The sequence below is a fragment of the Streptomyces sp. NEAU-W12 genome (assembly GCF_026242095.1).
Taxonomy (GTDB): domain Bacteria; phylum Actinomycetota; class Actinomycetes; order Streptomycetales; family Streptomycetaceae; genus Streptomyces.
Window position 1 is genome coordinate 51,880 of sequence record NZ_JAPJDM010000023.1, and the last position, 57,554, is coordinate 109,433.

44 protein-coding genes and 1 pseudogene are annotated in these 57,554 nt (G+C 73.2%); 19 read left to right on the forward strand and 26 right to left on the reverse strand.

What is annotated here, in order from left to right; all coding sequences use genetic code 11:
* Nucleotides 1-84 precede the first annotated feature (84 nt).
* Nucleotides 85-2,130: an SPFH domain-containing protein gene (locus tag ORI94_RS26460; RefSeq protein ID WP_266080078.1), complete on the reverse strand. Its 2,046-nt coding sequence runs from the start codon at nt 2,128-2,130 to the stop codon at nt 85-87.
* Nucleotides 2,131-2,372: 242 nt separating this feature from the next.
* Entirely contained in the window at nt 2,373-2,753 is a 381-nt protein-coding gene (locus ORI94_RS26465; protein WP_266080080.1) for a hypothetical protein, read from the reverse strand.
* A 292-nt stretch (nt 2,754-3,045) separates the two neighbouring features.
* On the opposite strand from ORI94_RS26465, the gene ORI94_RS26470 reads away from it, so the two are divergent.
* Entirely contained in the window at nt 3,046-4,107 is a 1,062-nt protein-coding gene (locus ORI94_RS26470) for a PucR family transcriptional regulator (RefSeq protein WP_266080082.1), read from the forward strand.
* Between the two features lie 69 nt (nt 4,108-4,176).
* Here ORI94_RS26470 and ORI94_RS26475 read toward each other — a convergent pair whose 3' ends face one another.
* Nucleotides 4,177-4,701, reverse strand: a complete 525-nt coding sequence (locus ORI94_RS26475) for a DUF6299 family protein (protein WP_266080084.1) — start codon at nt 4,699-4,701, stop codon at nt 4,177-4,179.
* A gap of 242 nt (nt 4,702-4,943) precedes the next feature.
* On the opposite strand from ORI94_RS26475, the pseudogene ORI94_RS26480 reads away from it, so the two are divergent.
* The 3 genes and pseudogenes from ORI94_RS26480 to ORI94_RS26490 form a co-directional block, all read left to right on the forward strand.
* Nucleotides 4,944-5,153 (forward strand): annotated as a pseudogene (locus tag ORI94_RS26480) (DUF5999 family protein); the annotation flags it as partial.
* 153 nt (nt 5,154-5,306) lie between these two features.
* Complete coding sequence (locus tag ORI94_RS26485; protein ID WP_266080086.1) at nt 5,307-6,119, forward strand: PaaX family transcriptional regulator C-terminal domain-containing protein; 813 nt, start codon at nt 5,307-5,309, stop codon at nt 6,117-6,119.
* A gap of 272 nt (nt 6,120-6,391) precedes the next feature.
* The gene (locus ORI94_RS26490) at nt 6,392-6,841 is read left to right on the forward strand and encodes an ATP-binding protein (RefSeq protein ID WP_266080088.1); all 450 of its coding nucleotides are present in this window, start codon (nt 6,392-6,394) and stop codon (nt 6,839-6,841) included.
* A gap of 65 nt (nt 6,842-6,906) precedes the next feature.
* Here ORI94_RS26490 and argF read toward each other — a convergent pair whose 3' ends face one another.
* The 4 genes from argF to ORI94_RS26510 form a co-directional block, all read right to left on the reverse strand.
* The gene (argF, locus tag ORI94_RS26495) at nt 6,907-7,917 is read right to left on the reverse strand and encodes an ornithine carbamoyltransferase (protein ID WP_266080090.1); all 1,011 of its coding nucleotides are present in this window, start codon (nt 7,915-7,917) and stop codon (nt 6,907-6,909) included.
* A gap of 78 nt (nt 7,918-7,995) precedes the next feature.
* Nucleotides 7,996-9,249: an arginine deiminase gene (locus tag ORI94_RS26500; protein ID WP_266080093.1), complete on the reverse strand. Its 1,254-nt coding sequence runs from the start codon at nt 9,247-9,249 to the stop codon at nt 7,996-7,998.
* Nucleotides 9,250-9,409: 160 nt separating this feature from the next.
* Nucleotides 9,410-12,028, reverse strand: a complete 2,619-nt coding sequence (locus ORI94_RS26505) for a polynucleotide kinase-phosphatase (RefSeq protein ID WP_266080095.1) — start codon at nt 12,026-12,028, stop codon at nt 9,410-9,412.
* Complete coding sequence (locus ORI94_RS26510) at nt 12,025-13,497, reverse strand: 3' terminal RNA ribose 2'-O-methyltransferase Hen1 (protein WP_266080097.1); 1,473 nt, start codon at nt 13,495-13,497, stop codon at nt 12,025-12,027. Before ORI94_RS26510 ends, ORI94_RS26505 begins: the two co-directional genes overlap by 4 nt.
* A gap of 412 nt (nt 13,498-13,909) precedes the next feature.
* On the opposite strand from ORI94_RS26510, the gene ORI94_RS26515 reads away from it, so the two are divergent.
* Complete coding sequence (locus ORI94_RS26515) at nt 13,910-15,583, forward strand: PP2C family protein-serine/threonine phosphatase (RefSeq protein ID WP_266080099.1); 1,674 nt, start codon at nt 13,910-13,912, stop codon at nt 15,581-15,583.
* Complete coding sequence (locus ORI94_RS26520; protein WP_266080101.1) at nt 15,580-16,041, forward strand: response regulator; 462 nt, start codon at nt 15,580-15,582, stop codon at nt 16,039-16,041. The genes ORI94_RS26515 and ORI94_RS26520 overlap by 4 nt, the downstream gene beginning before the upstream one ends.
* Here the strand turns inward: ORI94_RS26520 and ORI94_RS26525 are convergent.
* The 7 genes from ORI94_RS26525 to ORI94_RS26555 all read right to left on the reverse strand — a co-directional run bounded on the left by ORI94_RS26525 (nt 16,023) and on the right by ORI94_RS26555 (nt 25,124).
* The gene (locus tag ORI94_RS26525; protein WP_266080103.1) at nt 16,023-18,311 is read right to left on the reverse strand and encodes an ATP-binding protein; all 2,289 of its coding nucleotides are present in this window, start codon (nt 18,309-18,311) and stop codon (nt 16,023-16,025) included. The genes ORI94_RS26520 and ORI94_RS26525 overlap by 19 nt on opposite strands.
* 485 nt (nt 18,312-18,796) lie before the next feature.
* Nucleotides 18,797-20,440, reverse strand: coding sequence for a multicopper oxidase family protein (locus ORI94_RS26530; protein ID WP_266080105.1), 1,644 nt, complete (start codon nt 20,438-20,440; stop codon nt 18,797-18,799).
* 555 nt (nt 20,441-20,995) lie between these two features.
* Nucleotides 20,996-21,919, reverse strand: coding sequence for an LLM class F420-dependent oxidoreductase (locus ORI94_RS26535; protein WP_062194335.1), 924 nt, complete (start codon nt 21,917-21,919; stop codon nt 20,996-20,998).
* Nucleotides 21,920-22,314: 395 nt separating this feature from the next.
* Nucleotides 22,315-22,800, reverse strand: coding sequence for a DUF6099 family protein (locus ORI94_RS26540; RefSeq protein WP_266080108.1), 486 nt, complete (start codon nt 22,798-22,800; stop codon nt 22,315-22,317).
* 219 nt (nt 22,801-23,019) lie between these two features.
* Nucleotides 23,020-23,325, reverse strand: coding sequence for a nucleotide pyrophosphohydrolase (locus tag ORI94_RS26545; RefSeq protein WP_266080217.1), 306 nt, complete (start codon nt 23,323-23,325; stop codon nt 23,020-23,022).
* Between the two features lie 64 nt (nt 23,326-23,389).
* Nucleotides 23,390-24,625 (reverse strand): ATP-binding protein, encoded by a 1,236-nt coding sequence (locus ORI94_RS26550; protein WP_266080110.1) that lies wholly within the window; start codon nt 24,623-24,625, stop codon nt 23,390-23,392.
* A 100-nt stretch (nt 24,626-24,725) separates the two neighbouring features.
* Nucleotides 24,726-25,124, reverse strand: coding sequence for a cell division protein SepF (locus ORI94_RS26555; protein ID WP_062192162.1), 399 nt, complete (start codon nt 25,122-25,124; stop codon nt 24,726-24,728).
* 206 nt (nt 25,125-25,330) lie between these two features.
* Between ORI94_RS26555 and ORI94_RS26560 the strand changes: the two genes are divergently transcribed.
* The 4 genes from ORI94_RS26560 (at nt 25,331) to ORI94_RS26575 (ending at nt 28,947) form a co-directional block, all read left to right on the forward strand.
* Nucleotides 25,331-25,786 (forward strand): tellurite resistance TerB family protein, encoded by a 456-nt coding sequence (locus ORI94_RS26560; protein ID WP_266080115.1) that lies wholly within the window; start codon nt 25,331-25,333, stop codon nt 25,784-25,786.
* 225 nt (nt 25,787-26,011) lie between these two features.
* Nucleotides 26,012-27,370, forward strand: coding sequence for a hemolysin family protein (locus ORI94_RS26565; RefSeq protein WP_266080117.1), 1,359 nt, complete (start codon nt 26,012-26,014; stop codon nt 27,368-27,370).
* The gene (locus ORI94_RS26570) at nt 27,367-28,386 is read left to right on the forward strand and encodes a hemolysin family protein (RefSeq protein ID WP_266080119.1); all 1,020 of its coding nucleotides are present in this window, start codon (nt 27,367-27,369) and stop codon (nt 28,384-28,386) included. The genes ORI94_RS26565 and ORI94_RS26570 overlap by 4 nt, the downstream gene beginning before the upstream one ends.
* A gap of 186 nt (nt 28,387-28,572) precedes the next feature.
* Complete coding sequence (locus tag ORI94_RS26575) at nt 28,573-28,947, forward strand: hypothetical protein (RefSeq protein ID WP_266080121.1); 375 nt, start codon at nt 28,573-28,575, stop codon at nt 28,945-28,947.
* Nucleotides 28,948-29,018: 71 nt separating this feature from the next.
* Here the strand turns inward: ORI94_RS26575 and ORI94_RS26580 are convergent, their stop codons facing one another.
* From ORI94_RS26580 to ORI94_RS26595, 4 genes are all read right to left on the reverse strand, one after another.
* Nucleotides 29,019-30,509, reverse strand: a complete 1,491-nt coding sequence (locus ORI94_RS26580; protein WP_266080123.1) for a glycoside hydrolase family 3 protein — start codon at nt 30,507-30,509, stop codon at nt 29,019-29,021.
* Nucleotides 30,510-30,518: 9 nt separating this feature from the next.
* On the reverse strand, nt 30,519-31,349 hold the full coding sequence (locus ORI94_RS26585; protein WP_266080125.1) for a carbohydrate ABC transporter permease: 831 nt from the start codon (nt 31,347-31,349) through the stop codon (nt 30,519-30,521).
* Nucleotides 31,346-32,332, reverse strand: a complete 987-nt coding sequence (locus tag ORI94_RS26590) for a carbohydrate ABC transporter permease (protein ID WP_266080127.1) — start codon at nt 32,330-32,332, stop codon at nt 31,346-31,348. The genes ORI94_RS26585 and ORI94_RS26590 overlap by 4 nt, the downstream gene beginning before the upstream one ends.
* Nucleotides 32,333-32,421: 89 nt before the next feature.
* Nucleotides 32,422-33,696, reverse strand: a complete 1,275-nt coding sequence (locus ORI94_RS26595; RefSeq protein WP_266080129.1) for an extracellular solute-binding protein — start codon at nt 33,694-33,696, stop codon at nt 32,422-32,424.
* A gap of 369 nt (nt 33,697-34,065) precedes the next feature.
* On the opposite strand from ORI94_RS26595, the gene ORI94_RS26600 reads away from it, so the two are divergent.
* Nucleotides 34,066-34,878, forward strand: a complete 813-nt coding sequence (locus tag ORI94_RS26600; RefSeq protein ID WP_266080131.1) for a GntR family transcriptional regulator — start codon at nt 34,066-34,068, stop codon at nt 34,876-34,878.
* Nucleotides 34,879-34,902: 24 nt separating this feature from the next.
* On the opposite strand, the gene ORI94_RS26605 is transcribed toward ORI94_RS26600, so the two are convergent.
* Complete coding sequence (locus ORI94_RS26605) at nt 34,903-35,469, reverse strand: TetR/AcrR family transcriptional regulator (protein WP_266080133.1); 567 nt, start codon at nt 35,467-35,469, stop codon at nt 34,903-34,905.
* 7 nt (nt 35,470-35,476) lie between these two features.
* Nucleotides 35,477-36,058 (reverse strand): sugar O-acetyltransferase, encoded by a 582-nt coding sequence (locus tag ORI94_RS26610; RefSeq protein WP_266080135.1) that lies wholly within the window; start codon nt 36,056-36,058, stop codon nt 35,477-35,479.
* A gap of 109 nt (nt 36,059-36,167) precedes the next feature.
* On the opposite strand from ORI94_RS26610, the gene ORI94_RS26615 reads away from it, so the two are divergent.
* Nucleotides 36,168-37,109, forward strand: coding sequence for an alpha/beta fold hydrolase (locus tag ORI94_RS26615; RefSeq protein WP_266080137.1), 942 nt, complete (start codon nt 36,168-36,170; stop codon nt 37,107-37,109).
* Nucleotides 37,110-37,349: 240 nt separating this feature from the next.
* Here the strand turns inward: ORI94_RS26615 and ORI94_RS26620 are convergent, their stop codons facing one another.
* On the reverse strand, nt 37,350-38,585 hold the full coding sequence (locus tag ORI94_RS26620; protein ID WP_266080139.1) for an MFS transporter: 1,236 nt from the start codon (nt 38,583-38,585) through the stop codon (nt 37,350-37,352).
* Nucleotides 38,586-38,707: 122 nt separating this feature from the next.
* On the reverse strand, nt 38,708-40,255 hold the full coding sequence (locus ORI94_RS26625) for a pectate lyase family protein (RefSeq protein WP_266080141.1): 1,548 nt from the start codon (nt 40,253-40,255) through the stop codon (nt 38,708-38,710).
* Between the two features lie 937 nt (nt 40,256-41,192).
* On the opposite strand from ORI94_RS26625, the gene modA reads away from it, so the two are divergent.
* The 5 genes from modA (at nt 41,193) to ORI94_RS26650 (ending at nt 47,563) form a co-directional block, all read left to right on the forward strand.
* Nucleotides 41,193-41,993 carry a molybdate ABC transporter substrate-binding protein gene (modA, locus tag ORI94_RS26630; RefSeq protein ID WP_266080219.1) on the forward strand — a complete coding sequence of 267 codons (801 nt, stop codon included), beginning with the start codon at nt 41,193-41,195 and terminating at the stop codon, nt 41,991-41,993.
* Nucleotides 41,990-42,877, forward strand: a complete 888-nt coding sequence (gene modB, locus ORI94_RS26635; RefSeq protein WP_416237902.1) for a molybdate ABC transporter permease subunit — start codon at nt 41,990-41,992, stop codon at nt 42,875-42,877. The genes modA and modB overlap by 4 nt, the downstream gene beginning before the upstream one ends.
* Nucleotides 42,874-43,980, forward strand: coding sequence for an ABC transporter ATP-binding protein (locus ORI94_RS26640; RefSeq protein ID WP_266080143.1), 1,107 nt, complete (start codon nt 42,874-42,876; stop codon nt 43,978-43,980). The genes modB and ORI94_RS26640 overlap by 4 nt, the downstream gene beginning before the upstream one ends.
* A 671-nt stretch (nt 43,981-44,651) precedes the next feature.
* Entirely contained in the window at nt 44,652-45,518 is an 867-nt protein-coding gene (locus tag ORI94_RS26645) for an SDR family oxidoreductase (RefSeq protein WP_266080145.1), read from the forward strand.
* A 398-nt stretch (nt 45,519-45,916) separates the two neighbouring features.
* Nucleotides 45,917-47,563, forward strand: coding sequence for a phytoene desaturase family protein (locus ORI94_RS26650; protein ID WP_266080147.1), 1,647 nt, complete (start codon nt 45,917-45,919; stop codon nt 47,561-47,563).
* A 154-nt stretch (nt 47,564-47,717) separates the two neighbouring features.
* Here ORI94_RS26650 and ORI94_RS26655 read toward each other — a convergent pair whose 3' ends face one another.
* From ORI94_RS26655 to ORI94_RS26665, 3 genes are all read right to left on the reverse strand, one after another.
* Nucleotides 47,718-48,566, reverse strand: a complete 849-nt coding sequence (locus ORI94_RS26655) for a hypothetical protein (protein ID WP_266080149.1) — start codon at nt 48,564-48,566, stop codon at nt 47,718-47,720.
* Between the two features lie 28 nt (nt 48,567-48,594).
* Nucleotides 48,595-51,987: an AAA family ATPase gene (locus ORI94_RS26660; RefSeq protein WP_266080151.1), complete on the reverse strand. Its 3,393-nt coding sequence runs from the start codon at nt 51,985-51,987 to the stop codon at nt 48,595-48,597.
* A 431-nt stretch (nt 51,988-52,418) separates the two neighbouring features.
* Nucleotides 52,419-53,060, reverse strand: coding sequence for a TetR/AcrR family transcriptional regulator (locus ORI94_RS26665; protein WP_266080153.1), 642 nt, complete (start codon nt 53,058-53,060; stop codon nt 52,419-52,421).
* A 110-nt stretch (nt 53,061-53,170) separates the two neighbouring features.
* Between ORI94_RS26665 and ORI94_RS26670 the strand changes: the two genes are divergently transcribed.
* Both ORI94_RS26670 and ORI94_RS26675 read left to right on the forward strand, forming a co-directional pair.
* Nucleotides 53,171-54,217 (forward strand): medium chain dehydrogenase/reductase family protein, encoded by a 1,047-nt coding sequence (locus tag ORI94_RS26670; protein ID WP_266080155.1) that lies wholly within the window; start codon nt 53,171-53,173, stop codon nt 54,215-54,217.
* Nucleotides 54,218-54,457: 240 nt separating this feature from the next.
* A complete protein-coding gene (locus ORI94_RS26675) occupies nt 54,458-55,990 on the forward strand; it encodes an FAD-dependent oxidoreductase (protein ID WP_266080157.1) in 1,533 nt (510 codons plus the stop codon).
* A 465-nt stretch (nt 55,991-56,455) separates the two neighbouring features.
* Here ORI94_RS26675 and ORI94_RS26680 read toward each other — a convergent pair whose 3' ends face one another.
* Nucleotides 56,456-57,490: a TerC family protein gene (locus ORI94_RS26680; protein WP_266080159.1), complete on the reverse strand. Its 1,035-nt coding sequence runs from the start codon at nt 57,488-57,490 to the stop codon at nt 56,456-56,458.
* Between the last annotated feature and the right edge of the window lie 64 nt (nt 57,491-57,554).

The following is a 57,554-nucleotide window of genomic DNA, read 5'->3' on the forward strand; positions in this document are numbered from 1 at the left end:
GGCGGGGGGGCGGGGGGGTGGTGGGGGGGGGGGGGGGGGGGCCCCCCCCGGGGGGGGGCCCCCCCCCCCCCGACCCGGGGGTGGTCAGGCCCTGGCGTGGCCGTTCAGTGCGGCCAGCGGGGTGTCCGCGAGGCCCAGCTCCCCGGCTTTCTCGATCAGTTGCTTGATCTGTCCGGTGTGGTCGCCACCCGTCTGCATCAGCTTCACGAGCAGCGCGGACACCGTCAGGTTCTGTACGTCGGCGCTCGACACGGAGCCCAGGATCCGGCTCACGTCGTCGGTGAAGCTCGCCGAGCCGTCCAGCCACGGGCCGGCGAGGGCCTGGGCGGTCTCGGAGTGCTGGACGAACCCGTCGATGCCCTTGCCGAGCGCGATGGACGACACCAGCCGGTCGAGGAAGACGGACTCCCCGCCGACGATGTTGATGTCGGCGTTCTCCAGACCGGTCGCGAGCACCGTGGCCTGGGCCTCGGCGACCTGCCGCTGCACCTCGAGCCCGGCGAGCCGTACGTCCTTCTCCGCCTCGAGGCGCAGCCGGTACTCCTCGTGGCCGCGGGACGCCTCGTCCAGCGCGGCCATCGCCGCCGCCTTCTCGGTGAGGCCGGCGGCCTCCGCCTTGAGCCTGCCGCTGATGCCCTCCGCGTCGGCGAGCGCCCTGGCCCGCGCGCCCTCGGCCTCGGCACGCATCCGGGCCTCGGCCGCCTCGGCCTCGGCACGGCCGGCCTTCTCGATGACGTCGGCCTCCTTGTCGCGGACCTGTACGAGGGCGAGTCCCTCGGCCGCGGCCTCGGCCTGGATGCCCTCGGCCAGCCGCACCTTGGCCTGGGCGTCGAGGTCGGCGCTCTTCAGCCGGGCCTCGGCCAGGGTCAGTTCCTCGGCGGCGCGGTGCGTGGCGGACACCTCGGCGGCCTCCGCGGCCTTGATGTCCTTGACCAGCTTCTGCTGCGCCTCGGCCTCGGCGGCGATGACGACGGCCTGGCGCCGGCGCTCCGCCTCCTCCACGGCCCGCAGCTTCTTGATCGACTCCTCCTGCTCGGCGACCGTACGGTCCACCGCGACGCGCTCCCGGACGACCTCGGCGATGTCGCGCTTCTGGCCCTCGACCTCCTTGTCGGCGGCGATCCGGGTCAGCTCGGTCTCCCGCTCGCGGGCGATGACCTCGAGCATCCGGTCCTTCTCGATGCGCTCGCTCTCCACGGCGATGACCCGCTCGCGGTTCTTGGCGGCGACGGCGACCTCACGGGCCTGGTTCTCGCGCTGCACGCCGAGCTGCTCCTCGGTGCGCAGGAAGGCGCTCTGCGCGCGCAGCCGCTCCTCCTCCACCACCCGTGCCGTCTCGGCCTCCTCGCGGGCCCGTACGGTCTCTATCTCCCGGCGCTGCTTGATCTCGGCGTCGGTCTGCCGGCGCTCCAGCTCGAGGATCGCCTCGCGCGCGTCGACGTTCTGCCGGGTGATCTCCTTCTCCTCGCCGCGCTGGGCCTCGTTGGTGCGGACGTGTTCCACGGCCGTCAGCTCGGTGATCTTGCGGATGCCCTGCGCGTCGAGCACGTTGCCCGGGTCCAGCTGGGCCAGCGGCGTCTGCTCGAGGAAGTCGATCGCCGCGTCCTCGAGGTGGTAGCCGTTGAGGTCGACGCCGATGACCTCGATGATCCGGTACCGCAGTTCCTCGCGCTTGGTGTAGAGGTCGGTGAAGTCCATCTGCTTGCCGACGGTCTTCAGCGCCTCGGAGAACTTCGCGTGGAACAGTTCCTGCAGCGTGTTCCGGTCGCTGGCCCGCGTGGTGCCGACGGCCTGCGCGACCTTGATGACGTCGTCGACGGTCTTGTTGACCTTGACGAAGAAGGTGATGCGGATGTCCGCGCGGATGTTGTCCTGGCAGATCAGGCCTTCCTTGCCGGCCCGGGTGATCTCGATGGTCTTCACCGAGATGTCCATGACCTCGGCCTTGTGCAGCACGGGCAGCACGATCTGCCCGGTGAAGGTCACGTCGACCTTGCGGACCTTGGAGACGATGAGCGCCTTGCCCTGCTCCACCTTGCGGAACAGCCTGGACATGAGGAACAGCACGACGAGTGCGGCGAGCAGGCAGACGCCGACGAGCACGGCGATGCCGACGGTGGCAGCATCCATGGGATACGTCCTTCGGAGCTGGGTGACGGACAGGAGTGACAGGTCGGCGCCGGGCGCCGAGGAGGGTGGCGGCGGGGCCGCCCCGGTGCCTCTCGGCCCGGACTGTGCGCGGTGGTGACGTGGCGGCCGTGCGGCGGTGGCGTGACGGCGTGCGGCACGGGTGGCTCGCACGGGAGCCGCACGCCGGCTCCGCCCCGGGACACGCCGGGCCCGCCGCCCCGGTTCCCGCCGGGTCCGCGGAACTACCGGGACGGCCCGGGTTCGTCGGGCACCGGACGGTGCAGCGGGCGTACGAAGAAGCGGGTCAGCCGCCAGGCCGCGAGGACGGCTCCGGCCAGGGCCGGAAGGCGCAGCAGTCCCGCGCCGGGCCCGTCGGGTACGTGCGCGTCGAGCAGCACGGTCACGCCGGTGGCGAGCAGCCAGGCGAACAGGGTCAGCAGGGACAGCGCGAGGGCGACCGGCACGCCGCCCATCCCCCAGGCGTCGAGGTCCGCGTCCGCGTCGAAGGCGTGCGGAGTGGTGACGCCGACGGCCACCAGCAGCCAGAAGCAGGCCGCCACGACGAGGGCCGCGGTGAGCAGAAGCGTGGGCAGGCCCGTGGCGGCCTCCGCGATCATGTGCATCCCCGGCCACCTCCCTTTCCTGGTTCCCGCGTCCCGCGTTCCGCGTGCCGCGCCCTGTGACGGCTCGCGCCGACGGCAGCACCGGCCCCCGGTGGTTCCGGTGCCGGACACCTGCCGGTGTCCGGCACCGGAACCGTCCGCGGTGCTCCCCGCGGACCATGATGGCCGGTCAGGCCCCGCTCACGCATTGCCGGTTTCCGGCAATGTTCACTAGGGTCTGCATGCCGGGTGCGCGATCGGGGGCCCGCCGGAGCGGCGTCAAGGACGCGTCAGGATGTGTGGGGGGAGAGCTGTGGCGGAGCGGGAGATTCCCGGGGAGTATCTGCAAGGTTATGCCCGGATCCTGGAGGAGGTCGCGGCCACCGGCCGGCGCCTCTCCCGGGACGAGCTGAGCTCCCGCCGGGCCCTGGGGGAACGGGCCGCGGAGGCGGGCTTCGGTCTGCGCGCCCTGGTGCGCACGCACCTGACCGCCACGCGTGAGGTGTGGCCGCGCGGCCAGGACGACTCGGCCGAGGAGGCGCTCGCCGCCGTGCAGCAGGCGGTGGACGCGTTCGCCGAGGGCTACGAGCGGGCGCAGCGCCTCGCCGTCCGCCAGGAGGAGGCGGCACGGCGGGAGTTCATCGACGACCTCCTCTACGGCCGCAGTGACCTGGGCCGGCTCGCCGAACGGGCCGAACGATTCGGCCTGCGGCTCTCCCACGAGCACGCGGTCGCCGTCGCCCGGGGCCCCGTCGCCTACGACGAGGGCGACGCCGTCCCGCGGCGGGTGGAGCAGGCCCTCAACTCCCGGTTCGGCAACCGCAGCATCCTGCTCACCACCAAGGACGGCCGGCTGCTGTGCATCGCCCCGGGGCACCAGGGCGAGGTGCTCACGCACTTCGCCAAGCAGGCGCACGCCGCCACCGACGGCGGCCAGGTCGCCGTCGGCCGCCCGCAGCCCGGGGCCGGCGGGGTCGTCCAGTCGTACGAAGAGGCCCTGAGCACGCTGGAGATCGCCGAACGGCTGGGACTGGACGATCCGGTGCTGCACGCCGCCGAACTGCTGGTCTACCCCGTCCTCGCCCGCGACCGCCAGGCCATGTCCGACCTGGTGCACAGCACCCTCGGCCCGCTCACCTCGGCCCGGGGCGGCGCCGAGCCGCTCCTCGGGACGCTCACCGTGTACTTCGACTCGGGCTGCGTGGCGGCGGAGGCGGCCCGGCGGCTCGCACTGAGCGTGCGGGCGCTGACCTACCGGCTGGAGCGTATCCACAAACTCACCGGCGCCAACCCGGCCGACCCCGCCCACCGTTACATGCTGCAGACCGCGGTCATCGGCGCCCGCCTGCTGGACTGGCCGGCCGAGCAGCTCTGATCCGGGCGGCTGCGCCCCGGGGAGCTCCGGTGCGGGGAGCTCCGGTGCGGCGGGGCGGGCGCCGGTGGCTCAGCCGCGGTCCAGGGTGATGTCCTGCCGCAGGGACGCGTGGAACAGGGGCAGCGGGAGGCCTCCGACGGGGCTCAGCTCGACGAGGGTGACCTCGACGTCGGCGGCACCGGCCTCCAGGGCGTCGGAGGGGACGCTTCCGGTGTTCTCCCAGCGGTGGGTCCGGCCGTCGCACTGCGCCTGGGTGCCGCCGATGCCGTAGCGCGTGACGGCCGGCTCCTGGCGGACGGAGGAGCCGACCAGGACCGGCCCGGAAGCATCCGTACAGCGGTACGTGCCGGAGAGCGTGACGCGGCGGCCGTCGGGGGCGATCAGGCCCACGGGGTCCACCGTCACGGAGGCGGGGGACGCGGCGGGAGCGGCAGGGGGCTCGGGTGCGGCGGACGCGACCGAGGGCGCGGCCACGACGGCCCCGAGCAGCAGCGCCCCGCAGGCCGCCGCACCGGCGAGGACGGAACGCACGGGACGCACGGGCCCGGATGCGGTGGCGGTGGCGGTGGCGGACGTGGATGTGGGTACGGACATGGGGAACCTCCCGGAACGCGGGGAACGAGGGCTTGAGTCCCTCAGCAGTACCGGAGGAGCGGCCCGGGACGGGTGACCCTCACCCTTCCGGTGGCGAGTTGGCACCGGCCGTGGGGGGGACCGTCCCGGAACCCTCCGGGAGCCGTCACGCTTCCCGGCAGGACGTTCCGACGGGCTCCCGGCGGGGGCACGGCCGGGGTGGACGGCCCCTTCGGATCGATCCACCCACGCGGAGGTACGCCCTGTGTGCCCGCCGGACGTCACGCCCCCGGCCCCGGCACCGGCACCGGACCCGGGTACAGGCCCCCCATCCGGTCGCCGCCCACCCGGAGCAGGGCGGGAGCCCGAGGTGCGACGGCACGGTCCTCTTCGACGGCACGGGCGAGCTGCTGCCCGACGGCCGCGCGATCGCCCCGCACCGGGTCCCTGCGGACCACCTCACCGTCGCCGCCCGACCGGACGCGGCACGGCGCACACCCGGCACGGTGCGACGCGTCGCCCGGCGCGGGAAACACCCCCTTACCGGAACCTCCTTGTCCGGTAAGGGAGATGACCAGGCGTGATGCCGACGCCCCGGGGACGGGCACCGATCGGCACGACCTAAGATGATCAACGTGTCCGACCAGCCTGCCCCACGGTCTCTCATCGTCACGCTCTACGGTGCGTACGGCCGCTTCGCGCCGGGCCCCGTGCCCGTCGCCGAGCTGATCCGGCTGCTGGCCGCGGTCGGCGTCGACGCTCCCGCCGTGCGTTCCTCGGTGTCCCGGCTCAAGCGGCGCGGGCTGCTCCTGCCGGCCCGCACCGCACAGGGGGCGGCGGGATACGGGCTGTCGCCGGAAGCGCGCCGGTTGCTGGACGACAGCGACCGCCGTGTGCACGCCGCCGCGAGTCCCGCGGACGAGGGCTGGGTGCTCGCCGTGTTCTCCGTGCCGGAGTCCGAGCGGCAGAAGCGTCACATCCTGCGCTCCCGGTTGTCCGGCCTCGGTTTCGGCACCACCGCTCCGGGCGTGTGGATAGCGCCGGCCCGGCTGCACGAGGAGACCAGGCACACCCTGGAGCGGCTGCGGCTGGACGGTTACGTCGACCTCTTCCGCGGTGAGCACCTCGGGTTCACGCCCACCGCCGAGGCGGTCGCCCGCTGGTGGGACCTGGCCGGGATGGCCAAGGAGCACGAGGCGTTCCTGGACCGGCACGCGCGCGTACTGGACGCCTGGCGGCAACGCGAGGACACCCCGCCCGAGGAGGCGTACCACGACTACCTCCTCGCCCTCGACTCCTGGCGCCATCTCCCCTACACGGACCCCGGGCTCCCTCTCGGGCTGCTCCCCGAGGACTGGCCGGGTACGCGCTCGGCGCACGTCTTCCACGGCCTGCACACCCGCCTGCGGGACGCCGGGGCGGTCTTCGCGGGCTTGTGACACGTGCCACACGGCACCCGACGTGCGACCCACGGCCCACGGGGCTTCCCTTTGGCCCCTCGTGTCACCGATCCGTGACCGCCGTCATGATTGCGCGACAGGCGGGCCGGGCATGATCGACGCGACGGGCCCGAGGGCCCGTCCGGCGGGGGCGGGGAGCCGTGCCGTCCGCGCACTCCGGAGGCATGACGGCCGTCACGGGCCGACGACACCGCCTGAGGGCCACGCCGTACCATTGAGTGATTGAAAGCAGGACCACCTGCCTGCTCTCCATGATCGGATCCAGCGTGTACGAACCCTCGACCTCCGCATCCTGGCGCGTCGCGCTGCCGCACACCACCGCGGCCGTGCCCGTCGCCCGTGCGCTGGTCCGTACCGCGCTGGCCGAGCGGGAGCACGCCGCGGACCGGGACACGGCGGAGCTGCTCACCGCCGAGCTGGTGGCCAACGCCGTGGAGCACACCGCCGGGGGCGCGCCGATCGAGCTGGTGGTGGAGCTGCTGCCCACCGGCTGCCGGGTCGAGGTGCACGACACCGATCCGCGGGCGCCCGCCGACCTGGCCCGCCCGCCGCTCCGCGAGCCGGACCCCTGGCAGGAGCACGGGCGCGGGTTGCTGCTGATCCGCACCCTGAGCTCGTCGTGCGGCCACCGCCCGACCGCCTCGGGCAAGGCCGTGTGGTTCCGGCTGCAGGCGGTGCCGCGCCAGCGCCGGCCCGACTGAACCGGCCCGATTGAACCGGACCGGCCGAACCGGGCCGCCCGAAGCGGTCCGGCCGCCGCCCCGGCTCAGGCCAGGGTCGCCACCAGGACCGCCTTGATCGTGTGCATCCGGTTCTCCGCCTCGTCGAAGACGACCGAGTGGGCCGACTCGAACACCTCGTCGGTCACCTCCAGCGACTCCAGGCCGTGCTTCTCGTACACCTCACGGCCGACCCGCGTCCCCAGGTCGTGGAAGGCCGGCAGGCAGTGCAGGAAACGGACGTCCGGGTTGCCGGTGGCCCGCAGCACGTCCATGGTCACCGCGTACGGCGCGAGGGCGGCGATCCGCTCGTCCCAGACCTCCGGGGGCTCCCCCATCGAGACCCAGACGTCGGTGACGACGAAGTCCGCGCCCGCGACGCCCTCGGCGATCTCCTCGGTGAGCGTGATGCGGGCCCCGCTGGACTCGGCGAGCGCGCGCGCCCGGTCGACGACGTCCTGGGCGGGCCAGTAGGCCTTCGGGGCGACGATGCGGACGTCCATGCCCAGCAGGGCCGCGGTGACGAGGTAGGAGTTGCCCATGTTGAAGCGGGCGTCGCCGAGGTAGGCGAAGGAGATCTCCGTGACCGCCCTCCCGCCGCCGTGCTCGGTCATGGTGAGCACGTCGGCGAGCATCTGGGTGGGGTGCCAGTCGTCGGTCAGACCGTTGTAGACGGGCACACCCGCGTAGTCGGCGAGGGTCTCGACGGTGGACTGGGAGTCGCCCCGGAACTCGATCGCGTCGAACATCCGGCCGAGCACCCGCGCGGTGTCCTTCGCGGACTCCTTCTTCCCGATGTGCGAGCCGCTCGGGTCGATGTACGTCGTGGAGGCGCCCTGGTCGGCGGCGGCCACCTCGAAGGAGCAGCGGGTGCGCGTCGAGGGCTTCTCGAAGATCAGCGCGATGTTCCTGCCCTGGAGGTACCGGGTCTCGGCGCCGGCCTTCCTGGCGGCCTTCAGCTCCGCGGCCAGGTCGAGCAGGCCGAGGAACTCCTGCGCGGTGAAGTCCACCTCCTTGAGGAAGTGGCGCCCTGCGAGGGCGGTCGGGACTGTCACCATGGGACGCTCCAGAGGTACGGGGGCAGGATCGGGCCAGGTCGGACACAGACGCATGGAAGTCTATACGAACATCAGCATTTATATGCGCGACCTGCTCCCGGAGCTTCCCTGGACTGCCTCCCGCTCGACCGGGCAGCTCATGCAGCGCGGTCCGCCCCTGCCCCGGCCCAGTTCGCTGCCGGGGATCTCGATCACCTCGATGCCCTGCTTGCGCAGATGCGTATTGGTGGTGGCGTTCCGCTCGTAGGCGACGACGACGCCCGGCTCGACGGCCAGGACGTTGCAGCCGTCGTCCCACTGCTCGCGCTCGGCGGCGTGGACGTCCTGGGTGGCGGTCAGCACCCGGATCTCGCTGAGCCCGAGCGCGGCGGCGATCGCGCGGTGCATGTGCTCCGGCGGGTGGTCGGTGACCTTCAGTTCCCTGTCCCCCGAGCCGGGTTCGATGGTGTACGAACGGAGCATGCCGAGGCCCGCGTACTGGGTGAAGGTGTCGCCGTCGACCATCGTCATCACCGTGTCCAGGTGCATCACGGCGCGTCTCTTCGGCATGTCCAGGGCGACGATGGTCTCGGCGGAACCCGCGGCGAACAGTTTGTGCGCCAGCATCTCGACGGCCTGCGGGGTGGTCCGCTCGCTCATGCCGATCAGCACCGCGCCGTTGCCGATGACCAGGACGTCCCCGCCCTCGATGGTGGACGGGTAGTCGGCCTGCCCCTCGGACCAGAGGCGGAAACTCTCGTCGCGGAACAGCGGGTGGTGCCGGTAGATGGCCTCGAAGTGCACGGTCTCGCGCTGCCGGGCGGGCCACCGCATGGCGTTGATGGAGACCCCGTCGTAGATCCAGGCGGAGGTGTCGCGGGTGAAGAGGTGGTTGGGCAGCGGGCGGAGGAGGAAGTCGTCGAGTTCCATGGCGTGGAAGCGCACCGACGTCGGTTCCGCGTGGGCGTCCAGGAACTCCCGCTTGGTCATCCCGCCGACCAGCGCCTCGGTCAGCTCGGCCGAGGGCAGGGCCTCGAACGCCGCGCGGAGGTGGTCGGTGGCCAGCGGGCCGTACTCCTTCTCGTCGAAGACACGGTCCAGGACGAGCGAGCGGGCCGCCGGGACGTCCAGCGTGGAGGTGAGCAGGTCACCGAAGAGGTGGACGGTGACCCCCCGGTCACGCAGGACGTCGGCGAACCCGTCGTGCTCGGCGCGCGCCCGGCGCACCCAGAGCACGTCGTCGAACAGCAGGGCGTCCTTGTTGCTGGGAGTGAGCCTCTTGAGCTCGAGATCGGGCCGGTGCAGGATGACGCGGCGCAGCCGTCCGGCCTCGGAGTCGACGTGGTAGGTCATGTCTCCATCCTGACCACCAAAGGGGCCGTTCACCCCTCTGCGGACGGGAGGGAGGGACGACAGCCGTCGACCCGGCCGTCCCCGGCGCGGCCCGGCGGCCGGGGCGGCCCCGGGGGCGCCCCGGGGCCCCGCTCCGCGTCGCGTCCGCGTCCGCCAGGACCTACAGCCGCGGGTCGACCGGCTCCGACTCCAGGGCCAGGACGCCGAAGACGGCCTCGTGGACCCGCCACAGGGGTTCGCCGTCGGCGAGGCGGTCCAGGGCCTCCAGGCCGAGGGCGTACTCGCGGACCGCCAGGGACCGCTTGTGGCCGAGGGAACGGCCGCGCAGCCTGGCCAGGTTGTCGGGGCGGGTGTACTCGGGGCCGTAGACGATCCGCAGGTACTCGCGGCCCCGGCACTTGATGCCGGGCTGCACCAGGCGGCCCTTCGGGTCGCGGGCCAGGGCCCCGACCGGCTTGACGACCATGCCCTCGCCGCCGCGTCCGGTCATCTCCAGCCACCAGTCGACGCCCGCCCGCACCGACTCGGGGTCGGCGGGGTCGACGTACAGGCGCCGGGTGGTCTGCAGCAGGCCCGTGGGATCGTGCTCGACCATGCGGTCCAGCAGGGCGAGCTGCTCGTCGTGCGGCAGCCCGGCGAGGCTGCGCCCCTGGGCGGCGAGGATCTGGAACGGGGCGAGGCGTACGCCGTCCAGCTGGTCGGTGGTCCAGCAGTAGCGGCGGTACGCCTGCGTGAACGCGCCGACCGCGCCGGCCCGTTCCCGCTGGCGTTCCAGCAGTTCCCGCACCTCGACGCCGCGGGCGGCGGCGCTCTCCAGGGCCGCCAGGGCGCCCGGGAACACCGCGCCGCCGGCGGCGCCCACGGCGGCGTACTGCGAGCGCAGCAGCCCGGACGCCTTCAGCGACCACGGCATCGACTCGGCGTCCAGCAAAAGCCATTCGGTTTCGAGGGTCTCCCACAGCCCGGCGTCGGTGATCGCCGTGCGCAACCGGCCGAGGATCTCCTCGGTGACCGCCGCCTCGCCGAAGAACGGGCGGCCGGTGCGGGTGTAGAGCGATCCGGCAGGGCCGTTCCCGACCCCGAAGTGCCGGGCGGCGGCGTCCGCGTCCCGGCAGACCAGGGCGACCGCGCGTGACCCCATGTGCTTCTCCTCGCACACGACGCGCCCGACCCCGTCCTCCTCGTACTGGGCGAAGGCCTCGGCCGGGTGCTCCAGGTAACCGTCCAGGTGCGAGGTGGCGGTGGGGGCCATGGTCGGCGGAAGGTACGGCAGCAGGCGCGGGTCGATCGCGAAGCGGCTCATGACCTCCAGGGCCGCGGCCGCGTTCTCCTCGCGCACGGCCACCCGGCCGGCGTACCGGGTCTCGACGGCCCGGCGGCCGTGGACGTCGGCGAGGTCCAGCGGGCGGCCGTCCTGTCCGCCGGGGGCCTCGGTGCGCAGCGGGCGGGCCGGCTCGTACCAGACCCGCTCGGCCGGTACGTCGACCAGTTCCCGCTCCGGCCAGCGCAGCGCGGTGAGCTTGCCGCCGAAGACGGCGCCGGTGTCCAGGCAGATGGTGTTGTTGAGCCAGGTCGCCTCCGGGACCGGGGTGTGGCCGTAGACGACGGCGGCGCGGCCCCGGTAGTCCTCGGCCCACGGGTAGCGCACCGGCAGGCCGAACTCGTCCGTCTCGCCGGTGGTGTCGCCGTACAGCGCGTGCGAGCGGACCCGGCCGGAGGTGCGGCCGTGGTACTTCTCCGGCAGGCCGGCGTGGCAGACGACGAGCCGGCCGCCGTCGAGGACGTAGTGGCTGACCAGGCCGTCGACGAACTGCCTCACCTCGGCGCGGAACTCCTCGCTCTCCTGGTCCATCTGCTCGATGGTCTCGGCCAGGCCGTGGGTGTGCTGGACCTTGCGGCCCCTGAGGTACCGGCCGAACTTGTTCTCGTGGTTGCCGGGGACGCACAGCGCGCTGCCCGACTTCACCATGGACATGACCCGGCGCAGCACGCCCGGGCTGTCCGGGCCGCGGTCGACGAGGTCGCCGACGAAGACCGCGGTGCGGCCCTCGGGGTGGACGCCTTCGGTGTAGCCCAACGCGCCGAGCAGCGACTCCAGTTCGGCGGCGCAGCCGTGGACGTCGCCGATGATGTCGAAGGGCCCGGTGAGGTGGGTGAGGTCGTTGTACCGCTTCTCGGTGACGACGGTGGTGTTCTCGACCTCGTCGACACCGCGCAGGACGTGCACCTTGCGGAAGCCCTCGCGCTCCAGGCTCCTCAGGGAGCGCCGGAGTTCGCGGGTGTGGCGCTGGACGACCCGGCGGGGCATGCCGGCGCGGTCGGCGCGGGCCGCGTTGCGCTCGGCGCACACCTCCTCGGGCACGTCGAGCACGACGGCTATCGGCAGGACGTCGTACTGCCGTGCCAGGTCGATCAGTTGACGCCGGGCGTCCTGCTGGACGCTGGTGGCGTCGACGACGGTGCGGCGGCCGGCGGCCAGCCGCTTGCCCGCGATGTAGTGCAGGACGTCGAAGGCGTCCTTGGAGGCGCTCTGGTCGTTCTCGTCGTCGGCGACCAGGCCGCGGCAGAAGTCGGAGGAGATGACCTCGGTGGGCTCGAAGTGGCGCCGGGCGAAGGTGGACTTGCCCGAGCCGGAGGCGCCGACGAGTACGACGAGGGAGAGGTCGGTGACGGGCAGGACCCGGCCGCGGTTCCCGGCGGGCCGGGCTCCGGGCGGGGCATCGCTGGAGGCCTCGGGCCGGACTCCGGTCCGGGCTCCGGTGGTGGTCTCGCGGGTCATGCCGCCTTCGCCTCCTTCCTGTCCTTCGTCTCCCCGGTCACGAACACGGCCATCTGGGTGGGCGGGCCGACCTCCGGGTCGTCCGGGCCCACGGGCACGAACCCGACGTCGTATCCGTGCCGTTCGGCGACCTTCGCGGCCCAGGCGCGGAACTCCTCGCGGGTCCACTCGAAGCGGTGGTCGCCGTGCCGGGCGTGACCGGCCGGAAGGCTCTCCCAGCGGACGTTGTACTCGACGTTCGGAGTGGTCACGACGACGGTCCGGGGGCGGGCCGCGCCGAACACGGCGTACTCCAGGGCGGGCAGCCTCGGCAGGTCGAGGTGTTCGATCACCTCGCTGAGCACGGCGGCGTCGTACCCCCTGAGCCGCTTGTCGGTGTACGACAGCGAGCCCTGGAGAAGCCTCACCCGGGACGCCTGGCGCTCCCCCATGCGGTCCAGCCCGAGCCGCCGGGAGGCGATGGCCAGCGCGCGCATGGACACGTCGACGCCGACGATCTCGGAGTAGACCGGGTTGCGCAGCAGCTCCTGCACCAGCTGCCCCTGCCCGCAGCCGAGGTCGAGCACACGGGTGGCGCCGGAGGCAGCGAGGGCGGCGACGATGGCCTCCCGGCGCCGCACGGCGAGCGGGGTCGGCTTCTCCTCTTCCCCCGTGTCCGCCGCGACGGCGTTGTCCATCTCCTCGACGACGCTGTCGTCCGTCTCGGCCAGCCGGACCAGCTCGAGCCGCTCCAGCGCCTGGCGGGTCAGTGACCAGCGGCGGGTGAGGTAGCGGCTGGTGATCAGCTGCTGCTCCGGGTGGCCGGGCAGCCAGCCCTCGCCGGCGCGCAGCAGCTTGTCGACCTCGTCGGCGGAGACCCAGTAGTGCTTGGCGTCGTCGAGGACGGGGAGCAGGACGTAGAGGTGGCGCAGGGCCTGGGCGAGGGTGAGGGTGTCCGACTCCAGGACGAGGCGTACGTACCGCGAGTCGCCCCAGTCCGGGAACTCGGTGTCCAGGGCCACCGGGTCTGCCGTGACCGTCCAGCCGAGCGGCTCGAAGAGCCGGCCGACCAGGGCGGGGCCGCCGCGCGCGGGCAGCGCGGGCACCTCGACGCGCAGCGGCAGCGGCTGTCCGGGCAGCTCCGGGCGGGCCTTGCACACGCCGCGCATCGCGCTGGAGAAGACGCTGCTCAGCGCGACGGCGAGCAGCGAGGACGCCGCGTACGGGCGGTCGTTGACGTACTGCGCGAGAGCGGCGTCGGGGGCGCCGCCGCGCCCCTTGCCCTTGCCCCGCCGGACCAGTGCCACCGCGTCCACCTCCAGCAGCAGTGCCGCCGTGCACCGCTCGGCGTCCGCCTCGGGGTAGAGGACGTGCGCGGTGCCGTAGGACAGAGGGGCCGAGAACGGGCTGTCGGGGTGCTTGTGGAGGAGGAAGCCCATGTCGGTGGCAGGGTTGGCCTTGTCGCCGGTGGTGGAGATCGTCAGGAACACGTGACCGAGTATGGGTCCCGTCGGCCCCGTACCGGTACCCGATTTCCTCGCGACGGCAGCGGGCCCACCGGATCGACCGGCGTCCTGCCGCAGGGGAGCTCCGGCCCTCGCCCCACCGGGAACGGAAATCGCCGGGGGATGTGCCGTGCCTCCCTGCCGTGCCGTCCGCGCACCACGTCGGCCGACCGCCCCGGCGGGACCGGCGACCGGCGCTCCGCGGGGCCCCTGTCTGGAGGCGGTCGGCGTCCGCCTGGCATAGCGTTTCCCGTGAGGGGGCCGAGTCGACGGCGGCGACAGGAACGGCGGACCAGCGGTGGTGCAGCACGAGGGCAGAGCTTCCCCCCAGGCGGATGACGGATGGTGGTCCGGCCGGCTGCATGAGCTCTGGCGTGCCGCCGACACGGCGCAGGACGTGAGAGGGCTGGAGGTCTTCCTCTACGACATGCTGCTCCGCACGCCCGGTGTACTGGCCGTCGTGGGCACCCGCTGGAGCGGGGGGCTGCTGCACTACCTGCGCAGTGCCACCCTGGCGGAGCCGACGCCGTCGTTCATTGAATTCGAACGGAATTTCGGTGACGCTGCCGCGGCCGGGGCTCCGGTCGGCAATCCGACCGTCACGGTCCACGAGGTGTCGGGGCTCGACGGCGCCATGCCCCACGTCCAGGTCCTGGCGGCGGCGGGCGCCCGGAGCGTGGCCGAGTGTGCCGTACCGCTGGGGCAGGGCGGCTGGGCGTCGTTCATGGTCGGCACCGCGGCCGGGGACGCGGCCGACGTGACGCTGCGGGCCCGGTTGAAGCAGGTGGCCGAGGTCACCATGGTCTCCGACAAGCGCATCATGGCGCGGCGCGAGGACGAGCTGCGTGGGGTGAGTGACGCCTTCCTGGCGGAGGCGTCGTTGCAGATGGGCTCGAGCCTCGATGTGGAGAGGACCGTGCAACGGGTGGCTCGGACGGCTGTTCCCGCTGTGGCCGAGGGGTGCGTCCTGCACCTGCGCCTTTCCGGCGGACTGGCTGCCGTGGCCTACTCGCACATGGACGCGGGCGAGCAGCAGTGGCTCGGTGCGGTCGCGGCCGAGGACCGCTGGCTCACCGACGTACTGCAGCAGGTCGTCGACCGCGGGCAGGGGCTGGTGCTGCAAGGTGACGAGCTGGAAGGCGGGCCCTTCGGTCCCGCCTCGTCCGGGGCGGGGCGGGCCGTGCGGGCGCTCAGTGTGAATCCGCTCAAGGCCCGGGGGAGGGCTCTGGGCACTCTGACCTTCCTGTACCACCGCGCGAACATCGCCGAGGTGCCCTCGCGGTTCCTCGCCGATCTCGCCGACCGGGCCGCGTTGGCCATCGACACCAGCACCCTGTACGAACAGCGGCGCCGGCACGTGGTCTCCCTCCAGCGGCATCTGCTGCCGAGAGAACTGCCCCGGATCCCGGGGCTCGTCCTGAGCTCGGCATACGAAGTGGGCGACGTCTCGCTCGATGTGGGTGGTGACTTCTATGACGCCGTCCCGGGGCCGCGGGGCGGTGTGACGCTCCTCATCGGTGACGTCTGCGGTCGCGGGGCGGAGGCCGCGGGACTCACCGGTCTGGCCCGCCACACCCTGCGCACCCTGCTCGAGGACGGCAGCACGCCCGAGCACGCGCTGGGACGGCTGAACCAGGCCCTGGTCAGGGAGGGCACGTCCCGCTTCGTGACAGCGCTCGTGGCGGTGCTGGTGCCGGACGGAAAGGGATTCCACCTGCGGTATTGGAACGCCGGACATCCGGCGCCCCTGGTGCGGCGCGAGGACGGCGCCGTGCAGGAGCTCTCCGCCCACGGCGATCTGCTGGGTGTGCTGGAGGAAACCGAGTACGGATCCGGGTCGGCGCACGTGGCGCCGGGTGGCGCGCTGGTGCTGTTCACCGACGGGGTGACCGAGGCGAGAGCGGCTGACGGAACGTTCTTCGAATCCTGCCTGCGGGACGCGGTGGCCCGGCAGGGAGCCGGTGAGGCTCAGGGGTTCGCCGAACGGCTGGCGGCGGCCGTCGTGGAGTTCCGGGCCACGGGTGCGGACGACATCGCCGTGCTCGTCGCACAGGTGGAGACGGCCGCGTGAGCGGGCCGGCCGGGGATCCGAGGATCGATCACGACCTCGTCTGGGTGGTCGAGGATTCGGCGGAGGACGCCGAGGCGATCCGGCGGGCGCTCGGTCGCACCCATCCGGATCTGACGCTGCTGTTCACGGACAGGGGGACCGGAGTCGCCGAGCGGTTGCTGGAAGCCACCCGGCGACCGGGGCTCGTCCTCCTGGATCTGAACATGCCCGGCCTCAGTGGAGCCACGGTGCTCCGGTCGATCCGCTCCATGCCCGAACTGGACAACGTGACCGTGGTGGTCTTCACCTCGTCCACCACGCCGGACGAGGTCGACGCGACCTACGCGGCAGGGGCCGACAGCTACATCTACAAGCCGATCAACTTCGAGCTCTTCCGCACCGTCCTGAAGGGGGCCGTGGACTACTGGCAGAGAAGGGCGGAGGGCGAGGGTCCTTCCGCTCAGTCGCCGCCTTCCTGACCCAGGGTGAAGCAGAAGCTGGCCCCGCGGCCGGGTTCGCTCTCGAGCCACAGCTCGCCGCCGTGCCGTTCGACGATCCGTTTGACGATGGCGAGCCCCACGCCGGCGCCTCCGCCGCGCTCCTCCGGCCCGTGCAGTCTGCGGAACAGCTCGAACACCTCACCCTGCTGGTCGGCCGGAATGCCGATGCCGTTGTCGCGGACCACGACGGTCTGCCGGGGGGCCCCGCCCGCCGGCGGGCGGAGTGCGTCGACCAGGACCTCGACCGTGCGGTCTCCTTGATCGGCGACGTACTTGGCGGCGTTCACCAGGAGGTTGACCAGGACCTCGTGGAGCCGGTGCTCATCGGCGTACACCTCGGGCAGGTCTCTTCTGACGACCCGCACGTGGGCCTCGGCCAGACGTTCCCCGGCCACGTCGAGTGCGGAGTCCAGCACCCGGTCCAGTGGGACACGGGTCAGGTGCAGCCCGCCTCGGCCCAGCCGGGCGAAGTGCATCAACGAGTCGAGCAGGTCGTCCATCCGGCCGGCCAGCCGCCGCATGGTGAGAAGCCGCCGGACGGTCGTCGCGTCGAGGTCCGCCGCGGCGTCCTCGAGGACGAAGGTCACGGCGTTGGAGATGCCTCGCAGGGGTTCCTTGAGGTCGTGGGCCGCCACATGGGCGAACGAGTCGAGGTCGGCGTTGGTGATGCGCAGCTGTTCGTTGAGCGAGGCCAGTTCGGCCTCGTGCCGCAGCACGAGACCGGTCAGCGTGCGCCAGAGCTCCAGCGCGGTGGCGCGGTCGGCCGGCGTCCAGGGCAGGCTCTGTCCCTGTACCGCCGCGCGGAAGACCGCACCTGACCCGCGCGGGGTGAGCCGTTCGCCCCGCGGGCCGACCAGGACGGGGCGGGAAGGGTCCGTGGCCCATTGGCGGGCGGCGGGGCGGGCCTTGCGGAACCAGGCGAGGAAGTCACCCGCGCGGCTCAGCGTCACCATCAGGATCCCCGCCGGTCCGCCTTCCGTCATGTCGCCGCCGGGCTGGCCGGGTTCCTCGGACAGGCGGTCCGTGCTCCAGACGGTGCCCGGTGACGACCCCGCCGCGCGTGTCCGGAGGGCCTCCAGCAGAGCGGGCGCCACACTCGTCCCGCTGGTGGTGCTGCGGCCGCCGCGGCAGAGCGCCGCGCCATCGGCGTCCAGCAGCGTTCTGAGCGCTTCGTCGCCTGCCAGGAGCGAGTGCTCCGGATCGGACGTGAGCCGGGAGGTGATCCGGTCGAGGCGCTCACGGGACGTGCGGAGCGCCTCGGCCTGCTCCCGTTCCTCGACGACCGCGAGTTGCAGGGAGAAGGCGACGCCGAAGAACTCGCACGCCGCCCGCAGTTCCGGGGGAATCGTGGCGGCGGCGTCGCCGTGACAGGCGATCAGCCCCCAGAGCCTGCCCTCGCGAAGGACGCTCACCGACATCGACGACTTCACACCGAGGTTCCGCAGGTACTCCAGATGAAAGCCGGACACGGTGCGCAGTACGGAGTTCGACAGGTCCAGCGGCAGGTCGGAGCCGGACCGCCGCGGGGGGTGCAGGCCCACACTGCTGTCGTCCACGTCGGCGATCACCCGGATCCAGTTGTCGCGGTAGAGCCGCCTCGCCTGGGGCGGGATGTCACTGGCGGGGAACCAGAGCCCCAGCCAGGGCTCGTGGCCGTCGGTGAGCGCCTCCGCGACCACCTCTCCAGGCCCGTCCTCGTCCTCGAAGCGGTAGGCGACCACCCGGTCGAAGCCGGTCAGCGCCCGGACCTCGTGGGTGGCCGCCTGGCAGCACTCGGTTACCGTCGTCGCCGATCGAAGCCGTGTCAGGGCACGCCGGACGCCCTGGTAGTAGGACGCGAAATGCGGCAGCGCGACGGTTCGGGGCTCGCACTCCAGGATGACGAGGGGCCCCTGCCGGTGGGCGGTCACGTCGAACGTCCTGGGGGCGCCTGCCACGTCGACGGAGACGGGGAGAACCAGGCTCGCCGCCTCGTGCTGAGCGCCGACCTCCAGGGCCTGGGCCCAGTCCCGGGGGGACAGCACCCGCGTGACGGGTCCCCCGACCAGCTCCTCGGCCGCGATTCCCAGCAGGCCGCCGGTGTTCAGGGCCGCGGTGTCCACGGTGCCGGTGTCGGCCTCCACCGCCAGCAGGGTGCCGTGGGACTGGATCCGGCCGAGCAGGTGAACGGGCTCCTGGAGGCATGCGTCGAGGTCGAAGCCGATGGCCGCCGCGGCTTCGGCCTCCCGCCCGGGGTCCGGAAGGGGCATCTCTTCTCCCACGTGGCGTGTTCTCGATCCGGTCTGGTCGGCTGCCCGGTCCGCCGGGATCCCCTTGTGGCGCACCGGGGCCGGGGGCCGCTGCGGGCGTGTGTCGTCGCTTTCGGCCGCGGCCGGTCCCGGGGTCCGGCCGCACAAGCCGGGCCCGGGGCCGGGGGTGGAGCTCCCCTGCCGACCGGCGCCGGCCACCCCCCGCGGTCGGGCTCCCCGGCCGCAGCCCCGGCCGTGGGGCTCGCCCACGCCTGGCAGGGGCGAGCCATGGGCCCGGCCGTACGCGTCAGGGGAGGGACGTCTCTCCCGGTCCACGACTGGTCCGTGGACCGGAGGGGCAACCGTGCGGGACGGGCGTTCGGTCGATGGTGCGGATCACCGACACCACCGCTCGCATGTGCAGGGCCCGTACCGCGGACGTTCCGCCACAGGTGCGTCTGCGCGGTCCCGGGGGCCCGCAGCCGGCGGGGCGGTCGATGGCGTCGTCACTTCCGGTAGCCGAGGATGGTCATCATGCCGGATTCGGAGTGGTACTGGTTGTGGCAGTGCAGCATCCACAGGCCCGGGTTGTCGGCGTTGAAGTCGACGACGAGTTTGCGGTGCGGCAGTACCAGGGCGGTGTCCTTGCGGGCTCCGGCCGCGTGGGCGCCGGTGAGGGCGAAGGTGTGGCCGTGCAGATGCATGGGGTGCCACATGTCGGTGGCGTTGGTGAAGGTCAGGCGGACCCGTTCGCCCTCCCGGACGGGGTGGCGTTGCTCGACGGAGTAGGTCCGACCGTCGAGTCTCCAGTTGAACTGCCTCATGCTGCCGGTCAGTCTGAAGCTCAGCTCGCGGTCCGGGGTGCGGTCGCAGAGGGCCACGGACTCGTCCGGCACGAGCCGGCAGGCCGGCACGAGCCGGCCGTCGAGCTCCTTCGGGTGCGCGGAGCATCCGGGGAAGCTTCCACTGCCGGTGCGCAGGACTGCCAGGGCCCTCGCGTTCTTGCCTTCGGCGAGCGCGACCAGCGGGAACACCCCGTCCTTGGCGGTGACGAGCACGTCGTAGCGTTCGGCCATGCCCAGCAGCAGGGCGTCCGTGCGCGTGTGCTCGACCGGGTAGCCGTCCGTGTGCGTCACGGTCATCTCGTGGCCGCCGAGTGCCACCCGGAAAGCCGTGTCGCCCCCGGCGTTGATGATCCGCAACCGGATCCGGTCCCCGGGGCAGGCCCGGAAGACCGAAGCGGCTTTCGGGAGGCGGCCGTTGATCAGATAGTGCGGGTAGTCGACGTGACCGCCCGCGCTGTCCAGCACGCGGCTGTGCCCCTTGTGCAGGACGCGGGAGGGGCCGGCGGGCTTGGCGGGGGCGAGCATCGAGTCGTGTGCGGCGCTCTCGCCCATGTCCATCGGGATGCTCCTGCCCTGGTGCAACTGCGCGAGCACGCCGTCCGGGGTGGAGCCGTCCACGCCGTCCACCCAGTCGTCCAGGACGACGACCCACTCCTTGTCGTAGCACAAGGGCTCCTTGGGGTCCTCGACGATCAGCGGGGCGTACAGGCCGCGGTCGAGCTGCATTCCCGAGTGTGAGTGCACCCAGTACGTACCCGGATGCGGCACGGCGAAGCGGTGGGTGAAGTCCGCGCCCGGCTCGACGGAGGACTGGGTCAGGCCCGGTACTCCGTCCATGTCGCAGCGCAGACGGATACCGTGCGGGTGCAGCGTCGTCGTCACGGGCAGGTGGTTGACGAGCCTGAGGTTGAGGATGTCACCCGCGGTGACCCGGACCTCCCTGCCGGGCAGCATGTCACCGTACGCCCACGATTCAACGGTCTGCCCGCCCAGGTCGAGGGACGTCTCGGTGGCGGTCAGCGCGACCGTGCGCAGGGGACCGGACCCGCGTTCCCTCTCGGCAGCGACGACCTCGGGATCGGACGGGTTCACGTACCCCGTGGGCCCCTTGGGAACGAAACCCCCGCGGCGGCGGCCGGGGGCCCCGGCCGCCGCCGCGGGGGCGCCGGTGGCGGAGGGCGGACCGGACGCGGAGTGAGGGCCGGGCCCGGAGTGCGAGCCTGACCCGGAACAGGCGGCCAGGGCTCCGGAGCCGACGGCCGCGATCGAGGCACCGAGCAGGGTGCGCCGCGTATGTGAGTGCATGACTGAATAACACATGTCTTATAGTCATATATGCGGTAATTAGATCGGCGCGTCCCGTGATTCACCCACGCCGCTCGAGGAGTCCCCGCCAGAACCCCGCGGGAGGGGTCGTGTGCTCCGTCTCGGCCGTCCGCCCGGTTCCCGGAGCGGCCCGGGACGTCGGTTCACCCACCCGCACCGGGCCCCGCCCGTCAGCACCGGGGCGCTGCGGCAGTGAGGCCGCAGGGCCGGGCCGGTGGCCGGCTCCGTCGGCCCCGGGGCGCCTACGAGGTGCCGACGGAATGCCGACGGTGCAGTCGGCCGCCGCCGAGAAGAGCCTCTGCCGAACGTGCCGGGCGGCCCCGGGCCTCTGCTCCTTTGGGCCCCGGGCCTGCCGGGAGTGCGGAGGTGCGTGCAGGCCTGCGGGATCGGCCTGACCGTGCGGGGCCGTGGGGGGGGGCCCCCCCCCCCCCCCGGGGGGGGGGCCCCCCGGGGGGGGGGCGGGGGGGGCCGGCGGGGGGCGGCGGCCGCCCGGGGGGGGGCGGGGGGGGGGCCCCCCCCCCACGGCCGGAGAGGCTAGCCCAGCTGGGACTGGACCTGGGAGGAGATGAGTTCCAGGTGGTCGAGGTCGGACAGGTCGAGGATCTGGAGGTAGATGCGCCGGGCGCCGGCCTCGGCGTAACGGCCGATCTTGTCGACGACCTCGGCGGGGGTGCCCGCGAGCCCGTTGGCGCGCAGTTCGTCGGGCTCGCGGCCGATCGCGGCGGCGCGGCGGGCGATCTCCTGCTCGTCCTTGCCGACGCAGGCGACCAGCGCGTTGGAGTACACGAGGGCGCCGGGGTCGCGGCCTGCCTCCTGGGCGGCGGCGCGCACCCGGCCGAACTGCCGCTCGCTGTCCTCGACGGAGGCGAACGGCATGTTGAACTCGTCGGCGTACCGCGCGGCCAGCCGGGGCGTGCGGACGGCGCCGTGGCCGCCGATGAGCACCGGGACCTTGGGCTGGGCCGGCTTGGGGAGCGCCGGTGACCGCGTGAGGTCGTAGTACGTGCCGTGGAAGTCGTAGGTCTGGCCGGTCCCGGTCGCCCACAGGCCGGTGACGATCTCCAGCTGTTCCTCCAGGCGGGCCATCTTCTCCTTCGGGAAGGGGATGCCGTACGCCTTGTGCTCTTCCTCGAACCAGCCGGACCCCAGGCCGAGTTCGACGCGGCCGCCGGACATCTGGTCCACCTGGGCGACCTGGATGGCGAGGACGCCGGGGAGCCGGAAGGTGCCGGCGGTCATCAGGGTGCCGAGCCGGATGCGCTTGGTCTCGCGGGCGAGGCCGGCGAGGGTGATCCAGGCGTCGGTGGGGCCGGGCAGGCCGTCCCCGGAACCCATCTTGAGGTAGTGGTCGGAGCGGAAGAAGGCGTCGAAGCCGAGTTCCTCGGTGGCCTTGGCGACGGTGAGCAAGGTGTCGTAGGTGGCCCCCTGCTGGGGCTCGGTGAAGATACGGAGATCCATACCTCCATCCTGCCTGCTCGGACCCGCTGCGGTCCGGCCGGCCCTTCGCCTCCCCGTGTCGCACCCAGCGCTCCGGCCGGGAAGGTTCGCCGGGCCGGCGGCCGGAACGGCGGGACGGGCGGTGACGTCCGTTGCGACGCGTGCGCGTGGCCGCGGGGGGCCGTAGCGGCCGCCTCGGTGCCGTCCGCGTCCACCACGGCCGCACCGCCGACGGGGCCGCTCCCGGGGAGCAGCAGCCGTGCAGGCGGGTGACGCCGTGGGGGCGGCAGCAGGCCGACGGCAGGCGGTCGGGTTCGCACTGCTTCGCCCGGGCCCGGCCGCCGCGCCTCCAGCGGTCGAACGGACGCCACCGCACCTCCGGCCGTCGCGACCGCCCACCCGGCGAACCCGCGCGGTCACGGCAACCGGCCCCGACCGGCCTCGTGTTCGGCGAGGGCCTGGTCGCGGTCCGCCAGTCTGCGGAGCATCTCCAGCACGCGGTCACGGGACTCGTCCGCCGCGTCGATGGCCTCCACGCACTGCCAGTACGAGGACTCGTCGACCGCCGAGGAGGCCATGCCGACCAGCGCGATGCCGACCTCGCCGAGAAGTCCGCCCAGGTGCAGCAGGGCCTGCCGGGCGTCGCCCAGCTCGGTGAGCAGGTCGGCGCGTGACCCGCCCGGACCGAGCCGCGGGGTGTCCAGCACACCGCAGCCGCGTCCCGCCAGCTCGGTCAGGCCCAGTGCCTCACCGCGCAGTTCGTGCGGGCCGGCGACCGCGAGGCGGCTGCCTATCGCCTGCGCGAGTGCCTGCGCCTGCCACACCTCCGCCGAGAGCTCCGGCATGCCGCCGGCAGTGGTGAGGGCCCGTCTGCTCGTCCCTATGAGCCGCACAGCGTCCATGCGCCGCCCCTGTCTGTCCGACGCGCTGCCCGCGCGTCCGCCCAACTCTCCTGTTCACTACCCAGAGTGAGGCAGTTTGAGACAGAACTTCGAACAGAAGGCGGAGATCTGGGGACAACAATTCGAAAACGGTCGGCATGTTGAATGCGGAGAGTGATAACGGAGAATTCCGCTCCGGGGAGGGGTACTCCGCGGAGGGCGGTCCGCGGAGTGCCCCGTTCAGACCGGGAAGCGGCGCTCGTTGCGGTCGATCTTGGCGCTCAGGGCGGCCAGCGGGTCGACGCCGAGCACCCCGCACAACTGGAGGAGGTACGCGAGCACATCGGCCACCTCGTCGCCGACGCGGTGCGCGGTGTCCGGGTCGTCCATGACGCGGGCCGACTCCTCCGGTGTCAGCCACTGGAAGATCTCCACCAGTTCGGAGGCCTCCACACTGAGCGCGGTGACGAGGTTCTTCGGGGTGTGGTAGGGCTGCCAGTTCCGTGCCGCGGCGAACTCGGCGATCCTGCGCTGGAGTCCGGCCACGTCGAGCGGGGCGAGCGGGTCGGCGGGGGCGGCCGGGGCGGTGGGGCGCGTCGGGTCGGGCGTGTCAGTCACGGTTCAGGTGTACCACCGTCACGCCGTCCACCCCCGCGGCCCAGGACGCGTCGCTCACCGCCCCGACCAGCCGGATGTGCCCCCGCTCGCACATCCGCGCCGCCAGCCGCAGCAGTTCCGCGCGCTGGAGCGGGTCCATGCCCCGGTCGAGCCCGTCGGCGAGCACGGTGAGGGTCTGCAGCGCGGCCGGGACCTCGCCGGACGCGTCGACCTCCAGCACGCCGGGCCCGGTGAGCAGCACCAGCGCGAGCGCGACGTACCGCAGCTCGCCGTCGCCCAGGCGCCCGAGCGCGGTACGGGTTCCGTCGCCCCGGTCGAGCAGGGCGCGGACCAGGCCACCGCCGCACGGCTCGGCGAGCAGGCCGGTGACCGGCCCGGCGCATCCGGCGCGTACGGCGGACACCAGGAGCCCGTACCGGATCGCGCACTCGGTGCGGGTGCGCCACAGCACGTCGGCGAGGTTGCCACAACCGCCGAGCAGCCGCCCGGTGCCGGTCGGCACGGCGTCGCGCATGCCGTCGGGCCGGGGATCGCAGGCGAAGACCGAGCGCAGGGCGACCACCATCTGCTCGGCGGCGGCCAGCACCCTGCGCTCGCCGGGCGTCCGGCCTGCGACGCGCAGCGGCAGCAGCGCGGTGCCCAGCCGGTCGTCGGGCAGCGGACCGCGGGTGACCGGGGCGGTCCCGGCGGTGTGCCACGCGGCGTGCACGGTGCGACCCCGGGGGTCGCGCAGCGCGGACTCCAGCAGGACCACCCCGTCCGCCGTCAGCCGCTCCCCCGCGATCCGCAGCGTGGGTTCGGCCTGCACGGCGACCTCGAGCCGGACCGGGCCCTCGGGGCCGTCGGCGGTGCAGCCGACGCGGAAACCCCGGCGGCCCTGCGCGTCGGCGCGGGCCCGTTCCGGTACGCACGCGTCCGGTGCGGGGAACGCCTCGCCGAGCCCAACCCCGCCACCGAGCCGGGCGAGCGCCTGGTAGGCCCGCAGGGCGCTGGTCTTGCCGCTGCCGCTGGCCCCGGCCAGCAGGGTGAGGGGACCGAGCGGAAGCCCGGTGTTGCGGTGCCCGGCGAAGGCGGACAGCAGCAGCTCGGTGATGTGCGGCCGGTCGGGGCACCGGCGCCCCCGGGCGCCGCCCTCCCCGGAGGAGGCTCCGGGGGACGGGACACGGGGCAGGGGGGAGGAGGGAGACGGGGAGGGCAGGGCCGGCGGCGACCGGTGAGGCAGGGTCATGTGCGGGACGCTAGGACTCCGGAGCGGGGCGAACCGTTCCGCTTGTGCGCGCTTCCCACGATCGGGCGAAGCGCCCGTCCACTCCCCCGCGCCGGCCCGGCTAGCCGTTCCCGGGGATCCCCATCCCCTGCATCAGGCCGGTCACTTCGGTGTCGGCCGGGGTCAGCAGGAAGACGTTGCGGTCGACGCGGTGCATGCCACTGCCCAGGCCGAAGACGACACCGGTGCTGAAGTCCAGTATCCGCTTGGCGACGTCGCCCTCCGCACTGGTGAGGTCGAGGAGGACCGGTATCCCGGACATCAGCGTCTCCGCGACGTCGCGGGCGTCCGCGAACACGTTCACCCTCAGGACCACGAGGCGGCGTCGCGCCTCGGTCTCGGCCTCGGGGACGGAACGGTGGCCCACCGAGGACGGCCAGGCGTCGTGGCCCCGCAGCGGGACGACCTGGGCGAGCCCTTCCCACTGTTCGTCGGTGACATCGTGGCTGTTCACCGGCATGCTCCGTCCTGGGTGGCACTGACTGTCTGCATCGGGCAATTCTTACGCATGGTCACCCGTTCGGCCCAACAGTGACACCCCCGCCAACTCGGAACGCCCGAGTCCGGCACGTCCGCCCCGGGGCCGGGGCCGGGTCCACCGACTTCTACACTGCTGTAGATATTGGTTGCGCGCACGCGCACCTGATCCGAACACCTGGAGTACGCATGGCCCTGTGGGACCGCATCAAGGAGTCCGCGTCGCAGATGCAGACCCAGCTCGAAACGAAGAAGAACGATCTCAGGAGCGGCGCCTTCCGCGACGCGAGCATGGCCATGTGCGCCCTGGTCGCCGCCGCCGACGGGTCCGTCGACCCCTCGGAGCGGCAGCGGGTGGCCCAGCTCATCTCCACCAACGACGTCCTGCGGAACTTTCCCGCGGACGATCTGCGCCGCCGCTTCGAGGAGAACCTCGACAGGCTGGTCGCGGACTTCGCCTTCGGCAAGGTGAGCGTGCTGCAGGAGATCGCCAGGGCGAAGAAGAAGCCAGCCGAGGCACGTGCCGTGATCCAGATCGGCATCGTGATCGGCGGCGCGGACGGCGACTTCGACCAGAACGAGCAGGCGGTCGTCCGGGAGGCGTGTTTCGCCCTGGGGCTGCCGCCGCACGAGTTCGACCTCTGAGACGCACACCGGCGCACCGCACCGCCGAGCCGCGGGCCGGACCGGGAACATGTCCCCTGTCCGAATCGTTGGATCGCAGACAGATCCAGTCCGGCCGGCCGGCCGGCCGGTACATCCACGAGGAGTCATGCACGTGTCCGCCAGATCGACGGACCCCCCGGGGCACAGTCCCCGACCATCCCGTCACGCAACTGTTGAGACCGGCACCCGGCGGGGTGGTGTTCGATGAGTGCCGTAGAGGCCTTCCTGGGCCTGCTCGCCGTGTTCGTGCTCACCGCCGGCACCGGTTACTTCGTGGCCCAGGAGTTCGCCTACGTCTCCGTGGACCGGCTCGCGCTCGCGCGTGAGGCCGAGGCCGGGGACCGCAGGGCCGCCCGCGCGCTGAAGGTGCTGGAGCGGCTGTCCTTCATGCTGTCGGGCGCCCAGCTCGGCATCACCGTGACCGGTCTGGTCGTCGGTTTCATCGCCGAGCCGTCGGTGTCCGCGCTGCTCGGACCGGCGCTGTCCGGTCTCGGGCTGCCGGACGCGGCCGTGAGCGGCGTCTCGGTGGTGCTCGCGTTCGTGCTGGCCACGATCGTCCAGATGGTGCTCGGTGAGCTGGCCCCGAAGAACCTCGCCATCGCGGTGCCCGAACGGCTGGCGAAGGCGCTGGCCGGCTCGACCCTGGCGTACCTGAAGGTCGTCGGACCGCTGGTGCGGATCTTCGACAACGCCGCGTCCCACCTGCTGCGCCGCATCGGCATCGAACCGGTCGAGGAGCTGCACCACGGTGCCACGCTGGAGGAGCTCGGTCATCTGATCGGCGAGTCCCACGAGAACGGGACGCTGCCCGGGGACAGAGCCACCCTGCTGGACCACGCGCTGGAGTTCTCCGAGCGGACCCTGCACGCGGTGATGGTGCCGCGCGCGGACGCCGTCTTCGTCCGCGGGGGGGCGAGCGCCGGCGAGGCGGTCGGTCTGATCGCGGCACACGGCCACTCCAACTACCCCGTGCTCGGCGATCACCCCGACGACGTCGCGGGGGTGCTGGGCGTGCGCGAGCTGATGGCGGTGCCCGCCGACCGGATGGCCGGTCTCACCGCCGGCCGGATGGCCAGGCAACCCCTGCTGCTGCCGGACACGCTTCCGCTGCCGGACGCGGTCGCACGGATGCGCGAGCAGGAGGACGAGTTCGCGGTCGTCCTCGACGAGCACGGCGGCGTGGCCGGCATCGTCACCTACGAGGACATCGCCGAGGAGCTGGTCGGTGACATCGCCGACGAGTCCGACAAGGTCTCCGAACTGGCGGTCGCCGACGGCGACGGCTGGCTCGTGGACGCGGGCCGTCGGCTGGACGAGGTGGCCGGGGCCACCGGCGTCCAGCTGCCCGAGGGGGACGACTACGAGACGGTGGCCGGCCTGGTGGTGGACCGGCTGGGCCGTTTCCCCACCGTGGGTGACCGGGTCACCGTCGAGCTGCCCGGGGACGGCCGCGCGGTGATCGACGTACGCACCCTGGACCGGCATGTCGCCGAGCGGGTGCGGGTCACCCGGATCGAGCCGCCGGTGGAGGACGACGTGGAGAAGACGGAGGAGCCCGCATGAGTTTCCCGACGGCTCTCTTCGTGACCGTGCTGCTGCTGATCGGCAGCGGGTTCTTCGTGGCGGCCGAGTTCGCGCTGGTCGCCGCCAAACGGCACCGCATGGAGAGGGCGGCGTCCGAGGGGCGGCGCGGCGCCGGTGCCGCGCTGGCCGGCATGCGCGAGCTGTCGCTCATGCTCGCCGGTGCCCAGCTGGGCATCACGGTGTGCACGCTGGGTCTGGGCTCGGTGTCCAAGCCCGCGATCTCGCACGAGCTGGACCCGCTGCTGCAGGCCCTGGGTCTGCCCAGCGCGGTCAGCTACGGGGTGGCGTTCGCCGTCGCGATGATGCTGGTGGTGTTCCTGCACATGGTGGTGGGCGAGATGGCGCCCAAGTCGTGGGCGATCGCCCACCCGGAGCGTTCCGCGATGCTGCTCGCTCCGTCGTTCCGGGCGGTGGTGAAGGTCGTCCGGCCGCTGATCCACGTGCTGAACGTGGTGAGCAACGCGCTGGTACGGATGTGCCGGGTGAGCCCGCGCGACGAGCTGGCGTCGGTCCACGACCGTGAGCAGCTCACCCACCTGGTGGTGGAGTCGGAGCGGCTCGGCCTGATCAGCAAGACGGACTCGCAGCTGCTGACCCGTTCGCTGACCGAGCCCGACACTCCGGTCAGTGCCCTGCGGATCCCGGCCGAGGAGATCGACTCGGTGCGGGGCGACGCGGGCGTCGACGAGGTGCTGCGGGTGGCCACCGCGTACGACCGGACCCGGCTGCTCGTCCGTGACGGCGGCACCGTCCTCGGCGCCGTCCACGCGCGGGACGTGCTGGTCGCCCGCGCCCGGGGCCGTGCCACGAGCGCCCGCGAGCTGGCCCGCCCGGTGCCCGAGCTGACGGACACCACGACGGTCGCCGACGCGATCGACGTGCTGCGCCGCCGCCGGGGCACACTGGCGGTCGTCCGGGACGACTCGGGCCGGCTGACCGGCATGGTCACGCTGGACGACCTGCTGGCCCGGCTGATGCTGCCGGCCGGGGGCTGAGCCGCCGGCACCACGGGGACGACGAAGGCCGGCCGGTCCGCGCGCTGCGGGCCGGCCGGCCTTCGTCCGGGGCCGTCGTCAGTCCGTGAACCGGACGGCCGGCCGTTCCCGGAGTCCCGCGGCGACGATGCCGGAGGCCTCGGGCCGTGCCCCGTGGCCCCGCTCCGGTGCGAGAAGGCCGAGCGCGTGATCGGGTCCTGGGCCTTCTGCGACGGCACCGGGCCGACCTCACCGGCAGCGGCGATCGAGGCGCTGCGGGAACGGATCAGCGCCGGGCGACCCGAGGCATCGCCGACCAGTTCGTCCGGCCGGTCACTGGCCTTCATCAGCAACACCGAGCGGGCCATGGCCGTGCCGCTGGACGGCGAGGACGGCCCCGGCGAACACGCGGTGGATCCGGGTGCGAGCGGCTCCGGCAAGGGCTTCGTCCTGGCGAACGGGCAACACGGCGAGTATCCCGGCGAGGACACGCTGCCCCCGGCGGAGGCACTCCGGGTCGTCCAGCACATCCTGACCACGGGTGCCCCGCCCCCTCGTGCTGCGTGCTCCGTCGACCGCTGAGCCGCGGCAGCACCTGGGGAGCCACGTGAACACCCGGGTGAGGGACTACGTGAGTGAGGTTTCCCCGCGGGTCAGCCCGCGACGACCGCCTCGGCGGCCGCGACCCCGCACACGCGCGCCGCCCCGTGCGTGGCGACGTACAGCGCGCCGCGCGGCGCGGACTGCGGCACGCCCATCTCCACGACCACGGTCTCCGGCCCGGCCGCGAGCAGGGTGTCCAGGGCCGTACGCATCCACGCGTGCCGGTGTTCGTCGCGGACCACGGCGACCACGCGCCGGCCGGCCGCCGCCTCGAGCGCCCGCGCTCCGGCGTCGGGGCCGGTGAAGGAGCCGGTGGCGGTGCCCGGGAGCAGGCGCTCCAGTTCCGGGCCGACGCCCCAGGGGGTCTCGTCGCCGACGGCGATGTTGGCGGCGGGGTGGAAGGTCGCCACGTACACCGGTCCGGTGACCGGTGCGGCGGGCCCGGTGCGGGTGACGGTCACCGCGCGGCGGGCCGCCGTGAGCCCGATCTCCGGCTCGCGGTCGCCCCCGGGGCCCGGGGAGCGCCGCGTCCCGGCGGCCCAGTCGGCCAGGGCGCGGACCCGGGCGGCGGCGTCGACGAGCCGCTCCTCGGGGAGTTCGCCCGAGCGGACGGCGGTGACGAGTGCGTCCGTCAGGCCCTGCACCGTTCCCTCGTCGCACAGCCCGCCGCCCACACAGATCGCGTCGGCGCCGGCCGCGATGGCCAGGACGACCCCGTGTTCGAGGCCGTAGGTGCCGGAGACGGCGCGCATCTCCATGCCGTCGGTGACGATCAGGCCCTGGTAGCCGAGCTCGCCGCGCAGCAGGTCGGTGAGGATGCGGCGGGAGAGGGTGGCGGGGCGGTCCGGGTCGAGGACGGGGACGCGGATGTGGGCGCTCATGACGGCGCGGGTGCCGGCCGCGATCGCGGCGCGGAACGGCTGGAGTTCGCGTTCGTGGAGCGTGGTGGCGTCGAGGTCGATGTGCGGGACGGCGTGGTGGGAGTCGACGCTGGTGTCGCCGTGGCCGGGGAAGTGCTTGGTGCAGGCGGCGACGCCGGTGGACTGCAGGCCCTCGACCCAGGCGGCGGTGTGCCGGGCGACCAGGTCGGTGTCGCTGCCGAAGGAGCGGACGCCGATGACCGGGTTGTCGGGGTCGGCGTTGACGTCGGCGGAGGGCGCCCAGTTGAAGTTGACGCCGCACTCGGCGAGCCGGCGGCCCAGTTCGCGGGCGACGCCGCGGGTGAGGGCGGTGTCGTCGACGGCGCCGAGGGCGTGGTTGCCGGGGAAGGAGGAGCCGGTGCGGACCTCGAGCCGGGTGACGTCGCCGCTCTCCTCGTCGATGGCGACGAGGAGGTCGTCCCGTTCGGCCCGCAGCTGGGCGGTGAGGGCGGCGACCTGCTCGGCGGTGGCGACGTTGCGTCCGAAGAGGGCGACGGAGGCGAGCCCTTCGGACAGCCGGCGGCGCACCCAGTCGGGCGCGGTGGTGCCGGCGAAGCCCGGTTGGAGCACGGCGAGGGCGTCGCGGGTGAGGGTGTCGGTGCCGGTGGTGGATGTCGTCATCGGGTGGCGTTATCCCTTCACTGCGCCCGCGGTCAGGCCGCTGACGGCCCTGCGTTGCAGGAAGACGAAGAGGATCAGGATGGGGACGGCGAAGAGCGACGAGGCGGCCATGGTCGCGCCCCAGTCGTTGCCGAACTGGGTCTGGAAGCTGGAGAGCCACAGGGGCAGGGTCTGTGCTTCGGCGTCCTTGTTGAGCACCAGGACCAGCGCGAACTCGTTCCACGCGGTGATGAAGCCGAACAGCGATGTGGACATCAGGCCCGGCGCGAGGAGCGGCAGGATGACCCGGCGGAACGCCTGGGCGCGGGTGCAGCCGTCGACCATCGCGGACTCCTCCAGCTCCTTCGGCACGGCGGCGACGAAGCCGCGCAGCGTCAGGAGGGTGAAGGGGAGGATCATCATCATGTAGAAGAGCGTCAGCGGAACGAGGCTGTTCAGCATCGACGCGTCCCGCACGATCATGTACATCGCGATGATCATGACTTCCCACGGCGCCATCTGGGCCAGCATGAAACCGATGACGAAGCCGCGCCGCCCCTTGAACCGCATCCGCGCCAGGGCGAAGGAGCCTGCCAGCGCGATGATCAGCGAGAAGAGGACGGCCAGGACGGTGACGGTCAGCGAGTTGCGGACGTAGGTCCAGAAGTGGTCGACGCCGGTCGCGGTCCTGAAGTGCTGGAAGGTGACGTCGGTCGGGAACCAGACCGGGTTCTCCGAGATGATGTCGCCGGTGGGCTTGAAGGCCGTGGCGAACATCCAGTACACGGGGAAGACGAAGCCGATGAACAGGACGACGGCCGTGACGTTGGGCCACAGACGGGCCAGGAGCGAGCGTCTCACAGCTCGTCCTCCTCTTGCTTGAGCACGATCCTGAGGTAGTAGGCGGTCAGGCCGAGCAGGATCAGGATGGTCAGGACGGCGATCGCCGCGCCCATGCCGTAGTGCTGGTTGCCCATGCCCTCGACGTAGGCGTAGACGGGCAGGATCTCGGTGAGCCGGTCGGGGCCTCCGCCGTTGAAGAGGAAGACCTGGACGAACGCCTTGAACACCCAGATGATCTCCAGGAAGGTCGTCGCGTAGAGGAACGGCCGCAGGAACGGCACGGTGACCGTGGTGAAGCTCCGCCATGCGCCGGCGCCGTCGAGGGAAGCGGCCTCGTAGAGCTCGCCCGGGATGGTCGTGGTCGCCGCGTAGAGGTTGATCGCGACGAACGGGATGGACATCCACACGATCAGCACGGTGACGACGAAGAACGTCGACATCTGGCTGCTGGTCCAGCTGTAGTCGGCCATGGAGTGCCAGCCGAGTTTGTCCAGGACCCAGTTGACGACGCCGAAGCGCTGGGCGAACAGCCACTGGTAGACGGTGGTGGCGGCCACGATCGGCATGGCCCAGGCCAGCACCAGGCCGATCAGCAGGGTGAACCGCATCCTCCTGCCGAGGCGGGCGAGCAGCAGGCCGACCAGAGTGCCCAGGACCATGACGAGGACGACGTTGACCGCCGTGAAGAGGACCGAGCGGAGGGTGACCCGCCAGAAGTCCTCGCTGGTGAGGGTCTCCTTGTAGTTGTCGAACCCGTTCCACTCGGTGACGTGCTGGATCAGCTGCCCCATGTTGAGGTTCTGGAAGGACAGCAGGACGTCCTTCAGCAGCGGCCAGCCGAGCAGCAGCACGGTGGCCGCGCAGGCGGGCAGCAGCAGCAGGTACGGGGCGAGCGCGCCGGCGCGCGACGCGGCTCTCGGTGAGGGCCTGCCGGTCCCCCCGCCGTCCGCCTTGCGGGCGTCCGCCGGGCCGGAGGGCGGCCGTTCGGTCTGCACGGTCATGCTCGCGATCTCTCTTCTCGGCCTGTTCAACGCCGGAGCGGGGGCCGTCCGTACGGCCGGTCCCCGCTCCGGTGGGAGTGCCCGCGCTTCTACTGCTGCTGCGCCAGGCGCTTGTTGAACTCGTCCTCGACCTGCTTCGCGGCCTCGGCCGGGGACTTGCCGTTCAGGACGGCCGTCATGTACGTCTTGATCGGGTTGGGCGCGTTCTCGACCGCGGCCCACTCCGGGATCAGCGGGGTGGTGCCGCCGACGGCGGCGGCCGGCGCGGCGGCCTCGGCGGGTGCGTTGCCCTTCAGGTTGCTCTGCAGCGACTCCTTGTTGGGGATGACGCCGTTGAGCTTGGCCAGTTGTCCCTCGTACTTGTCGGAGAGGGCCAGCTTCAGGAACTCCCGGGCGAGTTCCTGCTTCTCGCTGCCCGCGGCGACGGCGAGGTTGGAGCCGCCGAGGAAGACGCCCTCGGGCTGCCCGGCCGCGGTGCCCGGGATGGTGAAGTAGCCGATGTCCTTCTCGATCTTGGGGTTGGCCTTGATGGCGATGCCGGCTTCCCAGCCCATGCCGATGAACGCGCCGACGTCGCCCTTGGCGAAGACCTCACCCTGCTGCGGAGTGGCCTCGTCCTTGTCCTTGGGCGCCTTGGACAGCGCCTGGAACTTCTTGTACGTCTCCATGGCGGCGGCGACCTTCGGGTCGTCGAGGTTGGAGACGTGCTTGTCGCCGTCCTTCCTGACGAGTTCGCCGCCCTCGCCGATCACCAGGCCGACGAAGTGGTACCAGTTCTGGCCGGGCAGGTAGATCGGCTCCGCGTCGGTCTTGTCACCGATCGTCTTGAGCGCGTCGTAGAACTCGTCGCGGGTCTCGGGTGTTTCCTCGATGCCCGCGTCGGCCCAGACCTTCTTGTTGTAGAGGACCACGCGGTTGGCGAAGTACCAGGGCGCCGCGTACTGCTTGCCGTCGAAGACGGACGACTCGTTGAGGGACTCGGTCCAGTCCGCGCCGATCTCCGACTTCAGCCCGGTGAGGTCGGCGAGGCCACCGGTCTTGGCGTAGGCCGGGGTCTGCGTGTTGCCGATCTCGAAGACGTCGGGCGGGTTCTCCTCGGACAGGGCGGTGGTCAGCTTCTGCTGGATGCCGTTCCACTGCTGCACCTCGAAGGTGACCTTCGCCTTGGTCCTGGTCTCGAACTCCTTGGCGAGGTCCTTCTGCCACTCGTCGGGCGAGGAGCCGTCCATCACCCACACGGTGAGCGTCTGCCCCTCGAAGCCGTCCGCCCCGGTGTTCTTCCCGTCGCCGTCGCCTCCCCCGCACGCAGCGACGGAGAACACCATGCCCGCGACCCCGATCGCGGCTATCAGCTTGCGCTTCACGCGCCACCCCTCCTCAGGAATGCCTTCCACACCCACGCCCTCGGCGGTGACCCTCGCAGCGGCGCAGCACTCGGCGGGCTGGGACCCGGCTTCCGTAAATGGTTTAGACCAGCAAGGGGAGCTTGGCCTAGACCTATGGCCCTGTCAAGGGTCGTGCCACCGATCCCCCAAGCCGTGACCGGCACCTCTCGCGGGGCCCGGAACTCCCCGCGAACAGGGACGTGTCGACCGTTGGACTAGACCAAAAGAAGGCGTGCGGTTATAACGGGACCGCCGAGCGTGCGGCGCCGAACCCGGCCGTTCGCCGACGTGCACCGCGGCCGGCGCCTGCCGTCCGCGCCGCCGGACCCCGCACCCGGAAGGCAGGTCATGAGCACGGACCTCAGCAGCGCCCAGGCCGAGACACAGGCGCCGGGCCCCACCGGCCGCGTCCCGAAGTACTACCGCATCAAGCAGCGCTTACTGGGGATGACCGAGGCGCGTCCACCGGGCTCGCCGATGCCGGCCGAACGCTTCCTCGCCCTCGAGTTCCGCACTTCGCGCACCACCGTGCGCAAGGCCCTCCAGGAGCTGGTGAGCGAGGGCCGGCTGGTCCGCATCCAGGGCAAGGGCACCTTCGTCGCCCACCCCAAGATCTACCGCACCCTCCAGCTGACCTCGTACACCGAGGACATGCGCAACCAGGGGCTCACCCCCGCCTCCCGGGTCCTGGACATCGACTGCATGGCGGCCGGCGAGGACCTGGCGGCGCTGCTCGAGGTGGAGCGCGGTGAGAAGGTGCTGCGCGTCGAGCGGCTGCGGCTGGCCGGGGGCGAGCCGATGGCGATCGAGGCGACCCACCTGTCGGCGCGCCGCTTCCCCGGCCTGCGCCGGCACCTGGCCCGCCGCACCTCGCTCTACACCACGCTCGCCGAGGTCTACGGCGTACGCCTGGCGGAGGCCGACGAGACCATCGAGACCTCCCCCGCCACCCCGCGGGAGGCCGGGCTGCTCCACACCGACGTGGGCCTGCCGATGCTGCGGCTGTCCCGCCACTCACGGGACGAGCGGGGGAAGCCGGTCGAGTGGGTCCGCGCGGTGTACCGGGGTTCGCGCTACCGCTTCACGGCGACACTCACACCCCCGGCCGCCCGAGGGTCCCGGTCCGGTCCCTCGGCGTCCTCACGCCCGGACTCCCCTTGACACACCCCACCGGCGGTGGCCCGGTCAGGGCTCCCGGGGCGGTGCGCCGCCGGGCGCCGTGATGCGGGCGATCGCCTCGAGGGTCAGGGTGCGGTCGTGGGGTTCCCTGGAGAGGGCGAGGTGGAGGGTCAGTCCCTCGATGAGGGCGTCGAGCTGGCGGGCGGTGTCCGGGTCGAAGTACTTCTCGAGGTGGACCCGGCTGCGGCGCATCCACTCGTGGGTGAGTTCCCGGTAGGCGGGCCGGCGGGCGGCGAGGGCGTACAGCTCCTGGGTGAGCACGAGGTCGCGCGTGCTGTCCTCGGACAGGGCGTGGATGAGGTCGGCCACGGCCTCCCGGGCCTCCTCGGGGCCGGACGGTGTCGCGAGATGGGTGTCGAAGATCGCGACCACATGGCCGGTGAACTCGCCGAACGCCTCCCTGAGCAGCTCGTCCATCCCGCCGAAGTGGTACGTCATCGACCCCAGCGGCACCCCGGCGCGCCGGGCGATCTTGCGGTGCGAGACCGCCGCGAGCCCTTCCTCGGCGATGAGGTCGAGGGTGGCGGCGACGATGCGTTCGCGGCGCCGCGGGTCGGTGTGTCCGGTGGCCACGGGAGTCTCAGACGCCGCGGACCGGGCGGGCGGGGCTGCCGACGGCGACCACGTTCGCCGGCACGTCCTTGGTGACGACCGCGCCGGCGCCGATCACGGAGTTGTCCCCGACTCTCACCCCGGCCAGGACGACGGCGCCGCCGCCGATCCAGACGTTGTCGCCGATGGTGATCGGCTGCGCGGCCTCCAGCTTGTCGCGCCGGGGCCCGGGTTCCACGGGGTGTGTCGGGGTGAGGAGCTGGACGCCCGGGCCGATCTGGCAGTCCTCGCCGATGACGATGGCCGCGACGTCGAGCGCGGTCAGGTTGTAGTTGACGAAGGTGCGGGCCCCGATGGTGATGTTGCTGCCGTAGTCGACGTACAGGGGCGGACGCACATGCGCCCCCTCACCGACGGAGCCGAGCAGTTCGGCGAGGACCGACTGCGCCGCGACGGCGTCCTCGACGAAGGCGGCCTGGAAGCGGGCGGCCAGGCGTACGGCCTCCTGCTGCCGACGGGCGATCTCGGGGTCGTCGGCGATGTAGGGGTCGCCCGCCCGCATCCGTTCCAGGTTCGTACGGGGGTCCTGTGCGAAGTGGTCCGTCGCCATGGGGGGACGGTACACCTTGGAGCGTACGAACGTACACTCCGTGGTCACCGCGTGCCCGGTCCGTGCGGCCCGTCTCGTCACGGGCGGGACGAGGGGCCATACTCGGCGCGTGACGTCGATCTACCGCAGTACGGCCGGCAGGGAGCTCATCCGGCGCTGGTGCCTCGCCCGTCTCGACGCGTGGCCGGTGCCGCACGAGCGAAGGACCGTGACCGCCGAGGGCACGCGGACCCACCTGGTCCTCGCCGGATCCGGTGCGACGACGGTCGTGTTCGTCCCGGGCACCAACTTCAACGCCGCCACGTCCCTGCCGCAGGCCACGGCCCTGGTGGAGGCCGGCCACCGGGTCCTGCTGACGGACGTTCCCGGCCAGCCCGGCCTCAGCTCCGGCGCGCGCGGTCCGTCCGGCGGCCGGCTCGCGTGGTACGGGGCGTGGCTGGGCGAGGTGATCGAGCAGGTCGCGTCCGGGCCGGTGGCGGTGATGGGCCACTCCTTCGGCGCCGCCGTCGCCCTGTCCTGCGACTCTCCCCGCGTCGACCGGCTCGTCCTGGTCTCCCCCGGCGGACTGACCCGGCTGAGGGTGACCCCCGGGGTGCTGGCCGCCTCGGTCCCCTGGTTCCTGCGGCCCGCGCCGGCGCGCAGCGCCCGGCTCCTGCGCACCATGCTCGCGCCGGGCCGCGGGCCCCGCGAGGAACTGGTCGACTGGATGACCCTGGTCGCCCTCCACTCCCGCTCCAGCGGAGCACCCGGCGCGGCCGTCCTGCCCGCGCGTCCGGTCCCCCGCCTGGTCGTCAGCGGGGAGCACGACGTCTTCCTCCCTCCGCGGCGGCTCGGCCCGGCGGTGCGCACCGCCCTCGGCACCGACCTCCACGTGGTCCCCGGAGCCGGACACCTCGTGGTCGAGGAGTGCCCCGCGCACCTGTCCACCCTGCTGGACCTGCCGGACCGGCCCGCCCCCGACGCCCCTGCGGGGCAGGCAGGCCGGCTCCACCCCGGCCGCAGGCCGCCCCGGGCAGCCGCGCAGGAGCCCCGGGCAGGTGAAGAGCGGTGACACCACAGCCGCGACAACGCCCAGCGCGATGAGCGCGCGTGCCGCCGGTGGGCCGGTGAACCGGCCGATGAGCAGGCCCGGCCCGATGCCCGCTCCGGCCGGCGGAAGGCCGGTGAACCGGGCCGGGGCGCGGGGAGAGGCCCTCGCACCCCGGCGGACCCGCCCCCTCCGCCACTGCCGGGGGCCGGGCACCGCAAAAGCGCTCCCCCGCTCCCGCACCGTCACGTCGCCATCTGCCCCCTACCGCTTTGCACGTGATGCGCCACCGCTCTGCAGCACCCTCGCGAGGACGACCACGAGCACGCCCGCGAGGGGCACCGCCAGCAGGCCGAGGCGCAGGCCGGCCTCGTCGGCGACGAGCCCGACGACCGGCGGGGAGAGCAGGAAGCCGAGCCGCATCAGCCAGGAGACGATCGTCAGGCCCGATCCGGCCTTGAGGCCGGGCAGTTCGTCGGCCTCGTGCATCGCGGCGGGTACGAGGGTCGCCACGCCGAACCCGGCCGCGGCGAAGCCGAGGACGGTGCCGGGCACCGTGGGCACGGCCAGCGCCAGGCCCATGCCGGCCGCGGCGACGAAGCCTCCGGCGCGGGCGACGGCGCGCCGGCCGAACCGGTCGACGAGCCGGTCGCCGAGGATCCGGCCGATGAACTGGGCCCCGACCAGGGCGATGAAACCGGACGCCGCCAGCGCCGCCGACGCGTCCAGCGAGTCGGAGAGGTAGAGCGCGGCCCAGGAGTTGCCCGCGTCCTCGACGAGGGTGCCGGCGGTGGCGATGAGGACGAGCGCGGCCAGTACGTACCGCGTGCGCGAGGTCAGGGCCGGACGGCCTCCCCCGGCGCCCCCCTTCTCCCGGGGCCCGCCCTTCGCCTCCACCTCCTCGGCCGGCCCGGTGTCGGGTCCCGGCAGGCAGAACCGCAGGGCGACACAGGCGGCGGCGCCGAAGACCAGACCCGAGATCAGCAGGTGCGTCCCGAGCGGGAGACCGAGCGCGATGGCACCGGCGGCCATGGCTCCGCCGGTGACGGCGCCGATCGACCAGACGGCGTGGAAGGAGTTGATGAGGGAGCGCCCGTAGCGGCGCTGCACCCGCAGGCCGTGGACGTTCTGCGCGACGTCGGTGAACGCGTCCGCCGCACCGGCCAGGAACAGCGCGACCGCGAACAGCACCACCGACTGCGCCAGTCCGGCGACGAGGATCCCGGCCGCGGTCAGCAGGGTGCTCGCCACCGCGGCCCGCGCCGAGCCCAGCCGGCGGACGACGACCCCCGCCCCCAGCCCGGCCACGACGGCCCCCGCCGGGAACGCGGCGACGGCCAGCCCGTAGGCGGCGTTGCCGATCCCGAGATCCGCCTTGATCTGCGGATAGCGCGGCAGGAGGTTCGCGAACAGGGCGCCGTTGGTGAAGAAGAGCACGGCAACGGCCGGCCGGGCCCGCCGCTCGGCCGCGCCCGGCCGGCGCAGTACGTCAGTGGTCATACGCCGGACCCTATCCGCAGAGCGTACGAACGTACACTCCCTTTTCCGGCGGTACGGCCGACGCCCGGCCCCGGGTCCCGGACGGGACCGGAGGCCGGGCGTGTGAGCCCTTCGGCGCGTTCCTAGCCGTTGTAGGTCTCGAACTCGGCGACCCTCGGGGTGCCGTTGGAGCTGGTGATCTCGAAGGTGACCTTGCGCAGCGAGGTCTGCGGGAAGGAGATGACACCCGCTCCGCTGCCGGAGGCCAGGACGGCTCCGGTGTCGTGGTTGAGGACCCTCCAGTTCCGGATGGCCCCCTGGGAGCCCGCCGCCTCCCGGATGTCGATCTTCGACACCGAGGTGGCGGACGGCCACTTGACCGAGACGGAACCGGTCGAACCGCTCGGCGACCAGTAGCTGCCCGTGTTGCCGTCGATCACGTGGCCGTAGCTCGTACCACTGGCCTTGCTGGAGCCGTCGGCGCCGGCGCCGAGGCTGAGGTTGGTCCCGGTGGGGGGATCGGTCGGGTCGGTGGGCGGGTCGGTGGGGTCGGTGGGCGGGTCGGTCGGGCCCGGGTTCTGCGGGGTGCAGTTGCCGTCCGAGACCTGGTTGCCCTTGTTGGCGCCGGCCGTCCGGTTCACCACGTCCGGTACGCAGTTCGCGTTGTCGAGGCGGTGGGAGTAGGGGATGGCGACCGAGGTGTTGGACGTCGGGTTCGGACCGGCGGGCTGGTTGTCGCCGCTGCGGCTGGACCAGGTCACGTTGTCGAAGATGTTGCCGCCGACCTGCCAGTAGCCGGCCTCGCTGGTGTAGAAGGTGCCGAGGACGTCCTTGGAGTCCTCGAAGTAGTTGTTGTCCACCTTCGCGCGCGCCCCGGCCCGGGAGTTGATGCCGGACTCGTGCAGGTCGACGTAGTGGTTGTTGTAGATGTGCGAGATGCCGCCGCGCAGCAGCGGGGTACGGGAGTCGATGTTCTGGTACTTGTTGTGGTGGAACGTGACGTAGCCGTTGGAACGGTCGCTCTCGCTGGACCCGATGAGGCCACCGCGGCCGGAGTTGCGCAGGATGCTGTACGACAGGGTCACGTACCGGGTGTCGTTCTTCATGTCGAAGAGGCCGTCGTAGCCCTCCGACTCGCCGCCGGACGCCTCCAGCGTGGCGTGGTCGACCCAGACGTTGCGGACACCGCTCTCCATGCCGATGGCGTCACCGCCGTTGGAGGTGGGCGAGCCGGACTTCTTGACGTTCCGGACGGTCACGTTCTGGATGATGATGTTGCTGGACTCCCTGATGTGGATGCCCAGCTGGTCGAAGACGGCACCGCTGCCGACACCGACGATCGAGACGTTGCTGATCTGCTTCAGCTCGATCTTGTCGGCGGCCGTGTTGCAGCTGCCGCCGGACACCTTGGTGGTGTTGCCGTGGTTGATGGTCCCCTGCACCTCGATGATGATCGGGGTGCTGCTGCTGGCCCGGTTGCACAGGGCCGCGTGGATCGCGGTGCCCGTGGTGGCACGCACCGTCTGCCCGCCGGCGCCGCCGGTGGTACCGCCGTTCTGCGTGGCGTAGCCGGTGGCGCTGCCGGTGACGGCCGCCGACGCCGAGGACGTCGACACCACCAGCCCGGTCGCGGCCGCGAGGGCCGCCGTGGCCAGTGTCGCGCCGAGGCGCACTGCTGCTGATCTCTTCATCCGTGTCTCTCCCTGTTCGTCTGCACGTGCCGGGGGGCGGACTGCGTGGATGGACCGGGGCGACTGCGACGGCCGACTTCAGTACCGTGAAAATGGTCATGGACATGTCACATAGAGCGCGGTCGGATCCGCCGGACATCTCTCCGGACGGTTCCGGCCGCACTCGACCGTACCGTGATCACGCCCTGCGGGCGCCCTGGCCCCGCCCTGCTGCGGGTGCTGTTCTCCGAGGCTGTTCTTCGGCTCTTGCTCGGCTCTTGCTCGGCTCTTGCTCGGCTTCGGTGCGACCGGACCGACCGCTGCCACGAGGGCCCGGCGGGCAGGTCGGCCGACGCCGGCCGCGGGATCACCGCGACCGTGCTCCCGCGCCGGACCAGTGGCGGCTCCTGCGCGAAGTCACCGGCGAACGAGGCGACTTCGCTCCACTGGTCCCGAACCGACAACCGGGGAAAGCGCTTTCTCACCGGGAGAATAGGGCGGTCCGGACCAGCCTGGCAAGGCTCCGGACGCCATGAGTGCGCTCTTTCGTATCTCATACACCAGCCACTGTTCACACTCATCCGGCGCCAGGGAGGGGGGAGTTCGGAGGAAACCCGTCCGGGCCGCCCCTCACGCAGCGCCGCGGCGGGCGCGGCCAGGACGAGGCCGGCGACCGGACCGGCGACGTCTGCGACAAGAGGCCGGGCCATGGACCACCGCCTCCCGGCCGAAGACATCCGGCCCGCGGTCCGGACAAACGCACATGCGGGACTTTCGCTCTGCCAGGACAGCTGATGCAAGACAAAAGACAATTTTCAGCTTGCATCTGCGGCAGTATGATCGGCGCGTGCACGACCGCCCGGTCGGACCGTGAGAAGCAGCAGGCAGAGGGAGCAGCCCTGTGACGACCCGCCCCGCACACCGGACCCGCCCGTCCCGCTCGGGCCGCCGGATGCCGATGACGCGGGTGGCCGGTGCCGTCGCTGCCGTGCTGCTGGTTCCGGGGGCCGCGACCGCCTGCTCCCCGTCCTCCGACGGCGGTTCCTCGTCGGGGCGCGGGGACGCGCGCGCGTCGGGCGAGTTGTCGGGCACGGTGACCGTGTTCGCCGCCGCGTCCCTCACGGAGAGCTTCACGACGCTGGGCGAGCGCTTCGAGGAGGCGAACCCCGGCACCGGGGTCACGTTCAGCTTCGGCGGCAGCGACAGCCTCGCCGCCGGTATCACCAGCGGTGCCCCCGCCGACGTCTTCGCCTCCGCCAGCCCCGGGACGATGAAGATCGTCTCGGACGCGGGGGACGCCGCCGGCACCCCGGCCACCTTCGTCCGCAACCGGCTGGAGATCGCCACCCTGCCGGGCAACCCGGAGGGCGTCTCCTCGCTGGAGGACCTGACCGGCCCGAAGCTGAAGGTCGTCCTGTGCGACAGGGAGGTGCCGTGCGGGTCCGCGGCGCAGACGGTGCTGGACGCCGGCGGCATCGGACTCACCCCGGTGTCGTACGAGCAGGACGTCAAGAGCGCGTTGACGAAGGTCGGGCTGAAGGAGGCCGACGCCGCCCTCGTGTACCGGACCGACGTGCGCGCGGCGGGTGACAAGGTGGAGGGCGTGGACTTCCCCGAGGCCGCAGAGGCCGTCAACGACTACCCGATCACCCTGCTCGAGAACGCCCCGAACGCCGAGGCGGCCGAGGCGTTCATCGCGTACGTGCGGTCCGAGGAGGGACAGCGGGTGCTGGCGGACGCCGGGTTCCTGACGTCGTGACCCCGGCGGACACCTCCGGCACGGGGACCGGCACCCGTAAGGGCTTCCGTGGAGACCTCCGTAAGGGTGCCGGTCCGCGGCGGCGCCGCACGGGGGTGGTGGGCGGGCAGGGCGTGCCGCTGCCCCTGCTGCTGCCCGCGCTGCTCGCGCTGGCGTTCCTGCTCGTGCCGCTGCTCGCGCTGCTGGTCCGGGCCCCGTGGCAGAGCATGCCCGAACAGCTGACCAGCCCCGCGGTGTGGCAGGCGCTGCGGCTCTCCCTGGTGTGCGCCACCGCGGCGACGGCGGTGAGCCTGGTCCTCGGTGTACCGCTGGCCTGGCTGCTGGCCCGTACGGAGTTCCCCGGCCGGGGCCTGGTGCGGGCGCTGGTGACGCTGCCGCTGGTGCTGCCGCCGGTGGTGGGCGGTGTCGCCCTGCTCATGGCGCTCGGCCGCAACGGCATCGTCGGGCGGTGGCTGGACGAGTGGTTCGGCGTCACCCTGCCGTTCACGACGGCCGGGGTGGTGGTCGCGGAGGCGTTCGTGGCGATGCCGTTCCTGGTCATCAGCGTCGAGGGCACGCTGCGGGCCGCCGACCGCCGGTACGAGGAGGCCGCGGCCACGCTGGGCGCGTCGCGCTTCACCGCGTTCCGCCGGGTCACGCTGCCGCTGATCGCGCCGGGCGTCGCGGCGGGCTCGGTGCTGGCCTGGGCGCGGGCGCTGGGCGAGTTCGGGGCGACGATCACCTTCGCCGGCAACTTCCCCGACCGGACCCAGACCATGCCCCTGGCCGTCTACCTCGCCCTGCAGAGCGCCCCGGAGGCGGCCGTCGCCCTCAGCCTGGTCCTGCTCGCCGTCTCGATCGCGGTGCTGGCCGGCCTGCGCGACCGTTGGCTGACCACGTCATGACCGGCACCGGGAGGCGCGAGCACGACGGCCCCGCCGGGGGCACCTCCGCACTCGGCGAGGGCCCCGACGGTCTCGACGCCCGCCTCGTCGTCGACCGCGGCACCTTCCGCCTGGACATCGCGCTGACCGCCGCACCGGGTGAGGTCGTCGCCCTGCTCGGCCCGAACGGTGCCGGCAAGAGCACGGCGCTGCGCGCCCTGGCCGGTCTCACGCCCCTCAGCACCGGGCACCTCCGCCTGGACGGGAGGGAGCTGGACCGTCTTCCGCCCGATTCCCGTCCCGTGGGCGTCGTCTTCCAGGACTACCTCCTCTTCCCCCACCTCACCGCCCTGGACAACGTGGCCTTCGGCCCCCGCTGCCGGGGCGCCACGAAGGCCCAGGCGCGGGCGACGGCCGCCGCGCTGCTGGACCGCATGGGCCTGGCGGACCACGCCGGGTCCAAGCCCCGGCGTCTCTCCGGCGGCCAGGCCCAGCGCGTGGCCCTCGCCCGCGCCCTGGCCACCAGCCCCCGGCTGCTCCTCCTCGACGAGCCCCTCGCCGCCCTGGACGCCCGTACCCGCCTGGAGGTACGCGCCCAACTCCGCCGCCGTCTCGCCGCGTTCGAGGCCGTCGCCGTCCTGGTGACGCACGATCCGCTCGACGCGATGGTGCTGGCCGACCGCCTGGTGGTCGTGGAGCACGGCAGGGTCGTCCAGGAGGGAACGCCCCGGGACATCGCCCGTCACCCGCGCACCGATTACATCGCCCGGTTGGTCGGCCTGAACCTCTACACCGGCCGGGCCGAGGGCCACACCGTACGGCTGGACGGCGGCCCGACGGTCACCACCACCGAGGACCTGACCGGCCGGGTCTTCGTCGCGTTCCCGCCCGGCGCCGTGACCCTGCACAGCAGCCGGCCCACCGGTTCCAGCGCGCGCAACCTCTGGCACTGCGAGGTGGGCGGGATGGAGACCCACGGCGACCAGCTCCGCGTGGACCTCACCGGCGACCTCCCCCTGGCCGCCGACCTCACCACGGTCGCCGCCGCCGAACTCGGCCTCCACCCGGGCGCGGACGTCTGGGCCACGGTCAAGGCGACCCAGACCCACGCCTATCCGGTCTGACCTGCGTCGGGACCGGTCAGCCCGAGCGGCTCGCCGAGAGGGTGCGAGCCGGTCCCTTCCCGCACCATCGCGCGAACGGTGAGGCGTTCGCCGGGGAAGAGGGCGAACAGCGCGACCCGGGACACGAGCGGTTTGCCGGTGCGTCGGCGACGCGCGGGGTCGGCTCCTGGCGAGAGGTCCTCGACGTCGAGGTGGCCGGTTCCCGTGTGGATTGGACACCCCGGTGACCGCGGCGACGTCCTTGGTGGTGCCGCGTTCGGGAGGCGTGCTCGCAGTGCCGGCCGTACCGGGCGTGCCGTGCGTGCCGACCGTGCTCGGTGTACCGGCCGTGCCGACCGTGTTCACGCCGGTTCCACGCAGGAGAGGGCCGCGCGTACGGCGTCGGCGCCGGTGTCCACGGCGTCCCTCACCCGTAGCCGGAGCGTCTCGCCGGGCAGCAGCGTGTGCCCGGCGCCCGGCACACACCCCCGGAGCAGCCCTGACCGGTTTCACCGGCCTCGTGGTTCCCCCGAGATGCGGGGAGAGCCGGCAACTGGCCTGATGGATCCCATGAGAAGAGTCCGTGGACTGCCGCCGACCGTCCGGGCGCACCGGACGGTCCGCACGGGCGCGCGCCCGCCGGCCGCGCCGCGGCTCCTCCCCCACGCGTCTCGTCGGCCGGGGGGAAACCCGTGACCGGCCGTCCGTACGTTCTTCGGGGCCGTGTCGCCGTGGTGACGGGTGCGGCGCGGGGGATCGGCGCGGCGGTCGCCGGGCAGCTGGCCCGCAGAGGGGCGGGAGTCGCTCTGCTCGGCCTGGAGGCGGACACCCTCGCCCGGGTGGCCGGGTCCCTGCCGACCGAGGCGCGTCACTGGGAGGTCGACGTCACCGACGACGACGCCATGGCGCGGGTCGCCGCCGAGGTCCGCGACCGGCTCGGCCCGCCGTCCGTCGTCGTCGCCAACGCCGGCCTCGCGGAAGGAGGCCCCTTCGTCGGGTCCGACCCCGCCACCTGGCGTCGGGTGGTCGAGGTCAACCTCGTCGGGAGTGCCGTCACGGCCCGCACCTTCCTGCCCGACCTGCTCGACACCCACGGGTACTACCTTCAGGTCGCCTCCCTCGCGTCCATCGGCGCCGCACCGATGATGAGCGCGTACTGCGCCTCCAAGGCGGGCGTGGAGTCGTTCACGCACGCCCTGCGCGCCGAAGTGGCTCCCCGCGGAGTGGCCGTGGGCATCGCCTACCTGAACTGGACCGACACCGACATGATCCGGGACGCCGACGAGCATGCCGTCCTGCGCGAGCTGCGGGCGCACATGCCCCGACCGGCGCGCAAGGTCTACCCCGCCGCAGACGTGGCCGCCCGCCTGACCGCCTGCGTCGAGAGGCGCTCGGCCGCCGTGTACGTCCCCGCGTGGCTGCGCGGCGTCCAGGTGGTGCGGGCGGGACTGCCCGGTCTTGTGGGCCTCTGGTCCCGGCGCACGGTGCTCGGCACCGAGTTCTCCGCCACCGGTCTTCTGGGGGCCGGCGGCCGGGCGAACCGTGCCGACGGTGCATGACGCCCCTCCCTGGTCCCGCCTGCACGGTCCGCCCGGGGCCCTCCCCGGGCCGCGCCGAAGGCCGGCCGGTCGGCGGTCTCCGGCGCTCTCCGCGTATCCGGTGCCTCCCCTGCCGTGGGGCGGGCTCCCCCGGGGGTACCCGGGCACCCGGTTCAGCGGCAGGCGGCGGATCCCCCGGATGCCTGCGAGAGTGGAAGGCCGGAGGTGGGCCCCGGCGGGCCGGGCACGAGTGAGGACACGCCGGGCCGGCGGATCCGTGGCCGTACGGCGCCGGCCGGCCGCACACCCGCCCGCGGACGTCCGGGCAGTACACGCGGTACACGCCGACGGCCGGGCCCGACCACAACCCCGCGGCACGCCCCGCACCGGTGCGCCGCCGCGACGAACAGGAGGCAGCGATGCCGGACGCGGTGGTCGTCGGAGCCGGGCCCAACGGTCTCGTCGCGGCGAATCTCCTCGCCGACGCCGGATGGAGCGTCGAGGTCCTGGAGGAGCAGCCGGAGCCCGGCGGCGCCGTCCGCAGCGACCGCGGCGTACACCCCGACTACGTCAGTGACGTGTTCAGCTCCTTTTACCCGCTCGCCGCCGCCTCCCCGGTGCTGGCGGACCTGCGGCTCCACGAGGAGGGGCTCGGCTGGAGCCATGCCGCCCGCGTCCTGGCGCATCCCCTGCCGGACGGCCGGTGCGCGGTCCTGGAACGCCGGAGCGAGGACACGGCCGCGGGCCTGGACGCGTTCGGCGCGGGCGACGGGGCGGCCTGGCTGGGCCTGTGCGAGACCTGGAACCGGATGGGCCCCGACCTTCTCGGCGCGCTGTTCACCCCCTTCCCGCCGGTGCGGTCCGCGGCGCGCCTCGCCGTGCGGCTCCGGGCCTCCGGGGGCCTGCGCCTGGCCAGGACCCTGCTGCTGCCCGCCCGGCGGCTGGGGGAGGAGGAGTTCCGCGGCGAGGCGGGCAGGCTGCTGATCGCGGGCAACGCGCTGCACGCGGACCTGGCACCCGAGTCGGCGGGCAGCGGCGGCTTCGGCTGGCTGATGTCCATGCTCGGCCAGGCCTACGGTTTTCCCGTCCCGGTCGGCGGATCCAGTGCGCTCACCGCGTCCCTGGTCCGGCGGCTGGAGCGGCGCGGTGGCGTGGTCCGCTGCGGCGAGCGGGTGAGCGAGGTGGTGGTGCGGGGCGGCCGTGCCGTCGGCGTCCGCACGGCGGGGGGCGAGTCCGTACCGGCGTCCCGTGCCGTGCTCGCCGACGTCTCCGCGCCCGCGTTGTACGGCGCACTGGTCGACGCCCGGCACCTGCCCGGCCGGCTGCTGGACGATCTCGTCCGGTTCCAGTGGGACTTCGCCACCTTCAAGGTCGACTGGGCACTCGGCGGGCCCGTGCCCTGGACCGCGCAGGAGGCCTCGACGGCGGGCACGGTCCATCTGGCCGACGGCGTCGACGGCCTCACCCGCTTCGCCGCGCAGATCGCGACCGGCCGCGTACCCGACCGTCCCTTCCTCCTCTTCGGGCAGATGACCACGGCCGACGGCACCCGCTCCCCGGCCGGTACCGAGTCGGCGTGGGCGTACACCCATGTCCCGCACCGGATCAAGGGCGACGCGGGCGAGGACGGTCTGACCGGAACCTGGGACCGGCGGGAACAGGAAGCCATGGCCGACCGCGTGGAGAGCGAGGTGGAGCGCTGGGCGCCGGGGTTCCGTTCCCGCATCAGGTCCCGCCGCCTTCTCCCGCCGCCCGCGCTGCAGGCCCTCGACGCGAACCTGTACGGCGGTGCGATCAACAACGGCACCACCGCGATGCACCAGCAGCTGGTGTTCCGCCCCACCCCCGGGACCGGCCGGCCGGAGACACCGGTGAAAGGGCTGTACCTCGCCTCGGCCGCCGCTCACCCCGGCGGCGGCGTCCACGGGGCCCCCGGCGCCAACGCGGCCCGCGCCGCACTGCGCGGCCGGACCCGGTCCGCCCTGCTCGGCCCCGCACGCGCTGTCCTGGACCGGCGCCACCGGGAGGCCGACCGCGGGGACGGGCCCGAGCTCCTGGAGCCCTGACCCGCCGGCACCACCGGGCAGAGGCAGGACCTCCCGCGGCTCCCTCCCGTCCTCGTCCTGCCCGCCCCCTGTTCGCGGGCGGTCCGGGCCCGCCACCAGATCCCGGGAACGGACACCCGGCGCACACCCGGGGTGCGTCGGGTGTCCGCGGCGGTCACCGTCGTGGCAGGTGGGGTTCCAGGGCGGCGGCGACGGCCGGGCTGCGGAGGTAGCCCGCGGCGCGGTGGAAGTCGAAGAGGCGGACGCTCTCCTCGAGATCGAGGTCCACGCCGTCGAAGTAGCTTGCCAGGGGCCGCAGGACGGCCACGGGGTCCCCGTGGTCGGAGACGTTCACCCAGCGGGCGACGCCCGCGGGGCGGACGCCCCGCTCGGCGGGTGCGGGCCGCAGACGGTGGAAGACGCCGTGCGGCAGGGCGAGCGGCGACCCGAGGGTGATGAGGAGGTCGACGGTCAGCTCGGGGTGGGCGTGCAGGGCCTCGTAGGTCACCACCGTGCCGAGGGAATGGGCGATCACGACGCGCGGCCGGCGTTCGGCGATCACCGCTGCCACCTCCTCGCGGGCCGCGAGCCGGGCCGGCGCGTCCGGGGCGCTCAGATAGGCGGCGACCTCGCGGAAGCACAGGGCGACGAAGGCACGCGTGAGCCGGCCGTCCAGGCTGAAGCGCTTCGCCACCATCTCCACCGCGTGCCGCAGGGGCATGGTGAGGCGCCCCTGCGCGGTGGCCCTGGGCAGGTCCAGCGCCTCGAGCCAGTGCGCCGCGAGCGCCGCCTCGTGCGGGGTCAGGTGCTCCAGGGCGCCGTCGTCCGGGCCCTGGGCGACCGGAAGGCCGCGGCTCAGATGGTGGCCGTAGTAGGCGAACGCCACCTCGCTCTCCGCCAGGGGCCGGCCGAGACCGGCGGCGAGGCTCCTGGCCCAGACGCCGGCGCGCTGTGCGGCGACGTCCTCGGGCGCCCGGCCACGGACGTGGTTTCCGACGCCGTGGACGCCGACGATGAGAGACATGGCTGTCTCCTTCCGGGAGGTGGCGGGATCAGACACGGGCGACAGCGCTCCAGGGGAGGAACGGCACGAGGCCACCGCCCGGTTCCAGCGCGACGAGGGTGTCGCCCAGCGCGACGACGACCGTACCGTCGGTGGCGGCCGTCAGCGCCCGCGGCTTCCCCGGAAGGCACAGCACGTGCGCTTCGACGCCGGTCAGCAGGTCCGACGCGCGGACCGTGCCGTCCAGGCCGGCGGTGAGCGCGTGCGCGCGTCCGCCCACCGACGCGACCGTCGCACACCGCACCGCGCCCTCGTGCCGGGCGAGCACCCGCGCCTCCCCGCCCGCCTGCAGATCCCACACCCGCACCGCACCGTCGTCGCCCCCGGTCACCGCGTGCGCACGCCCCTCCACCGTCGCCACCGCCACACAGCCCACCGCCCCCTCGTGCCCGGTGAGCACCCGCGCCTCCCCGCCCGCCTCCAGATCCCACACCCGCACCGCACCGTCGTCGCCCCCGGTCACCGCGTGCGCACGCCCCTCCACCGTCGCCACCGCCACACATCGCACCGCACGGCCCCCGTCGAGCAGCGGCTCGCCGAGCCGCCGGTTCTCCCGCAGGTCCCACAGGACCAGCACCCCCACCTCGGGCAGCAACGAGCGCCACCGGCGGCCGCACAGGACCGCGACCGGCCGGCCGCGCACGGTGGCGCCGGCGACGGCGACGAAAAGCTGCCGGGACACGTGCGCGCTCTCCCTGGCGAAACGTGGCCCCGGCAGCTCCCACACGTTGAGCCGCGAGGACCCGCCGCCCGCCGCCTCGAACCAGTGGACGGCGAGGACCTCGGAGCCCAGGACCGCGCAGGCCGCCCGGCTCTGTCCCCGGTCCACGCCGAGAGGGGGGACGCCTGATGCGACCACCCGGCGTCCCCGGAGATCCCAGACCCGCACCTGGCCGTCCCGGGAAGCGGTGACGAGGTGCGGCCGGCCGTCCAGGTCCACCGGGACCAGGCTGGTGACGGGGGAGGGCCGATCGGCCCACACGGGCCCCAGCGTCGCGTCCCCCGGGACGTCCTGCAGCACCGCGTGTGCGGGGACGCGCCCCACCCGGTGGGCCCGCCACGACCCGCCCTCGCCGAGGACACGGGCCAGTCCCCGCTCGTCCTGCCGGGCCGCGGCGACGGTGAGGATCTGGCGGCGCTGGGCGGGGGTCCGGTGGCGGTGCACGTCGGCGGTGTCGGCGTACAGTCCCGCGAGCGGCGGGAGCCGGTCGCGCCGGGCCCACTCCGGCAGCCATCGTCTGCCCTGCAGCGGCCGCAGCTGCCGCTCCAGTGCGTCGGCGTCCGCGTGCAGGACGAACTCGACGTCGTCGAGGAGCTCGGGCAGTCGGCCGGCCTCGGCGGCGTGCCCGGCCGCGTGGCGCAGCAGATAGGGCTCTGCCGTCGCCCAGTGGCGAGGGTCCCGGACGAGGGTGAGCAGCCGGGTGAACACGGCGTCGGCGTACGGCCCTTCCGACCGGAGGAGGTCGGCGAGGCCCTGGTGGAAGAGGCGGTACACCGTTCTGCCCTCGCCGTCCACGTCACGGCGCAGGTAGAACCGGACCGTGTCGAGCACCTCGCGGACCTGCCCGGTCCGCGGTGCGCGCGGGGCGAAGACGGCGGCCACCGTCCGCACCACCTCCTCCGGCATGCCGGTGCCCCGGGCATGGGCGAGGGAGAGGAGGACGGCGTCCGTCCACAGCGGGCGCCACCGGTCCTCGAGATGCAGGTTCATGACCTTGCGGAGATCGCGCGGCACGGAGCCGACGAGTCTTCGCACCTCCGCCGGACCGTCCGGGAAGGGCTGGTCGAGGACGTGCCGCACGTACAGCGCGGCCACCAGGAACTCGCCGCACTCCGGCACACCGCGCCGCACCAGCTCCCGGGCGATGCCGTCGGCCAGCCGGCCGGCGGTCCCCTCCCCCTCGGCCGTCGCGTAGCGGTCGTCGACGGCCAGCACGCCGCGCAGGTAGTCGCGCAGCTCGTCGCGCAGACGCTGGTCCGGCACGGCGTCCAGGTCGACGCGTCCTCCGCCGGCCCTGCGGAACAACGGCGCGAAGCGACGTCCCGGCCGGACGCCGACCAGCATCCGGCAGGCCGGGGCCAGGGCGAGCAGCGCCGTCATCAGTTCCCTGGGGTGCTCGGCCTCGTCCAGCGCGTCCAGAATCAGCACCGGTGGTCGGGGGCGCTCCCGGAGGGCGGCGACGACATCGGTGACGTCGTGGGTGGTGCCCAGCTTCCACTGACGGCCGAGGCCGGCCATCACCTCGGGGACCGAGCGCCTGCGCGCGTGCACCACGGCCAGACCGGGGACCATGGGCGGCGCGTCGGCCCGCGACGTCCACACCTGGTGTGTTCCCCCTCGCAGTTCCGGGTGGGCGGCGCACACCAGCGCGCCCAGCAGCGCGGACTTGCCCACTCCCGGTCTGCCGGTGACCACCCGCAGGTCCGGTCCCCCGCCCCGTAACCAGTCCGCCAGCGAGCGCACTTCGGCCTCCCTGCCCCGGAAGAACATCGGGCCTCCCTCCCCGAACACCGCCTCGGTGCCGGAGGCGCGGCCGGTGAAGTGCCGGACGTCGGCCACCTCGTCGAGGAGTGCGGTGACCGTCCGGTCCACCCGGGCGCGGGCCGCGGTTCGCGGTCCGCCCCGGCCGTACGCGGGATTGGGGAAGAAGGCGAGGTGGGAGAGTTCCGCGGCCGACACGGGGACCATGGGGTCGAGGGCCTTCTGCGGCGGCCCGCCCGTCGTGTACGCGTCCACCAGGTCCATGACCTGACGGCAGAAGAGGGGGAAGGGGATGTACGGCACGGACGGGTCCACCCGTACGCTCTCGTTCGCGAACCGCCCGAGCACCTCGGTGACCGCCCGGGTCAGACGGCCGTCGTAGGTCTGCTCGCCGACCCCGCCGGCGGCGAGCACCCAGGCCCGTCGCCGGTCTCCGGGCAGGGCGTGCTGCCACTCCCGCCGGGCCACGTTGCCCGAGTAGCACAGGTCCAGCAGGAACAGCACGTACGGCGCCGACTCGTCCGGGCCGGCGTCCTCGACCAGCTTGAGCCAGCTCTCGATGTCGTGGCGGGTGAGCCGCGCATCGCCGCCGACGACGTAGACGCCGCCGCTGTCGGCCGGCTTGCCGTGGGCCAGGACGTGCACCACGACGAACCCGGGACCGGCCTCCAGCACCGACTCGACGGCCCGCTCCAGGGCGGACGCCGATCCGGAGGGGTCCCCCTCGGTGTCGTGCGGCCGGTAGCCGAAGAAGCGGAGGGCGTCGCGAAGCTGCCCGGCGTACTTCGGGGCGAACGGCAGCGGCGGCCACTCCGGCTGGTCCTCGCCCTCCAGATCCGGTGCGGGACCCTCGATCCCGACCACCAGCGCCCGGTGTTCCGAGCACCGTTGTCCCTCCATGCCCTGCTCCCCCCTGCCCCGTCTCCGAGAGCACTGTAGAGGGACACCGGGCCGCCGACCGCGCAACGCCTTGTGGAGCCCGGCCTCGATCCGGTTCGTCACGCGGCGCGTGCGTCGCCCCCGAAGCCCCGGGGAGGGGGCGGGACACCTCCCGCCGCACCGGGAGAGCACGCGGCCGGCGGGGGCCGGCCGCCGCCGGCCGGCCCCGCGTAACCCTGTCGACCAGCCGCGCAGGTCGCTCCGTTGGGGGCGAAGGCCGCCGGGGCGGGGCCGGCGGCGAGTCTCGAGCCGGTGAAACCGACCGTGGCAGGGCCGTCCACTGCCCACCGGGCGGGTGGTCCGGCGGCCCGGCCCGCACACGCCGCGTCCGACCACTTCTGCCGGGGCCCTTCGCACCGCCGTGCCCGGGAGTCGTCGCCCTGTCCGTCCGGCTATCCGTCCGTGAGGTGCGCGAGCGTGGTGATGACCCGTTCGGCGATGTCCGGCGGCCACGGGAAGGAGGGGGCGACCGCTCGCTGGTGGGCGAGTCCGTGCAGGCCGAGCCACAACGCGACCGCGTCGGCGGACACGTCGGTGCTGGTCGCGCAGCCGGCGGTGACGCAGCCCTCGAGGGCTGCGGCGAATCGCCGCAGGCTCGCCCGGCCGAGCTCGACCATGTCCTCCTCGGTCACGGAACTCTCGTTCAGATCGGGGATCCAGAGCCCTGCGAACATCGTGCGGTAGCGCCCGGGGTGGGCCTGCGCGAACTCCAGGTAACTCCGGCACAGCGCCGTGAGCCGCTCACGGGGCGCGTCACCCGCGGCGTCCTCGGCGGTGCGCAGATGTTCGTCCAGCTCGGTGAAGGCGCTGCGCACCACGGCCAGCATGATGGCGGGCTGGTCGGGGAAGTGCCGGTAGATCGAGGGGGCCGCGATACCGACACGGCGGGCGACGGAGCGCAGGGTGAGGGCGCTCTCGTCCCCGGTCTCGTCGAGCAGGGCGACCGCCGCGGTCACGATCTCGTCGCGGAGTCGGGCGCCCTCCCCGCGGCGGTTGCGGACACGGACGCGTGTCGCTGCTGTGTCGTCTCCCATGCCGTCACCTTACAGCGCGAAGCTTACGGTCGTTCTCTCTTGCCGACCTCGAACTAACGACTGTAGCTTTACAGGCGTAAGCAAACGGTTGGAAGCTTTAGGGGTACGCCATGAGCAGCACCGTCACCACCTCCGTCACCGAGATCGTCCTGCCCGGCACGGTCGAGCCGGACGGCCTGGAGCTCCGGACCCGCGGTCTCCCGGCCCCGGCCAAGGGCCAGGTCCTCCTGCGGATGGACGCGACCGGCGTGTCGTTCGCCGAGCAGCAGATGCGCCGCGGCAAGTACTACGACCAGCCGCCGTTCCCCTTCGTGCCCGGTTACGACGTGGTCGGCACCGTGGCGGCGGCCGGCCCGGAGGTCGATGCCGCGCTCGTCGGACGCCGGTTCGCCGCGGTCACCAAGACCGGCGCGTGGGCCAGCCACCTCCTCCTCGACGCCGCGGACCTGATGCCCGTACCGGACGCGGTGGACGCGGCCGCCGCGGAGACCGTGGTCGTCAACGGCATCACCGCCCGGCAGATGCTGCACCGCGTCGCCGGGGTCCGCGCCGGCGGGACGATCGTGGTGCTGGGCGCCAACGGCGGCGTCGGCTCCACGCTGGTCCAACTGGCCCGCCACGCCGGCATCACCGTGATCGGCACGGCGTCGGCGCGCCATCACGCGACCGTGCGCGCACTGGGCGCGACCCCGGTCGACTACCGCGACCCGGACATGTACGGCCGCATCCGGGAACTCGCGCCGGACGGCGTGGACGCGGTGTTCGACCACGTCGGCGGCGCCGGGGTCGAGCAGTCGTGGCAGCTCCTGCGCCGGGGCGGAACGCTGGTCTCGTACGGCACCGCGGCCACCAAAGACGAGGAGGGCAACTCGCGGCTGCCGGTGCTGAAGCTGTTCGCGCGGCTCGCGGTGTGGAACACCCTGCCGAACGGCAGGAACGCGTACTTCTACAACCTCTGGGCCGGCGAACGCCGCTACCGGGCGTCCTGGCGGCGGCGGAGGGGCGAGGACCTCTCCGAGGTGCTCCGGCTGGTGGCCGACGGCGTCCTGACCCCGCGGATCGCCGCGAGGATCCCCCTGTCACAGGCCGCGGCGGCGCTGGCGCTCGCCGAGTCCGGCACCGTCGTCGGCAAGGTCGTCATCGTCCCCGACGCCTGACACCGTGCGCGCCGACGTCCTGCTCGGCGCAGCCCGCGTGTACGCCGTGCGCACCCGGCGCATCGCCGCCGGACCGGACGGCGTTCCTTTCCGTCCTCTCCGGCCTTTCCCTCCGGATGAACCGCGCGGGCCGCGCGGGCGCGGCGGGCGCCACCGGACGGCTACGAAGTCCAGGGCCACTCGGGGGAAGGATCCCGCTCACCGCGTCTCCTTTCGGCCGCCGGGGGAACCCGTGGGTGCATGACGACGCGATCTGAGCTTCCCGGTATGGCCGAGTCGTACTGGATGGACACGGCGCCCGGTGTCCGGCGGCCGGCACTGGACACCGACGCGACGGCGGACGTCGCCGTGATCGGGGCGGGCATGGCAGGCCTGAGTACCGCCTGGGAACTGACCCGGGCCGGACGGAAGGTGGTCGTGCTGGAGGCGGACCGCGTGGCCGCCGGGGTGACCGGCTACACGACGGCGAAGCTCACCGCGGCTCACTCGCTCGTGTACGGGCGGCTGCGCCGCACGCGCGGGCGGGAGGGCGCACGCCACTACGCCCGCTCCCAGCAGGCAGCGGTGGAACGGGTCGCCTCGGTGGCGGCGGAACTGGGGGTCGACTGCGACCTCGAGCGGTCGTCGGCGCTGACCTTCACCACTGCCCCGCGGGAACGTCCCTCGTTCGAGGCCGAGGCCGAGGCCGCCGCGGAAGCGGGGCTGGACGCCCGCCTCGTGACGGACACGGACCTGCCCTTCCCCGTGGCCGCAGCCGTGCTCGTGGCGGACCAGGCGCAGTTCCACCCCCGCAAGTACCTTCTGGCCCTCGCGGACGACATCACCGCACGGGGCGGTGTCATCCACGAACGCACCCGGGTGACCGGCCTGTCCGAGGGCAGACCGTGCAAGCTGACGACGGAGCGGGGCGCGACGGTCACGGCCGGGGACGTCGTCGTCGCCACGCACTACCCGGTCTTCGACCGGGCGCTCCACTTCGCGCGCCTGTCACCGCACCGCGAACTGGTCGTCGCCGCACCCCTGCCCGCCTCCGGGGCGCCGAAGCACATGTACATCACGGACGACATGGGCAAGCGGTCCGTACGGACCGCTCCGCTCGACGACGGCCGGCGGCTGCTCATCGTCACGGGCGAAAGTTTCACCCCCGGTACGGGGGACGGCCACGAGCGCTTCCTGCGGCTGGACGCCTGGATGCACGAGCACTTCGCGGTCGGCGAGACGGCCTACCGGTGGGCCGCCCAGGACAACGACGTGAGCGACGGCGTGCCCCTGGTCGGCCCCTTCCATCCGGGCGCACGCCACGTGTACGTGGCGACCGGCTTCGGCGGCTGGGGCATGAGCGGGGGTGCCATGGCCGGACAGCTGCTGGCGTCCACGCTCACCGGCACGGAACCCGAGTGGGCGGGGCTGTACGACCCACGCCGTCTGTGGAGCACCGTCCGGGAGGGCGCGACCCTGCTGAAACAACAGGCCGAGGTCGCCCGGCACTTCGTGGGTGACCGCCTGAAGACCACCCACGTCGACTCCGTCGCCGAGATCACCCCCGGCTCGGGTGCGATCGTCCGGGTCGGAGGGCGCCGCTGCGCCGTCTACCGCGACGAGGGCGGAGCCACCCACGCCGTGTCGGCGCGCTGCACACACCTCGGCTGCCTGGTCGCCTTCAACGAGGCGGAGACCGCCTGGGAGTGCCCCTGCCACGGCTCGCGGTTCGGGGTCGACGGCGAAGTGCTCCAGGGCCCGGCCCTGCGCCCCCTGCCTCCCCGCACGGTCTGAGCACGGCCCGGGCGGCACGGCGGCGGCGCGCCCGGCTGCGGTGAGCGCCCCGGTGAGGCCCTCGGTGGGAGGAAGAGGACGGCGTCGGCCCGGTGGGCGAGGCCGTCCTGCGCGCGCGGGGTGGAGCAGGGCCTTGAAGGCTGAAGCCGGTGGAGCGGAAGGCGGCCGCGGCGGTCGGAGTCGCATCGGCGGGGGCGGCGGGCAGCCCGGCTTGAGCGGTCCCCTCGCGGACGGCGCGGGGCGGGGCCCCGAAGGCTGAAGCCGGTGGAGCGGAAGGCGGCCGCGGCGGTCGGAGTCGCATCGGCGGGGGCGGCGGGCAGCCCGGCTTGGACGGTCCCCTCGCGGACGGCGCGGGGCGGCGGTGACGAGGGCCGGGATGCCGCTGCCGGCCGGATGGCCGGTGAGTGTGTCGGCGGGCACCGGGGCGGTGCGGTGAACGGGAGGTGCGGGCCGGTGCCCAGATGGTCATGACGGTGCCTCCGGGTGGTGCGGGCCGGTGCCGCCGGGTGCGGGTCCGGCGGTCGCGGGCCGGTCGGCCCCGGCCGGGGTGTCGCGGTCGGTGTCGCCGTCCTGGCCTCGGGTGGCGATGAGGGACCAGGCGATGGAGACGGTGATGGTGGCGACGATGACGCCGAGGGTGAGGGGGATGGGCAGCTTGCCGACGGGGGTCTCGGACAGGATGAGCTTGACGCCGGCGAAGGCGAGCAGGACCGCGAGGCCGTAGTGGAGGTAGGCGAAGCGGCGCAGCAGTCCGGCCAGGCAGAAGTACAGGCTGCGCAGGCCGAGCACGGCGAAGGCGTTGGCGGTCCACACCAGGAAGGTGTTGGTGGTGATCGCGAGGATCGCGGCGACGGAGTCGACGGCGAAGATCAGGTCGGTGGCCTCGATCGCGACCAGCGCCACGAACAGCAGGGTGGCCACCCGCCGGCCGTTGGTCTTCGTGAAGAAGTGGCCGCCGTGGAACCTCGGGTCGGTGGGAACGACCCTCTTGACCAGGCGGACGATGACGTTGCGGTCGGGGTGGATCTCCTCGTTCTTGGAGACGGCCATCCTGTAGCCGGTCCAGATCAGGAACGCGCCGAAGAGGTAGGCGGTCCAGAAGAACAGCTGCAGCAGTTCGGCGCCGACGAAGATGAACACCAGCCGGAAGACCAGCGCTCCGACGACGCCCCAGAACAGGACTTTGTGCTGGTAGGCGTCGGGGACGGCGAAGAAGGAGAAGACCAGCGCGAAGACGAAGACGTTGTCGACGGACAGTGCCTTCTCGATCAGGTAGCCGGCGTAGTAGGTGGTGGACACCTCGCTGCCCTGCCAGACGAGGAGGACCAGGCCGAAGGCGAGACCGATGGCGATCCACACCCCGGACCAGAGGGCCGCTTCCCTGAAGCCGATCACGTGGTGGTCGCGGTGGGCGACGAGGTCGACGGCGAGCATGACGGCGATCACGAGGGTGACGGCGGCCCACCCCCACAGCGGGACGGTGAACGACAGGTCATTCATGGTGCATCGGCTTCCTCTGACGGATCGGGAGGACGGTCGAGGGCGGTGGCCGTGCCCCGGCGGG

What these genes read in the sequence shown, in the direction of transcription:
- ORI94_RS26460 (WP_266080078.1), bottom strand. Translation starts at nt 2,130, where the DNA reads ATGGATGCTGCCACCGTCGGCATCGCCGTGCTCGTCGGCGTCTGCCTG.
- ORI94_RS26465 (WP_266080080.1), bottom strand. Translation starts at nt 2,753, where the DNA reads ATGCACATGATCGCGGAGGCCGCCACGGGCCTGCCCACGCTTCTGCTC.
- ORI94_RS26475 (WP_266080084.1), bottom strand. Translation starts at nt 4,701, where the DNA reads ATGTCCGTACCCACATCCACGTCCGCCACCGCCACCGCCACCGCATCC.
- ORI94_RS26485 (WP_266080086.1), top strand. Translation starts at nt 5,307, where the DNA reads ATGATCAACGTGTCCGACCAGCCTGCCCCACGGTCTCTCATCGTCACG.
- ORI94_RS26490 (WP_266080088.1), top strand. Translation starts at nt 6,392, where the DNA reads ATGATCGGATCCAGCGTGTACGAACCCTCGACCTCCGCATCCTGGCGC.
- argF (WP_266080090.1), bottom strand. Translation starts at nt 7,917, where the DNA reads ATGGTGACAGTCCCGACCGCCCTCGCAGGGCGCCACTTCCTCAAGGAG.
- ORI94_RS26500 (WP_266080093.1), bottom strand. Translation starts at nt 9,249, where the DNA reads ATGACCTACCACGTCGACTCCGAGGCCGGACGGCTGCGCCGCGTCATC.
- ORI94_RS26505 (WP_266080095.1), bottom strand. Translation starts at nt 12,028, where the DNA reads ATGACCCGCGAGACCACCACCGGAGCCCGGACCGGAGTCCGGCCCGAG.
- ORI94_RS26525 (WP_266080103.1), bottom strand. Translation starts at nt 18,311, where the DNA reads ATGCCCCTTCCGGACCCCGGGCGGGAGGCCGAAGCCGCGGCGGCCATC.
- ORI94_RS26530 (WP_266080105.1), bottom strand. Translation starts at nt 20,440, where the DNA reads ATGCACTCACATACGCGGCGCACCCTGCTCGGTGCCTCGATCGCGGCC.
- ORI94_RS26535 (WP_062194335.1), bottom strand. Translation starts at nt 21,919, where the DNA reads ATGGATCTCCGTATCTTCACCGAGCCCCAGCAGGGGGCCACCTACGAC.
- ORI94_RS26540 (WP_266080108.1), bottom strand. Translation starts at nt 22,800, where the DNA reads ATGGACGCTGTGCGGCTCATAGGGACGAGCAGACGGGCCCTCACCACT.
- ORI94_RS26550 (WP_266080110.1), bottom strand. Translation starts at nt 24,625, where the DNA reads ATGACCCTGCCTCACCGGTCGCCGCCGGCCCTGCCCTCCCCGTCTCCC.
- ORI94_RS26555 (WP_062192162.1), bottom strand. Translation starts at nt 25,124, where the DNA reads ATGCCGGTGAACAGCCACGATGTCACCGACGAACAGTGGGAAGGGCTC.
- ORI94_RS26560 (WP_266080115.1), top strand. Translation starts at nt 25,331, where the DNA reads ATGGCCCTGTGGGACCGCATCAAGGAGTCCGCGTCGCAGATGCAGACC.
- ORI94_RS26565 (WP_266080117.1), top strand. Translation starts at nt 26,012, where the DNA reads ATGAGTGCCGTAGAGGCCTTCCTGGGCCTGCTCGCCGTGTTCGTGCTC.
- ORI94_RS26570 (WP_266080119.1), top strand. Translation starts at nt 27,367, where the DNA reads ATGAGTTTCCCGACGGCTCTCTTCGTGACCGTGCTGCTGCTGATCGGC.
- ORI94_RS26580 (WP_266080123.1), bottom strand. Translation starts at nt 30,509, where the DNA reads ATGACGACATCCACCACCGGCACCGACACCCTCACCCGCGACGCCCTC.
- ORI94_RS26590 (WP_266080127.1), bottom strand. Translation starts at nt 32,332, where the DNA reads ATGACCGTGCAGACCGAACGGCCGCCCTCCGGCCCGGCGGACGCCCGC.
- ORI94_RS26600 (WP_266080131.1), top strand. Translation starts at nt 34,066, where the DNA reads ATGAGCACGGACCTCAGCAGCGCCCAGGCCGAGACACAGGCGCCGGGC.
- ORI94_RS26610 (WP_266080135.1), bottom strand. Translation starts at nt 36,058, where the DNA reads ATGGCGACGGACCACTTCGCACAGGACCCCCGTACGAACCTGGAACGG.
- ORI94_RS26620 (WP_266080139.1), bottom strand. Translation starts at nt 38,585, where the DNA reads ATGACCACTGACGTACTGCGCCGGCCGGGCGCGGCCGAGCGGCGGGCC.
- ORI94_RS26625 (WP_266080141.1), bottom strand. Translation starts at nt 40,255, where the DNA reads ATGAAGAGATCAGCAGCAGTGCGCCTCGGCGCGACACTGGCCACGGCG.
- modA (WP_266080219.1), top strand. Translation starts at nt 41,193, where the DNA reads ATGACGCGGGTGGCCGGTGCCGTCGCTGCCGTGCTGCTGGTTCCGGGG.
- ORI94_RS26640 (WP_266080143.1), top strand. Translation starts at nt 42,874, where the DNA reads ATGACCGGCACCGGGAGGCGCGAGCACGACGGCCCCGCCGGGGGCACC.
- ORI94_RS26650 (WP_266080147.1), top strand. Translation starts at nt 45,917, where the DNA reads ATGCCGGACGCGGTGGTCGTCGGAGCCGGGCCCAACGGTCTCGTCGCG.
- ORI94_RS26655 (WP_266080149.1), bottom strand. Translation starts at nt 48,566, where the DNA reads ATGTCTCTCATCGTCGGCGTCCACGGCGTCGGAAACCACGTCCGTGGC.
- ORI94_RS26660 (WP_266080151.1), bottom strand. Translation starts at nt 51,987, where the DNA reads ATGGAGGGACAACGGTGCTCGGAACACCGGGCGCTGGTGGTCGGGATC.
- ORI94_RS26665 (WP_266080153.1), bottom strand. Translation starts at nt 53,060, where the DNA reads ATGGGAGACGACACAGCAGCGACACGCGTCCGTGTCCGCAACCGCCGC.
- ORI94_RS26670 (WP_266080155.1), top strand. Translation starts at nt 53,171, where the DNA reads ATGAGCAGCACCGTCACCACCTCCGTCACCGAGATCGTCCTGCCCGGC.
- ORI94_RS26675 (WP_266080157.1), top strand. Translation starts at nt 54,458, where the DNA reads ATGACGACGCGATCTGAGCTTCCCGGTATGGCCGAGTCGTACTGGATG.
- ORI94_RS26680 (WP_266080159.1), bottom strand. Translation starts at nt 57,490, where the DNA reads ATGAATGACCTGTCGTTCACCGTCCCGCTGTGGGGGTGGGCCGCCGTC.